This window comes from Actinomycetota bacterium (genome assembly GCA_014360645.1).
GTDB lineage: Bacteria > Actinomycetota > Geothermincolia > Geothermincolales > RBG-13-55-18 > Solincola_B.
The window spans coordinates 1-57,671 of sequence record JACIXD010000016.1; the positions used below are offsets into that span (position 1 = coordinate 1).

The following is a 57,671-nucleotide window of genomic DNA, read 5'->3' on the forward strand; positions in this document are numbered from 1 at the left end:
AGTAACGGGAGAGGGGGACTCTGGCGAGCTCCGGGGCATAGAGAAGGGAGTAGGTGGTCACGAAGTGTATCCTTCTGTGTTCGTCGATCACCGCGTAGTTGGCACCCGAGTTCATGCCCTTGTCCATGACCAAGGTGAGCCTCTCCTTGGTGCCTGCCAGGCCCTCGACTATGGGGAAGAACTCGGAGATCACGGAGGAAAAGAGGCGGGAGTCGTGCAGGTTGCCGGGGTAGGCGCACCACCACAGGGGAAGGCCTGATTCCCTCTCCACCAGAAGCCCCAGGCCCACCTGGCGGAGGTGGTGTTTCCCCTCCTTGTTGTGTCCCCGCTTGGCCAGTTCGGAAGGCGTACGCGTGGCCATGTAGGTGTAGTAGTTGGTGGTGTCGAAGAGCAGGCAGTCGGCCCGGGGCTCCTCCAGCTCGGCCATCCCCTGAAAGAAGCGCCGGCTGATCTCGGAAAGCTCATCCTCTCCCACCCGCTCCCACTTCTCCCAGTAGCGCTGGCTTGAGAGCTGAGATAGGTCCACCGGCCTTATCTGATGCACCGCGGTCCGTGCGTACCATTCCGGAAGGGCACGCTTGCTCTTCGCCTCAACCATGCGGTTGAAGACGGCGTAGAGGAAGTACTCGCCCACCGTGGGGCCTTCCTCCCTCTCTCCCCTTCCCACCACGGCATCCACAATGCCCGCGAGATCCACACCCTCGTCCATGAGGCTGGCCACAAATAGCGCCCCGAACTCCTCCACCCGGAGCTTTACTTCCTCTCCCAGCTCGCCACGGGCCATGGCGGCCACCTTCTCGGGGGAGCCCACGTACACCTGGGAGACCACCTTGGGCTTTCCATCTACCCGGGCTATCTCCCGCACGTACAGGTAGGGTCTTCCTTTCTTCTTCTTTATGTGGAAGTGAGCCATGTACACAATATATTATGTAGGGTCTTATATGTTAAGCACAACATGTGCCCTATTTGCACTACTACATGGGCATTTATCCCCTTTGCTTTGTCTTATCAGTGGGGTCTTATGTTTTCAGGCACCTGGAAATGGCAATTATGCTGGGGGTTTATGGGAAAGAGGGGTGTTTATCTCGGAAACTCCTGTCAAGATACCTATCAATATAACCTTTCTTATACGCGCTTATGTTAGAAATATGTTAGATATACTGGCAGCCCCATGCTTCACTAACCTTTAAGAATTTTATATGCCATATCATTCCATTTTGCTAAATCCTTTATGGTATAGGCGCCCCCTAACCCTAAATCTTCGAGATTTTGTTCAGTTGAGTATATGCCCCGCCTGTAGAATGCACCGATTCCCATGAACGGTACTGAGAAGTTTTTCAACAATAGAATATTTGAATTTGGACCCAAGTTTCTGAACCATCCGCCTTCAGTTGGAAAAAGCTCGTCGTAAATAGATAAGGCATTCTCTACTTCGTTAGCAGGTAATCCTGTTTTTCTGGAGAGCAATTCATATTCTTGCTCAGCTCGGTCTGTTAGGATAAACCCTCCAAATACCCATAAGAACCATTGCCAGAATTCCGGATATTTATATAGATATTCATGGTTTTCCAGAATACCCAATGCCCTTCTTAAAGAGCTGGGGAATGTGCTCGTTAGTGATATATTTCCCAATATGTTTATATCTTCTGTTCTGCTTTCATCTTCTGCTCTCCTATATAGGATATAGTCTACTGCGCATTTGAGGACTGCTAATCTTGATTTATGTTCAATGAAAGCTGCTGTTTGTATTTCATTGTATTCACACTTGTAGTACGTTCGGTCATATACAATACCCGGTATTTCATCAACACCTCCATCGTAATCACCTCCAATCATTTCATTAGCAGCTTTAGCGCTTATGTTTGCATATTCATGGAAAAGGGCATAAAGTCTATCAAGTCGGCTTATGATATTCTCTATAAAGAAAAGCCTATCATTAATCTCAAAATAGTATTTTTCCATTTCTATGAATCTTCTTACTCCCATTGATTTCTTCTGCTGTTTTAATCTCTCCTTAAGTTTTCTTTCAAGCCAAAAAGAAAATCTCCAAATTGAGATATCAAATGTATCTAATTCAGCACATCTAACTTCTTTTAGGAGTTCATTATTCTTCTCAAAATCTTCGATAACCAACAATTGTATCCCCAATCTTTTTGCTATTGCCTTGTGAAAATCAATATTATCCTTTGGCCTCTGTACCACTAATTTTCCGTTTGGGATGTTTAAATAGACCATCCAACCTTTAATCTTAAAAATATCTGGAAATCCCCAGTCGCCTGACTTCGCTTCAACAAGAAACAACTCTGGTGATTCATTTCTTTGGCTATGATACCTAGTAGCAATTACATCAAGCTCTAATACTTCCTCTGCTTCCCTTTCAGTTATGTTCCTTTCAACGAAATACCCACATGTCTGAAGTACGGCAGCTACATACTCTTCAAATTCTTTCTCTCTAGGAAGCTCTGGCAATGTAACTGCAGACATTTTATCCCTACCTTTTCTTAATAGAAATTTGCCATTCCTTCTGATTTTAAATATCTTGGATACACCTCCGAATAAATCCATTACTTCTCATATGCCTTTCTGCCTATATAATATCTGATAGGGTGGTCAAATGTTCGTCGCTGAACTTAAGGGGAAGCTGCCTGGGGACGTTCAAAGGATGGAGGATTCCTCACATCCTACTTCTTCGGCGTAATGAAATATCTTCCCCATGAGACCCTTTTACGCCCTTGGTTAGAGGCTGCAGGTCTTTATTTTAAGCAGCTCACCGACTCTTCACCTTTTTTCTTTCTGGTAAACCCTCCCGGATGGGACTGAACCCGATTTGATTATCAGAACGAAAAACGACCTGATAATGATTGAAGTGAAATACCTCTCCGTATTGGGAGTAGACAAGAGCCAGCTAGAGCGCGAGGTCAGCGGAGGGCTTGCCATATCAAAGGCTGAGGGACTTTCCTTTTCCTTTATCGCTCTCACCAATGACTTTCAGGAGCCAGGCGCGATTAAGAACTTAGAGGCAAAATATCCACCCGAGGAATTCGGATATGAATGCATTTGGGCTTCGTGGCGGAAAGCTTTCAATTTAGTGGAGTTAGCACTTAAAAAGGACACGCCAAATTTTCAAATACTTAACGACCTGCTTGAGGTCATGGAAAAACGAGGACTTCGGGGCTTTCGAGGATTCAGTCATTTGGAGGGAAAGATGATGAAATGTAAAGAAGCCATTGGTCTCCTGGATGAAATGAGCAGAAATATATCCGTGATGTTTAAGGAGCTAGACCCATTGCTCGATAAACTTGGCTTTACCTGCTTCAAGCCCCTTGCCAATACTGTGATAAGGGATGGTGCCTACAGAAATCTCAATGAGCCACAAACATGGGTACCCACTTATTTTGCGAGGGCGTACAGAAAATGCCTGGGAGAAACTGACCCGGAGGATGCTCTCTACTTTGTTAAGGTACAGCTAGATGAAGAGGAACCGCGTCTTATCATTGGTGGCTCGATATCGATGGAACGAGCAGCCACCAAGTCTTTTGAACATACCGAAGTCAATCGCTTCTTTTTAGACATGCGAAACCTTTCAATAGAGCCATTTGACGAAATACAAATTGAAAGTGCGGAGGAGTTGCTATTCTATCGTCTGGGAAGCCGCTTAATTGCTTTAATTGAGAAGTCTCTAGCAGAAGTTAAGGAATTAAAGGACCTTGAGGTTTTAATCACTATATTTCCCGAACTAAGAAGTGCGCTAAAGATTGCCGCGCAACACCTATCCGATATTCAATAAAGGCAGACTATTATCAATCAGACTTGATGCACGAATCCCCAATGTAGCGATATAAGAGCTGGCTGGGCAAAACTGGACAGGCGCTTAGGTGGTAAACTGCTCCCGAGAGAAAGGAGCAGTAAGGATGGCGAAGAGACCGAGGAGGAACCACACGCCGGCCTTCAAGACCAGGGTGGCGCTGGAGGCGCTCAAGGAGGAGCAGACGGTAATCGAGATCGCAGAGAGATTCGACGTCCACCCCAACCTGGTCACGAAGTGGAAGAGGCAACTGCTTAAGCGGGCGCCTGAGGCCTTCGAGAAGGAGAGAGCGCCGGAGGAGGAAGGCCCCAGCGTCCGTGAACTAAACGCCAAGATCGGCCAGCTGGTGATGGAGAGCGATTTTTTAGCACATGCGCTAGGGCGAGTTCACGGGACGAGCGCAAAGAGATGATCACCCCCGAGCATCCCCTGCCGATAGAGCTGGCCGGGGAAAACTGGACAGGTGCTTAAGTGGTAAACTGCTCCCGAGAGACGAAAGGAGCAGTAGGAATGGCAAAGAGACCGAGGAGGAACCACACGGCGGCCTTCAAGGCCAAGGTGGCGTTGGAGGCGGTCAAGGAGGAAAAGACCATAGTGGAGATCGCCGAGATCTACAACGTCCACCCCAACCAGGTCACGCAGTGGAAGAAGCAGTTGCTGGAGAGGGCCTCCGAGGCCTTAGAGAAGGAGAGGCCGCCGGAGGAAGGCCTCAGCGTGCGTGAGCTCAACGCCAAGATCGGCCAATTGGTGATGGAGAACGATTTTTTAGCAGGTGCGCTCGGGAAGCTTCACGGGACGAGCGCAAAGAGATGATCGCGCCCGAGCATCCCCTGCCGACAGCCCGGCAGTGCCGCCTGCTCGAGCTACCCAGGTCAACCTTCTACTACAGGAGGAAACCGCTCAAAGAGCGTGACCTGGAGATGATGAGGCACATCGACGAGATCCACTTGGCCTGGCCCTTCTACGGCAGCCGCCGCATCATGCACGAACTGCGCGGCCGGGGATACAGGGTGGGAAGGGGCCACGTCTCCAAGCTCATGCAGCTTGCGGGCATCCGGACCATCTACCACCGGCCCCGCACCACCATCCCCGATGCCAAGCACAAGGTCTATCCCTACCTGCTCAAAGGCCTGGATATCACCCAGGCCAATCACGTCTGGGCGGCCGATATATGCTACCTGCCCATGGCCAGGGGATATGCCTACCTGGTGGCCATCATGGACTGGGCCAGCCGCAAGGTGCTCTCTTGGAGGCTTTCCAACACCATGGACGCCTCCTTCTGCGTCGAGGCGCTGGAGGAAGCCACCTCTAGGTACGGATGCCCCGAGATCTTCAACACCGACCAGGGCAGCCAGTTCACCTCCGATGATTTCACCGACGTCCTAAAGGATCACGATATCAGGATCAGCATGGACGGGCGGGGCCGCTGGGTGGACAACGTGTTCGTGGAGAGACTATGGAGAAGCGTCAAGTACGAGGAGGTCTACCTGAAGGCATACGGATCACTTTCCGAGGCGAGAGCCGGGCTTGCTGACTACTTCGATTTCTACAACCAGAAGAGGCGGCACCAGGGCCTTGACTATCGGACGCCGGATGAGGTCTACTGGGATACTCTCATTCAGAAACCAGAGGCAGCATGATGATGAACAGGATGAGCAGTGAACCACTTAAGAATCAGGAAAACCTGTCCAAACAACTCCGGCCACCTCTGGTTTTTTGGTGTCACCACTGGTTTTTCCACATCTAGTAGAATTTCGGTCTTGACATCGTGACATATAAGTAAGGCCACCATTAACTGTGTTTAACATATAATGGCAAGGGAGATAACCGATATGGTACATGCAGGATTGCGTTTACAAACGTTCTGGGACTTGACCTATATGGTGCATATGATTATATGCTGGTAAAGTTGGTAAGTGAAACGAGCTTATTGCTCTTCAATAGCGGCGGTTGAGATGGATGTATGGTTGATTCAAACCGGCGAGAGACTGCCTTTGATGCCTGGGATAAGAAAATTAAGGACTGCGCTATTGGCCGAAAAGTTAGCGCAAAAAGGGCATACTGTATGCTGGTGGGCAAGTGCTTTTGATCATTTCTCTAAGGAATGGGTTGGAACGAAAATAACAGAAATAGAAGCTCAAAGAGGGCTAACATTAAAGCTGCTAAAAGGCATAGGATACAAGAAGAATATATCGTTGAGACGATATATCGATCACAGAGTAGTAGCATGGAAGTTTAAACACAACTCTAAGTTATCAGAAAAGCCTGATGTAATGGTAATTGCAACCCCAGCACATGATATAGCTTACTATGCAATGAAGTATGCAAAGAGCCATGATATCCCAGCTATAGTTGATATTAGGGATCCTTGGCCGGATATTTTTTTAGATAATATCCCATACTGCATAAAGGCTCTTATTAGGTTGCTGTTGTTCAACGATTTTAGGATGATAGAATATGTGATGCAAGAGGCCACTTGCCTAATCGCCGTATCAGAGACGTTCATGCAATGGGGGTTAAAATATGCAAAACGCCAAAGAACCGAGAAAGATAAGGTATTCTATCTTGGTTATCATGATTTGCCAGAGGATCTAGAACGCAAGACAAGTCCACCGATAAATTCATTACTAGATGAGATTAAGAATAGGTTTGTTGTTGTATATATCGGATCATTTAGTAGTTACCACAATCCAGAAATATTGGTTGATTGCGCAAAAGCAATAGATAATAAGGACATTGCATTCGTATTGGCTGGAATGGGCGAAAACTATGAAAAGATCAAGAAAAGGGCGGCTGGAATGCCAAATGTTTACCTACCGGGTTGGTTGGATCAAGCTGAGATCGAGATATTGTTGCGACATTCGCACGTAGGTGCCTGTGTTGCACCAAAAACAATAGACCTCTTTCCTAACAAAGCGTTCTTATATCTTGCATCAGGGTTGCCAATTATTTCTTCGCTTGAAGGGGACTTAAAAGAACTAATTGAACTCGAGAAGATGGGATACTACTATGAGCCTGGGGATTTGGATGGATTGGTCAATAGCGTTTCTCGACTAGCTAATAGCCATGAAGAATATAACTATATGGCTTATAATGCAAAGAAAGTATTCCGGGAAAGATTTTCTGAAGACTTCATATACGACAATTATATAAATCATATTCTTAGTGTTATTAATGATGAGAATTAAAAGAAGAAAAGACAATTTCTTTAAGATTACGGAAACACCTGGGCAAAAGGCATCACGTGAGCAACTTTCGAGAATATACAGCAGATATCATTTTGCCAAGCAATACGCAAGTGGCAAGGATGTCCTAGATGTTGGATGTGGCTCTGGGATAGGTCTTTCCTATCTAGCTGAAACCGCAAGGTCTGTAGTGGGGATTGACATTGATGAAAAGAACATCAAAATGGCACAGGATTTGGCTTCTGGGAATACAAAAGTCAAAGTAGCCTTATCAGATGCGCATTGTCTTGGTTTTAAAAATGATAGCTTTGACATGGTGCTCTTATTTGAAGCAATTTACTATCTTGATAGGCCTGAGCTGTTCCTTAAAGAAGCACATAGAATTCTTAGAGAGGGTGGAATCTTAATGATAAGTTCAGTCAATAAGGATTGGAGGGATTTTCACCCATCTATTTACGCACGTAAGTATTTTTCAACAAAAGAATTATATTTGCTACTTTCTGATTGGTTTTCCTTTGTTGAACTATATGGAGATTTCCCTGCTGACTATGAGGGCGGAAGGGATAGATTCGTCTCGTTTTTAAAAAGATTGGCTTCAAAGATGCACATAATTCCAGGTTCTTTAACGGCAAGGGAAAAGCTAAAACGGTTGTTCTTTGGCGAACTTTCTGAAATACCAAAAGAATTATCATGTGGAATGGCGGATTATGCAGAACCGGTAAAACTAGAGCAAAATCAGGTAACAAACGGATATAAAATAATCTATGCTGTAGCGAGAAAGTCATGCGGCAAAGATTATGGATTATGATGATATCAATAGATCAGGAAGTATATAGGAACGTAATAAAGGTATTATTGGACAAATTTATCTCTATCCTAGCCCTAATCATCCTTGCGCCGCTCTTTGCAACAATAGGGTTTAAGATAAAGAAAGATGATGGGGGGCCAACTTTGTATAGAGGCTACCGTGTAGGTAAGGGCGGTCACATATTTAAGATCTATAAGTTTAGAACAATGGTCGAAAATGCAGATAAAATTGGAGGCCCGTCCACATCTGAAGATGATCCAAGAATAACAAGGGTTGGACGGGTATTACGAAAATACAAACTCGATGAGCTCCCCCAGCTCATCAATGTTCTCAAGGGTGAGATGAGCATCGTTGGTCCCCGCCCGGAAGTACCGTCAGAAGTCGAGACGTACACAGAAGAAGAGCGAAGAATATTGAGCGTAAAACCGGGGATCACTGACTGGGCATCAATAGCTTTCAGAAACGAGGGTGAGATATTGGCGGGAAGCGAGGACCCACACCAGACATATCGGGAGAAGATAAAGCCGGAAAAGTTGAGGCTAGCGTTAAAGTATGTTGACGAGATCTCATTTAGGACCGACATGAAGATAATCTTTCAGACCATCAAGGCAGTCATAAAGGGATAACACCTATGGATGTAGATGTCCCATCACTTGAATCGATCGCAAGAAGAGTAAGGGTACGCATTCTGGAATCCATATACAGGACAAAAAGCCCACATATAGGTTCCTCGTTTTCCTCTGTGGAGGCTTTGGTGGCCTTGTATTTCCAAGTGCTAAACATTTCGATAAGAGATATAAGTGGCGCCGAAAGGGACAGATTTATTCTAAGCAAGGGGCATGCGTGCCCCGCGCTACATGCGGTACTTGCGGAGAAGGGTTATTTGAGTGACGAGGATCTCCTTTGCTTTGCGAGAGATGGTGGCGTTGAACAGCACCCTAATAGGGAAGTCGAAAAAGGAATAGAGCTATCAACCGGCTCTTTGGGACACGGCCTGTCGGTTGCTGCGGGCATGGCGCTGGCGGCGCGGATAGACAAGAAGGCCTATAAAGTCTACGTGTTGTTGAGCGACGGAGAACTGAACGAGGGCTCCACCTGGGAGGCGATCGCGTTTGCGGGCCATCATGGATTATCAAATCTGGTTGCTCTGATAGACGCGAATGGGATGCAGGCGTTGGGCTTCACGAAGACCATCATCGACCTTGAGCCCATCGCTGACAAATGGCGTCAGTTCGGATGGCACGCACAGGATGTCGACGGCCATGATTTTTCGCAGATATTGGGTGCGTTGTCATCGCTTTCCGTCGTCAAGCCTAACGCTGTTGTTCTCCATACGGTGAAGGGGAAATGCGTTTCCTTCATGGAGAATAATATCTTGTGGCACTATCGCGCGCCGGATGATGAGGAATATGAAAAAGCGCTGAAGGAGCTTCTAGGATGAGGACATCCTTTTTCCGTGCGCTGGAGCCCCTCTTTGCAAAGGATTCAAGGCTTATTGTCATGACGGCCGACCTTGGCTTTAGACTTTTCGACCCCTTTCAAGAAGCGGACGCGAAAAGGTTCTATAACATGGGGGTCGCAGAGGCCAACATGATAGGTGTCGCGGCAGGCCTATCGCTGTGCGGGAAGAAAGTGTACTGTTATTCAATCTGCCCTTTTCTCGTTATGAGGCCGTTCGAGCAGATAAGGATCGACGTTGCTTATCATAACCTGGACGTAAAGCTCGTTGCGGTTGGCGGGGGGCTGGCATATGGCCTGGAGGGGATAACGCATCATGGACTGGAGGATATTGCGCTCATGCGGACATTACCCAACATGGCCGTGGCAGTTCCCGCGGATCCGGTGGAAGCCGCCTGCTTCGCAACGCTTTCATATGAATATCCAGGTCCCATGTATATAAGGCTTTGCCATACCAACGAACCGATCATTCACGAGCGTTCCCCAGAGATAGAGCTTGGAAAAGCATCCCTTCTCAGGGAGGGGAGAGACATCGCTTTGATTGCTACAGGCAGGATGGTCTACGCGACGATAAAGGCGAGCGAGATTCTCGCAGGCATAGGGATTGACGCATCCGTGGTAAACATGCATACCCTCAAGCCGCTGGATACGGAGATCATCGAGCAGTGTTGCTCTATACACGGGGCAATCTTCACCGTGGAGGAGCATGGGCTTGTTGGGGGATTAGGGTCAGCCGTGGCCGAGGTGATAGCGGAACGCGGTTATACGGGTACCTTTAAGCGATTTGGTGTTGACCGCGCTAAACGGCATGTGGGATGCGCCGATTATCTGAGGCAGAAACACGGTCTCGATCCAAAGTCGCTGGCAGAGAGAGTCGAGTTAGCTTTAAGGGAGAAGCGTTGATGGAAGTCAAAGTGAGGTTTTTCGACTATCCAAGGCAGTTCAGAGAAAAAGAAAAAGAATTCATGGATATCATAAGAGAGACCTTCTCGCGGGGTTCCTATATTTTGGGCCAAGAGGTTGAAAGATTCGAGCAGGAGTTCGCGTCTTTTATCGGAGCGAGGCATGCCCTCGCTGTGGGAAACTGCACCGACGGCCTGCTCTTATGCCTCTATGCATTGGGCATCAGCAGGGGGGACGAAGTCGTTACCGTTTCGCATACCTTTGTAGCAACGGTTGAAGTAATCGTCGCCGTAGGTGCGAGGCCTGTGTTTGTGGATATTGGCGATGACCACAACATGGATGTTGACAAAGTAACAGGGGTGTTGTCCGCGAACACCAAAGCGATAATGCCCGTACAGCTAAATGGCAGGGTATGCTCGAACATGGATGCCCTTGTCGAGCTTGCGGACGAACGCGGACTGTTCATAATCGAGGATGCGGCGCAATCAGTGGGTGCGAAGTTCAAGGGTAAAGGCGCCGGCACTTTCGGAATCGCGGGTTGCTTCAGCTTCTATCCCGCCAAGTTGCTGGGGGCTTTCGGCGATGCGGGTGCCATAGTAACGGATGACGATGATCTTGCGGATAAGCTGAGGATGATGAGGAACCATGGCAGATCTGCAGACGGCGACATAAAGCACTGGGGCATGAACAGCCGCATGGACAGCGTTCATGCGGCTATCCTTATCTATAAGCTTGGCTTTATTGGAGCGATGATAAGAAGAAGGCGGGAGATAGCAGGTTTGTACCATGAAGGACTCTCGGGGATTCCCTGCATCAAGCTGCCACCTCCTCCGGTTGAAGGTGGCGACCATTTCGATGTATTCCAGAATTACGAGATAGAAGCAGAAGGCCGCGATGAGCTGAGAAAATTCTGCGAGGAAAACGGGGTGGAGACCGCTCTCCCCTGGGGAGGCAAGGGCGTACACCAGTTTGAGGCTCTGGGGTTTGGAGGGGTTAAGCTTCCGAGGACGGAGGTGTTCTTCGAGAAGGCATTGATGCTGCCGTTGTATCCCGAACTCAGCGATGAGCAAGTCGCATACGTGGTTGATGTTGTGAATAGATTTTATGCGTGAGATATCGTTCTAAACTTTATTGCTTCTTGCTGGGGCTGTATATTGAACGGCTGGGCATTCGGTACTATAGTGTAGGTCAAGGGTAGGGCGTGTCGTGACGAAACTCAGGTTGTGGCGCGTGCGTTCATGCTCGTTGCCGAGCGGGGACCCGGAGCGAGGCAACCGGGCGGGAAACGGCAGGTAAAGGTGATAGGGAGAAAACCAGGGGAAGCGCTTTAATGACCAGGGCGAGGCGAATCCTTTCCTCCACCAGGTGGATGAAGGTGGTCATCGACACGGTGGCCATTTTCCTGGGCTTCATCGTGTCCCTGGCGGTGCGCTATGAGTTCGCCATCCCCGAGGGAAGCCTGCGTAACTTCTGGCTTGCCGCCCCTGTGGTCATCTGCCTCTTTCTCGCCGCCAACGTCCTCATGCGCATCTACGCCGGGCGCTGGAAGTACGCGAGCTTCGACGAGCTCCTGAACCTCTCCAGCGCGGCGGTGTTGGCCACCTCGGCGCTGTTCCTGTCCTGCGCCTTGATACCGGGGGCGAGGAGCTACATCCCCCTCTCGGTGGCGGTGATGGGGGGCGTGCTCTCCCTCTTCGTCATGGCCTTCGTGCGCCTGCAGTTCCGCCTCCTGGGGGAGATGAGCCTGCGCCGCGGCCGCGCGGAGGGGAAGAGCGCGCTCATCGTGGGGGCGGGGGAGGCGGGGGAGATGATCGCGCGCGACATGCTGCGCCACCCCGAGTACGGCTATTCGCCGGCGGGCTTCGTGGACGACGACCCGGCCAAGCGAAAGCTTATCGTGCAGGGGGTGCCGGTGCTGGGGACCAGCGTGGACATCCCCCGTCTGGTGAAGCGACACGAGATAGACGAGGTGATCATCGCCATCCCCTCCTTGAGCGGGGAGAGGCTGCGGGCCATCCTGCCCTACTGCGAGGAGTCGGGGGCGAAGGTGAAGATACTCCCGGGCATCATGCGGGCCATGGCGGGGGAGGTGGGGGTGGCCTCGGTGCGCGAGGTGCGCCTGGAGGACCTCCTGGGCCGCGAGCCGGTGGAGACCGACCTTGCCTCCATCTCCGCCTACGTCACCGACAAGACGGTGCTGGTCACCGGGGCGGGGGGCTCCATCGGGTCGGAGCTTTGCCGCCAGCTCGCCGGGCTGGGGCCCAGGCTGCTCCTCATGCTGGACAACGACGAGACGGCGCTGTTCGAGATGGAGCACGAACTGGCGCGCCTGCAGAGCCCCTGTCCCTTCCACGCCGTGGTGGCGGACGTGCGCGACTTCGACCGCCTGCTCTCGGTGTTCCGGCGCTACCGCCCCCAGGTGGTCTTCCACAGCGCGGCCTTAAAACATGTGCCCATGATGGAGTTCCACCCCTCGGAGGCGGTGAAGAACAACGTGCTGGGCACGCGCAACCTGGCGGAGGCCTCCATCTATTTCGGGGTGGAGCGGTTCATACTCATTTCCACCGACAAGGCGGTGCACCCGGTGAACGTAATGGGGGCCACCAAGCGGGTGGCGGAGATGCTCATAAAAAGCTACTCGGGCATCATCCACACCCTCTTCGCCGCGGTGCGCTTCGGCAACGTGCTGGGCTCGCGGGGGAGCGTGGTGCCCACCTTCATGCGCCAGATCGAGAAGGGGGGCCCGGTGCTGGTCACCCACCCCGAGGTCACCCGCTACTTCATGACCGTGGAGGAGGCGGCGCAGTTGGTCATCCAGGCGGGGGCTTTCACCAAGGGGGGCGACACCTTCATCCTGGACATGGGGGAGCCGGTGCGCATCATCGACCTGGCGCGGGAGCTCCTGCGCCTCATGGGCAAGGAGAAAGAGGTGGAGATAAAGGTCACCGGGCTGCGGCCGGGGGAGAAGCTGCACGAGGAGCTCGCCTTCCCCGTGGAGGAGCTCATGCGCACCCCCCATCCCAAGATAGACAAGGTATGGCACGAGAAGGAGCTGCGCACCGACTTCGTGCAGCTCCTGGACCGCCTCATCGGGGCGGCCGCCTGCGACGATGAGGACAAGGTGCGGGAGCTGCTCTCGGCGCTGGTCCCCTCGTACAAGCCCTCCGTCCCCGTGTCGGCGTCGCCGCGCGGCGGCCTGCGGGTGCTGCATACCGAGGCTGCGGCCGGGCAGGCGGTGGAGGCGAGCGAAGCGTAAGCGGGGTCGTATCTTCAATCTTCGATGCCGGTGACTTACGTGGCCACGTGCTGCCCAGCCGCCCGGGAGGTCCTCGATCTTCGATCAGGGTGACCCACAGGGGCAACCCCGAAGCTGCCGATCAGCCAACCCCCATGGCCTGGGCGGGGCCCCCATTGCGGCAGAACCCATTGCACCGTCGCTGCACGACAAAGGGAGAAACCATGTCGCTTCGAATAATTATCATGGGGAAAGGCAAAGGAGGTGGAAGAATGGCGAAGGTTATCGGCCTGTCAGGTCCCTTCGGGGCTGGCTGCTCCACCGTAGCGGGGATATTAAAAGACGAGGGTTACCAGGTCATCAAGGCAAGCGCCTTCATCACGGAATGGGCCGAGCGGAACGACGTTGGATTCGCGGTTCCAGAGGGGGACAGCACGGAAAGGAGGCATGCCCTACAGGTTGCCGGCAATATCCTCAGGATGCATGAAGGCAGTGATGCGATCGCCAGGCTTGCGCTGGACTACATCAGAGAGCAAGAGGGGAGGAGCGAGCATCCCGAGAGCTTACGGTTCGTCATCGACAGCCTGAAAAACAGGGCGGAGACAGACTTTCTGCACGAACAACTGGGCGATCGCTTTACGGCGGTTTCCGTCTATTCGTCCGTCCAGAGCAGGGAGAAGAGGAGCTGCGTTGAAAACAGCTACAGCGGCAACCTGTGGCTGATGAAAAGAGATGACCGGAGAGACAGGGACGAATTCGGCTCCGACGTGGAATGGGGCCAGCAGGTCCTGCAGTGCGACGTAGCCGCGGATATCTCCATCGATAACGATGAAAACGTCGAGACCAAAGAGGCGTGGGATTACAAGCTGGCCAACGCCGTTTCGCAATATGTCCTGAACGAGCATCCAGAGATCGATGCGAACACCCTTTTCATGTGGCGGGCGGAGCTGGAGGCGGCGAATTCCAGGTGCGGCAAGAGAAAGGTCGGAGCCTGCCTTGCAAAAGAAGAGGAGATAATCTCGGTAGGGTGGAACCGTGCTCCCGATGGCGTGGATGGATGTCTCGAGCACAAGGACTACAGGACCTGCTATCGCGACCACCTTCGGTCGCAGAAGGAAAGAGATGATGCGGGCAGGGAGATAGACTGGGGCGATCTAGAGCTGGATGAATACGAGCGTGCGCTGATAAATGAGATCGATGACGATGCGGAGAAGCGGAGGTATATCAGCCGCGTTGTCCTGGATGCCATCGACGGGTACTATTATGACTTCAAGACGTTGGAGGCGTGCAGGGCCCTACATGCGGAGGAAGCAGCGATTCTTGCCGCTCTGGAGAGGGGAGCGGATATAAGGGAGGCCACCCTGTACACGACTACCTATCCTTGCATGGCCTGCGCCAAGAAGATCGCGCAACAGGGGATAAAGGAGGTCTATTTCATCGAGCCCTATCCCATCGAGGGGGCGAGGAAGCTTCTGGACGAAAAGGGCGTGAGGCAATACCGGTATCAGGGCTTGAGGTTGCGGTTTGCGCCACGCATACTTGATGACATGAGCGAAAGCACTAGGGGCAGGCTGGGAAGAATGAGCGGGAAGGATCTCGAGCCGGGGGAGGTGTATGACAGTGCATTTCAGATGTTCGCGCTGCAAAAAACAGTCAATGCAATACTCGGGCGGTGCGGGGAAGCTGATCTGCTATAACTGCGGGCTGGCCATAAGATGCAGCAATGCGGACAAGCTGTGGGATATATTGGGAAGCGATGACTTCGCCTTCATGGAGAGCTGGGAAAAGGACCTGATCCTGAGCGTGCACCAGGTCAATCACGGCACGAGCATGGCGGGATAGGCGCGCGGGGTGGCGGAACCCGTCCCCGTGGGGTCAGATCTTCGATCTTCAATGCCTGGAAAACGGGTGGGGATGGGAGCATGATTTCTGAATTCGGATTTCGTTAAGCGAGCCCCCGCCCCAGTGATTCCTTATCCTCTCTGAACTCATGGGCTTGATAGGTTGACTGTATTTATCATTCAGGCGTCGTTGGGGTCATATCTTCATTCTTCGATCCCAGCCGTGGGTGGGGTCATATCTTCATTCTTCGATCCCGGTAGTATTGGCCAAAGCGACTACATAAATCTCGAGTCATCGCCGAACTCCGGAAGCCCCTCTATTGGCCGCATCACATCAACACTTGTTGAATTCCGAAGAGCCCTGTATTGCCCGCAGCGAAGATCGAAGATACGACCCCATTAAGAAGATCGAAGATACGACCCCATTAACTATTGCATAACTTATCTATTTGTAATAACATAACGATATTATGCTGACGGTCGGAGAGTGGCGTAAGCGGTGGAGGAGCTATACAGCATCCATGCGAAACCGAACCCGGGGGTCACATCTTCGATCTTCGACTCCGGTAACTTATGGCCTGGTCAAGTTAAGTAAACTTGCATCGAAGATCGAAGATACGACCCCATCATTCCGCGGAGGTCAGTGCGAAAGCCATGGCAAGACAGCTCAGAATCGAGTTCCCGGGCGCCCTATATCATGTCTTCTCCAGGGGCGTCGCCAAGCAGCCCATCTTCGAGTCGGATGAGGACCGCGCCAGGTTCCTGGACATCCTGGGCAAGGTGGTGGAGCGGCATAACTGGATAATCCACGCCTACTGCCTTATGGGGAACCACTACCACTTGCTGGTGGAGACGCCGGATCCCAACCTCTCCCGGGGCATGCAGCTGCTGAACGGCGTCTACGCCCAGCGTCACAACGCCGAGCACGGACGGGTTGGCCATCTCTTCCAGGGGAGGTACGGCAATACCCTCGTCGACAAGGAAGAGTACTTCCTCGTCGCGGCGTGCTACATCGTGCTCAACCCGGTGAGGGGAGGACTGGTGGAACACCCTTCCGCCTATCGCTGGAGCAGCTATAGAGCCACAGCTGGGGCTGAGAAGGCGCCGTCTTTCCTCCACATCAGCAGCATCCTGCTCTGCTTCGCGCCCGACCTGCACATGGCGCAGAGGCTTTACCGTGAGTTCGTCGACGGAGGCATAGACGAGGAGACAGCACGGCGACTAGAGTCGGGCGGGGTCTGCGGCGGGGAGGTATTCCAGGCCTGGGTGGGCGAGATAGTCGAGGGGAGGAAACGGATACGGGAGATACCCCGCAGGCAGAGATACGTGGGGAGGCCGTCCCTGGCGCGTATACTCGATGGGTGGGCGGACCAGCGGGAGAGGGACGAGAACATAGCGCGGGCGGTGCAGGACTTCGGGTACACCCAGAAGGAGGTCGCCGACCACCTAGGCCTTGCCCCCTCCACCGTGAGCGTCATCATGAAGAGGGTCGGGCAGGGATCGAGTGGTGCCCCGGGCGGGGTCAGATCTTCATCGGGCGGGGTCAGATCTTCATTCTTCGATCCCGGCAGTATTGAGCAGAGCGGGCAGAGCGATCTCGAATCCTATTGAATTCCGAAGCATCGGGCGGGGTCAGATCTTCATTCTTCGATCCCGGCAGTATAGTCAGAGCGAGCACGTCGATTTCTAGCCATCTTTGCCCGCATCGAAGATCGAAGATGTGACCCCAGATTTCCTCATCGGGCGGGGTCAGATCTTCATTCTTCGATCCCGGCAGTATAGTCAGAGCGAGCACGTCGATTTCTAGCCATCTTTGCCCGCATCGAAGATCGAAGATGTGACCCCAGATTGTTAATATGAATTCGGGAAGGCCTGTGCGATCAATGCAAGGGGATGATGGAAGCTGGATCGTGAAGCGAATGGCAAGGTCAACTTCCCGCCTCGCTGCCGGCTGATGCGCGAGCCCGCGGAAGCGGAGGAAGGCGGCTGGCGGGAAGCGGTGGTCTCTGCGGGTGATCACCTCAAGCGCGTCCTCGACGAGTACGTGGAGCTCGGCTTCGAGTGCCTGCTGGAGGAACTGGACGCCGAGGCCACCCCCGGATGCTCCGAGTGCTTCAAGTCCGGGGGAGAACGCGTCTACCGCGTCTATGTGCGGAGAAAGGGCGAAGGGGGTCGTATCTTCGATCTTCAATCGTAGGGGGGTCGTATCTTCAATCTTCAATCCATCGAAGATGGTTGTGTCTTCAATCCAGGTAAGTGAGCATGCGCGGCAACATTGGTTGGGGAGCAAACATGGCGCTTCCGGGTTCTGCGGACCTCGCTGAGCCAAGCCATTCACATTGAAGAATGAAGATACGACCCCAAAAGGAAGCTATTCACATTGAAGAATGAAGATACGACCCCAAAAGTCGCGTGCCCGCTTGGGAACGCGGGGTCCTCCTCGCCGGGACGGGACCGCCCGGGAGCGGTCCCAGGGGTCGTATATTTAGCTCAGCCCTTTCCGTCCGGACCCCGGGAGCGCCGATAATGGTATTCCAATATATGGAAAGTAATTCAAGATGCAAGACCTGACCCCTACATGAAGGCGCTGTAGACCATGGCGGCAATCCCCCCCAGGGCGAGGATGGCGGCGAAGGCGTATTGCAGGGCGGAGGAGCGCCTGATCTTCCGGGACAGCTCGGCCTCCATCTTGTGGCTGATGATGAAGGGGCTGTCCCCTTTGCCCACCGCCGCGACCTCGCCCGAGCGCTGGGCGGTCCCCAGGACGTAGACGGGCTGGCCGACGCGGATGAGCGATTCGGTTATCCTGTATCCCAGCACATCCTCGTAGTCGTCGTCCAGGGCGCTGAGGACGCTCTCCAGGATCGCTCCTCCCACTCCGGAGGATTCCAGGTAGTCGCGCCCGCGCCCGCGCCCCTCGTGGGTCCGGGTCTCGGCGATGTAGTCGGCGCCATCCGGGTAGACCAGGCACCGGCCGCTGGAATCGCTCACGTAGAAGGGGATCTCCTCCTTGCGGTCGTCGACGGTGTCCCAGAATTCGCTGGTCTTCATGGTGCCCGTCCGCTCGTCCCTCTCCCGGCGCTGCTTGCGGTGCTCCAGCTTGTAGCGGTAGTAGACGCAGGGGATCTGCGAGGTGGGGGAGAGCAGGGGCTCGTCCGCCTCCACCACCCCCACGAGCTCCACCCCGGCTCCGGGTGCGGAGAGCGCCATCTTGGACGCGTCGGCGGCGTTCACCGTGGGGGTCGCCTCCATGACCTCCAGCTTCTTCCTGCCGCGGTAGCCCAGGAAGGCGAGGACGACCCCGATGACGAGGGCGGCTCCGCCGATGCCCAGCACCACCCACTGTGAATTATCCACGGTCGCCACCTCCTGCTCCGGCGTCGCCGGACGTCCGCATCGTCAAACAACCCGGCCCGGGGAGCTGCCGGGTCGGCCGGGGCGAATCGTGTCGGCGGAGCGAGGCCGGCCCTCATCTCCCTGGCCGTAGACCCTTCACTTCATGGCGTCGGATACGGCACCGGTCCTTTCGCGATGCGAACAGCCGCTTGCCAGATTCAGGCTTCGCCCTTGGCTTCCTTCTGCCTGGCGATCTCCTCCTCGCGCAGGGCGCGGCGCAGGATCTTGCCCACCATGGTCTTGGGCAGCTCAGGCCGGAACTCCACCATGCGCGGCGCCTTGTAGGGGGCTAGGCGCTCGCGGCAGAAGGAGATGATCTCCTCTTCCGTGCACTCCTCGCCAGGCTTTAGCACGATGTACACCTTCACCGTCTCGCCGCGGTACTCGTCCGGGATGCCCACCGTCACCGCCTCTTGCACTTTGGGGTGTTCGTAGAGGACCTCGTCCACCTCGCGGGGATATATATTAAACCCGCCGGCGATGATCATATCCTTCTTGCGGTCCACGATATAGAAATAGCCGTCCTCGTCCATGGTGGCGATGTCCCCGGTATACAGCCAGCCGTCCCGCAGGGTCTCCGCCGTCTCCTCCGGCTTCTCCCAATAGCCCTTCATCACCTGGGGTCCGCGGATGATCAGCTCGCCGGGCTCGTTTGGGCCCAGCTCCTGCTTCCCCGTCTCCACGTCGACGATCTTCGCCTCGGTATCCGGGAAGGGGATGCCGATGGAGCCCACCTTGCGCATGCCCATGATGGGGTTGGAGTGGGTCACCGGCGAGGCCTCTGAGAGCCCGTAACCCTCGCAGAAGATACCCCCGGAGATGCGGCTGAACTGCTTGATCACCTCCACGGGGATGGGGGCGGACCCGGAGTTGCACAGCCTCAGCTTGTCCACGCCGTAGTTGAGCGCCTCGGGGTGGCTGAGGATGGCCACGTAGAGGGTGGGGACCCCGGGGAAGAAATTGGGGCGGTACTTCTGGATGGCCTGCAGCATCATGTTGATCTCGAACTGCGGGATGAGGACCATGGTCGCGGCGTTGGCGATGGCAGTGTTCATGCCCACCGTCTGTCCGTAGGAGTGGAAGAAGGGGATGACGTCCAGGTAGATGTCCTTGCCGCGCTCGGTGAACTCCTTCGCCCACATGGAGCACTGCATGGCGTTGGCCAGCAGGTTGCGGTGGGTGAGCATGACCCCCTTTGGCAGTCCGGTGGTGCCCCCGGTGTACTGCAGGGCCGCGAGGTCGTTCTCGGGGTCGATCTCCACCTCGGACACCTCCGGCTCGGCGTCGGCGATGACCTCCTTGAGGTAGTAGGTGGAGGAGTCTTTCTCTACGTTGGGGTTGACCGGCGTCTCCATGTAGTCGGTGATACTGGAGGCAATGATCCGCTTGAGGGGGGAGTTCCCCTTCACCGCCTGGATGCGCGCGTCGAAGAGGTCGAGGTAGATGAGGGTCTCCGATCCCGAGTCGTTGAACTCGTATTCCAGCTCCCGCTCAACGTGCAGGGGGCTGATGTTGACCACCGTCGCCCCCGCTTCCAGCACGCCGTAATAGGAGATGATGAACTGGGGGCTGTTGGGGAGCATGATGGCCACGCGGTCGCCCTTCTGGACCCCCATCCCCCGCAGGGCGGTGGCAAAGCGGCGGACCTGGTCCCGGATCTGCCCGTAGGTGAGCTGCTGGTCGAAGAAGATAGTGGCCACGTGCTCGTCATACTTCACGCAGGTGAGTTCCAGTAACTGGTAGAGAGGTATGTTTGGGTAACGTATGGTCTCGGGGACGAAATAGTCGTAGTTCTTGAGCCAGACCTTTTCCATACAGGACCCCCTCCTTCTTGCGAGCGGGCGGACGCCCGCGCTCTACGGACCATCCTGGTTCCCTCTCCGCTGCGCGGCGAGCGGAAGTCAGGCGAGCGCACGGCGCGGAAGAGTGCGCTGGCGCTGCCTTTCCGGGCTCATTTCCCCGTTCCTTTCTAGCCCCGCGCCGGGATGCGAGCATCTCCGGGGATGCGGGGCGCTGCTCTATCGCGAAACCTGACAGCCGACTTGTTAACCATTTTGCATTCGACGACCAACCAAGTCAACCACCATGGGGTCGTGTCTTCAATCTTCGATTCACTAACACCATGGGGTCGTTCAATGAACTGGGGGTCAGATCTTCAATCTTCGATTCAATAAGGGGAACTGGAGGTCGGAACTGGGGGTCGGAACTAGGGGTCAGATCTTCAATCTTCGATTCAATAGCGATTGGTGGTGTTAGTGGCGGGGTTTTCATTCAGAATATGCCTATGGCAGGTTCCACTAGCTGACCCCACAAGCGGTTGAGACCTGCCGGCATCGAAGATCGAAGATGTGACCCCATTATCTGTACCGAGCCCCGGCTACCTCTCCGACCTCATAGGCGAGTGGGAGCGCGAGCACGGGGCGGTGCTGCCGCGCCGGGGCACCGTGCACGACCTCGGGCCCTCGCTTACCCACAAGGCGGCCATCTGCCGCAAGGCCGTGCTGGAGGGCAAGCAGACCCCGGAGATCGCCCGGGAGACCCACCACAGCCCGGCCAGCGTGGACCGCTACCTGCTGGACCTGGAGCGGGTGGCCTACGCCATGCTCAAGCACGGCATGAGCCTGGGCGAGATATGCTTCACCACCCAGATGTCCGAGGGTCTGGTCCGCCAGTATGCCCAGCTCGTTACCGAACTCGGGCTCTCGGAATCAAGCCCTTACCGAAAGGAGGTGGGCGCCAAACTTCCCATTGATTCAAGGTCCGCAACGACCAATGCCCAGCGGACCCAGCATACCCGATAGGATGGATGTCATATGACACAGCTATAGATACGACCCCAACGCTGACCTGCCGGCATCGAAGATCGAAGATGTGACCCAATACAAAATTGAATTATAATTGAATTATAATTGAATTATAATAATATAATGGTCGCGGATGCGATAGTTATCAGCGGGCTGCAGGATCGGGCTTGAGTTCGAGGGAGGGACATTCCATGACCGATTTCCGGCATTTCTACGATGACATACTCGCGTCTTTCGCCAGGTACCCCGCTATCATCCATGGAGATGAGGTCATCACCTACAGGGAGCTGGATGAGCGCACCAACCGCCTCGCCCACGCCATGCTGGAACTGGGGATTAAACGCGACCACAACGTGGGCATAGCGGAATATAACACCCCCGCGTTCCTGGAGGTGGTGGCTGCCGCCTTCAAGGTGACCGCGCGTGCCGTGACCCTGAACTTCAAGTTCAAGGAATGGGAACTCAAGCATGTCATAGAGGACGCAGGCATGGAGACGGTGTTCTTCAACGAGGACATAGCCGACCGCATGGTGAACCTGCGCCCTGAGCTGCCGGGGGTGAAGAACTACGTCATCATCGGCGAGCGCCGTGTCGAGGGCATGCTCAACTATTCCGAGATCGTACGGGGTAGGCCGTCCACTGCCCCCACCCCGCCATGGCCAGAGTTCAGCGGCGACGACGTGGTGGTGCTCATGTACACCGGGGGCACAACCGGGTATCCGAAAGGAGTGATCTACACCCATGACCAGGTGTTAAGCGCGCCACTCGAGGCGATGATCCGCAATTTCGCGGGCGGACTGAGAGACCTCTCCAAGGCACCACCCCAGGTCTTCAAGGGCATCGAGAAGACCCTGAGAATCCCCGGCGCCGCGCGCACCCTCCCTTGGCTGCTCTCGCGTGAGGCCACCCGCAGGGCGCTGATAGTCGTGGGCAAGAAGGCAGGCCCCTTCATCATCAAGGCCCCGGACCCCCTGATCAGGGCGATACTCTTCCTCAACGCCAGGCTCACGGGAGGGAAGGTGAGGATGCTGTTGGCCAGCCCCATGATGCACGCCTGGGCCTACAACCACGCCCTCATCGGCATGATCGGAGGTTTCACCAGCATCCTCCTGCCCTCCAAGAGCTTCGAGGTCTCGGAGATGATCTCGGCCATAGAGAAGCACCGCGCCAACGTGCTGGTGGCGGTGGGCGACGGGCAGTGCCGGCCCTTTGCCGATGAGCTCGACCGCGCCGCCGCCGAGGGGAAGCGTTACGACCTGGGTTCTCTCCTGGTTGTGCTCTCCAGCGGCATGGCACTCTCCGTAGACGTGAAGCGAAGGCTGCTCGAGCACCTCCCACAGCTCATCATCCTGGACGTGCTGGCCTCAACGGAGGGGCATTACATCTCCGTCACTCCCTACACCGCCGCGGACCGTGAGCTGGAGAAGACCGTCTTCAGGGTGAGCGACATGGTCAAGGTCATAACCGAGGATGGGAGGGAGGCCCGGCCGGGCGAGATCGGGGAGGTGGCGGTAGCCCGCGAGCACCAGGGCTCCTCGGGATATTACGGCGACGCCGAGAAGACGGCGCGCACCTACCGCAAGGTGGGCGGCAAGACCTACATCTTCACCGGCGACATGGCCTCAGTGGACGAGAAAGGACACATACACCTCATAGGCAGGGGATCCGGCTGTATCAACACTGGGGGCGAGAAGGTGTTCCCTGAGGAGGTGGAGGAGGTGCTCAACCGCCACCCCGCGGTGGAGCTCTCGGGTGTCACCAGCGTTCCCCATCCCCGCTGGGGAGAGGCGGTCACGGCGGTGATACAGTTAAAGCCGGGGGAACAGGCCGACGAGGAGGAGATAAAGGCGTGGTGCAAAGAGTATCTGGCTGATTACAAGGCCCCCAAATACGTGCTCTTCGTGGACGAGCTGCCGCGCCTGATCACCGGCAAGGTACATTACCGCGAGATCAAGCAGTTGGTACAGGAGAAATTCTAGGCGTTGGGGTCACATCTTCGATCTTCGATGCCGGCAGGTCTCAACCGCTTGTGGGGTCAGCTAGTGGATCCTGCCATGGGCATATTCTAAATGAAAACCCCGCCACTAACACCAACAAACGCTATCGAATCGAAGATTGAAGATCTGACCCCCAATTAGGGATTGAGGGGGCGGCGCCCGGCCGTGACCCGGATGGCGTTCTGGGCGCAGGCGGACAGACACTCCCCGCAGCCGTCGCAGAACGACACGAAGCGGGGGACGATGCGGTATCGGGGGTTCTCCCCGTGCCGGTCGTGGTCTTTTTCCCTGGGTACGGCGAGGAAGACACCGTGCGGGCAAGCCTCCTGGCAGCGGCGGCCACAGGCCTCGGCATCGCAGTCGGCGACCCTGACGCGGTAACGGGGCATCGTTACCACCTCCCCGCCGCCGCAGGAACGGTCTCTCGTCCCGCCAGGGACAGGGCTCCGCGCGGGCAGACGCCGCGGCACAGGCCGCATCCGAAGCAGTCCCCCGCGTGCACGTGCACCCGTCCAGCCTCGGGATCGTAGTGCAGGGCTCCGAAGGCACAGCGGGAGACGCAGACGGGTTCCTCGCAATAGCGGCATAGCAAGCGATCCACCACGCAGACCTCGTGGCCCTTGTAGATAGCCGCCTCTACGTTATTGGCCCAGCGCTGCTTGAGCGAGGTGCAGTAGCGCGCGTCGCAGTTGCAGATGCAGATGGGGAAGGGGACCTTGGCGTAAAGCACCTGGTGGAAATGGCCACGCTCCTCGCTGCGCCGTACCACTTCCTTGGCCTCTTCCAGGGTGATCTCCTCCATGGGTCCCTGGGGCATGTGGCGCCTCTGCAGTTCCTTCACCGGACCGAAGTTGAGACATACCATGTCGTCCCGGTTCCCCACCAACTTGCGGCAGGCGCAGGGCAGGAGCACGAAATCCCGGGCGTATTCCAGCAGCGCGAGGGAATCCTCGAGGGAGACCACCTGCCCGCCGTGCTCGTTGGGGGCCATGCGGTTGATGGCCGCCTTCACCGCCTTGCCGATCACCGGCAGGTTGACCAGCCGGGTCATGCGGGAGGTGAAGTCGATGTAGTAATCGATCCCCCAGCCCGCCACCTTCTCCAGGGTCTTCACGCGCTGGGGATCCTCCATCATCTTCTCGGAGAAGTTCTCGGGATTGAGGTACCAGCGGTTGCCCTGGCCGTGTTTCTCGCAGAACTCGCACATGAAGACGCCTCCAACACCGAAGATGCCCGCCGGGAGCTTTTATATTTTAACACAACGGATCGCGTAACGGGGTCAGATCTTCGATCTACGATACCAATATATGGGTAATATTCGTGATTTAAACGGCCAACGGCTACCTGATCGCATTGAAAAAGTAAGGGGTCAGATCTTCGATCTACGATACCAATATATGGGTAATATTCGTGATTTAAACGGCCAACGCTACCTGATCACATGATCACATTGAAAGAGAGGATCGGGATCTCATTGAAAACGAAGATCCAAAATAATGCCTATGGCACTTTATCTATAATAACGAGGTCAAATTCTCGACGACGGCGACTTATGCTTTAGCAACTGAGCTGTGGGTACCCGTCTTATCCCCAACCCCGAGCGCAGCGCCTGTGCCTTGTAAGTAAAGCAAAATTGATGCCAGACCCCCGTTTGGCGTTGGCGCTGGCCGCGTCGATGTTCGGAGAGAACTCGATTGGCAGACAATGCATCGATGATCGAAGATCGAAGATCTGACCCCATCGGGGAATGCATCGATGATCGAAGATTGAAGATCTGACCCCATCGATCATCTGACCCCATCGGGGAATGCATCGATGATCGAAGATCGAAGATCTGACCCCATCGAGGCCCCATCGAGGCCCATCGAGGCGCGTCAATGTGTCGAAGATCGAAGATCTGACCCCATGGTTACCATGCGCCGCAGCAGGGGAGGGGGGAGGAACGCGGGGCTCTTCGTCTCTTCGTACAGGCGCGAGGCCTCCGCGAGCACCGTGTCCAGCCCCAGGTTGTCGGCCATCTCCAGCTGCCCCATGGGCAGGTTGAACCCCAGGCGGGAGGCCCTGTCCACGTCCTCAGCTTCCGCTACCCCAGCTTCCACCACCCTTATCGCCTCCAGGATGCCGGGAAGCAAGAAGCGCATCAGGAGACCCTGGGAGTCACCTCTCTCCCCGGGGCCGCGCCTGGGCGCGGGGAGCATGTAGCTCTCCCTCTTCCCGCTTGCGTAGTCGTAGAAGCCGCGGCCGCTCTTGCGTCCCAGCAGGCCCGCGGCCACCATGCGCCGCAGCAGGGGAGGGGGTAGGAAACTGGGGTCGCGCGTGTCCTCGTAGATGGCCAAGGCGGCGCTGAAAGCCACCTCCAGTCCGGCGTTATCCATGATCTGCAACGGGCCTACCCCGGCCTCGAAGCCTCCCGTGGAACGGTCTATCTCCTCTGGCGTCGCCAGGCCCTCGTCCACCATGCGCACCGCCTCTATGGAGGAGGGGATATTCACGCGGTTGGCCACGAAACCGGCGTGGTCCTTCTGTACCAACACCGTCTCCTTACCCAGGCTGCGCGCCCAGGCGTCGGCGGATTCCATGGTCTCCTGCGAGGTGAGTAGGCCACGGATGATCTCCACCAGGCGCATGAGCGGCACCGGCCCGAAGAAATGCACCCCAACCACCCGCTCCGGCCGGGAGGTCGCGGCGGCCAGGGAGGAGATGGGGATGGCCGAGGTGTTGGTGCCCAGGAGGGCATGCGGAGGACAGATGCCGTCCAGGACGCGGAAGACCTCCACCTTGAGGGAGAGGCTCTCGGGCACCGCCTCGATGACCAGGTCCGCCCTGGAAGCCTCGCCCAGTTCGGTGGTGGTGGAGATGAGCTCCAGGGCGCGACCCGCACGCTCCTCATCCACCCTTCCCTTGGACACTAGCTTCCGCAGCGAGCTTCGGATGTTTTCCGTTCCCGCCCGCAGGGCCTCTTCGCTGACGTCGCAGAGAGTCACGCGGTAACCGGCCAACGCCGAGACCTGGGCGATGCCGTGTCCCATGAAGCCCGCTCCCACCACGAAGACGTTCTCTATGCCCATGGCCTCCTCCCTTGCCGGTGGCCGGTTGCCCGATTTGTGGTCGCGCGCCGCGTCCGCCGGGCGCGCACATCCCGCGCCGCGTCCGCCGGGTGCGCATATCCCACCGCCGTCCGCCGGGTGCGCATATCCCACCGCCGTCCGCCGGGCGTGCAGCCGCCGTCCGCCGCGGCGCTCCGGTTCGGCATCCAGATTAGTATAATCGGGGTGGAGATGTCATCTGTTGCTGGGGAGAGGAGGGGAAGCATGGCTTGCAGTGCCGCCATCGCGGGGGAGGTGGCCGGATCGCGGATCGTGACCATCCGGACCGCCACCGCCAACTGTTACCTGGTGTTGGGTCCGAGGCCTTACCTCGTGGACACCAACACCCCCAAGGCGAAGACGAGGATAATGCGCGCCCTGGACGCCGGCGGTCTCAAAGTGGAGGACCTGGAATACATCATCATAACCCACCACCATTACGACCACACCGGCTGCCTGGCGGAGCTCAAGCGCCTCTCGGGTGCGCGGGTGGCCTCGGGGGCAGGGGACGCCCCGGTGATCACGGGTGACCAGGAGCCGCCGGGTCCGGGAGATATCAGCCCTGCGGGAAGGCTGCTGCGGAGGCTGCCCGCCTCCTGGCTGCAGAGCTATCAGCGTTTCGAGAGATGCGCGGTGGACCTGGAGCTAGTGGACGGCCAGGAGATCGAGGAGCTCGGCCTGGAGGTTCTGGAGCTCCCGGGGCACACCGAGGGAGGCATCGCCCTCTACAGCCGCTCCGAGAGGCTGGCCTTCATCGGGGACATGGTGAGCAACATCATGGGCCGTCTCGGCCCGCCCTTCCTCTCCTTCAGCTATGATAAGGCGGCCATCCTCGCCTCCATGCGGCGCCTGGCGTCACTCGACCTGGACTATGCCTATCCCGGGCACGGCGCGGTCATCGGCCCCGACGCCGGGTCGAGGATCGGTGAGCTGGCCGATAAGCTCGCCCGCAGATGGTAGCACGGGGGGAGGGGAAAGGGAGGGAAAAGGGGCCGTGGCGTTCATAATATATATTTATAATTAATATAATGATATATTATATTAGGGAGCACGAGACTGGTGTCTCCCGCGGGCTGCAAACCCGTTGGCCGGCTCTGAAAAAGTCGGGGTGGGTTCGATCCCCACTGCTCCCCTCCAGCCATCTTCACCACCTCACGCTCTCCGGCCCCGAAAAGCGGTGGTGGCGGCGACCCGTTGCCGCTTATCACGGCCTTGCGTGTTCCTCCCACGTCACGCCCGGCTTACTTGAAAGATCCTCCCGGAAGTGAAAGTGACGGGTGCGGCATAGCGTGTTCCTCCCACGTCACGCCCGGCTTACTTGAAAGATCCTCCCGGAAGTGAAAGTGACGGGTGCGGCCTCGCGTCTTCTTCCCACGTCACGCCCGGCTTACTTGAAAGATCCTCCCGGAAGTGAAAGTGACGGGTGCGGCATAGCGTGTTCTTCCCACGTCACGCCCGGCTTACTTGAAAGATCCTCCCGGAAGTGAAAGTGACGGGTGCGGCATAGCGTGTTCCTCCCACGTCACGCCCGGCTTACTTGAAAGATCCTCCCGGAAGTGAAAGTGACGGGTGCGGCCTCGCGTCTTCTTCCCACGTCACGCCCGGCTTACTTGAAAGATCCTCCCGGAAGTGAAAGTGACGGGTGCGGCATAGCGTGTTCTTCCCACGTCACGCCCGGCTTACTTGAAAGATCCTCCCGGAAGTGAAAGTGACGGGTGCGGCATAGCGTCTTCTTCCCACGTCACGCCCGGCTAACCGCCGGCGGGTAGAGGAAAGGGGCCGGGTCTCCCCGGCCCCCCTAAACGCCCGAGGCGTTTCTACTTGATAATCTCGAAGTACTCCACGTCGTGGATGCTGCCGGTGCGGTTCTCCGCCCACACGGCGCGCATGCGCATCCCCACCTCCAGCTCTTTCTCGTCGTAGACGTTGCAGAAGTGCATCATGCGCGTGTTGGCGCCGTCCAGGGTCACCCATATGGAGGTGAAGGGGACCTGCTTCATGCCGCCGTTGTTGGCGTCTATATAGGGGAAGCGCACGATGGTGAAGCCCTCGAGGACGCCCTCGGGTCCCACTTCCACCCACTCGTTCATCTCCACGTAGCACTTGCCGCAGACCTGGCGGGGAGGCATATACACCCAGCCGCACTCCGGGCATTTCACGCCCATGAAGCGCTTGTTGTCCCGCAGCTCAGCCAGGAACTTGCTCCAATAATACCCGAGGTGCCAGTGGAAGTCGTACTCCAGGTGGCCGGACTCGTGGGTGAGGAGCTCGTAGCCCTCGGGGGTATGGGTGCGCTTGCGCTTGTCTTCGTAAAGTCCCATAGTTCTCACCTCCTCCTATGGCAGGTCCGCGCCCAGGATCATCACGTCCGACCAGCTGCAGCCGCCGAACCCCGTGGCCAGCGCTTTTTTGGCGCCCTCAACCTGGCGCTCGCCGGCCCTTCCCATGATCTGCCAGGCGGCCTCTCCGATGCGGATGAGGGCGGTGGCGCCGATGGGGTTGGTGGAGATGACCCCGCCGGAGGGGTTGATGGGCAGCTCGCCGTCCATCTCGAAGGTGCCCTTGCGGATGAGGGCGGGAGCGCCGCCGTGCTCGCAGAACCACAGGGAGTCCATCCACTTCACCCCGCAGGTGGAGGCGGGGATGTAGAGCTCGGCCACGTCGAATTCCTTGAGCGGGTTGGTTATCCCCGCCAGCTTGTAGGCCGCAGCCGACGCCCTCTCCAGGGTGGGCATGAACTTCCACTCCAGGTCCCCGAAGTGGGTGTAGTCGTGTCGAACCACCGAGGCGTGCACCCATGCCGGTTTAGGGCAGAGCTTCTTGGCCTTCTCCTCGCAGGCGAAGATCACCGCGCAGGAGCCGTCGGAGCGCGGGCACATGTCCAGGAACTTGATGGGGTAGGAGAGCATTGGTGAGTTGAGCACGTCCTCCACCGTCACCGCCTGGCGCGAATGCGCGTAGGGGTTGCGCAGGGCGTTGTTGCGGTCGCGCGCCGCCACCATGGCCGCGTCCTCCTCGGTGGCACCGAAGGCCTTCATGTACATGGAGTACTCGGTGGCCAGGGGGCCGATAGCTCCCGCGAAGGGGTCCCTCTCAAGGGTGGGGTTGGCGCAGGTCGAGATGGCGGCTTGGGTGTCGGACTCCGAGTTCTTCTCCCAGCCCACCGCCAAGACCACGTCGAAGAGGCCGCTGGCGACGTGGTAGTAGCCGCAAGCGCCCACGGTGGTACCGGTGGTCCCGCCGGTGGTCACCTTGAACACCGGCTTCATGCATGCTCCAAGCCCGTCCACCGCCCACATGTCCACGTAGTTGATGTTCTCGAAGTGGTCCATGTTGCCGATGACGATGGCGTCGATGTCCTTGATGGTGAGCTGCGCGTCGTCCAGAGCCCGGGACACGGCCTCGGCGATGAGCTCGACGCCGGAGGCATCCAGGCGCTTGGCGGCGTGGTGGGTCTGGCCTACTCCGATGATGCCTACTCTTTTACCCATTTCACGTCACCTCCTTATCTCCCCAGCACCCAGACACAGTGCGACTGCCCGCACATGCCGTTGATGCCGTGCACCAGCGCGGTCTCCACGCCGTCGAGCTGGCGCTCGCCCGCCTCGCCGCGAAGCTGCAGCACCGCTTCGGCCATGGCATAGAGGCCCGCGGACTGCACGGGATTGGCGGAGAGGCGCCCGCCGGAGACGTTCACCGGGAATTTTCCGTCGGCGTTGAACCAGCCGCGCTCCAGGTACTCGCAGCCCTTGCCGTCATCGCAGATCCCCAGCCCCTCCAGCCACAGCGGCTCCATGTAGGAGAAGGCGTCGTAGACCTCGGCGAAATCGATCTCCTTGAGGGGGTCGGAGATGCCCGCCATCTCGTAGGCGCGCTTGGCGGCCTTCTTCAGGGCTCGCATGTCGGCGAGGTCGCGGTCCCCCAGGCGGAAGGCGTCGGAGCAGTGGCCCACGCCCTTCATCCACACCCTCTTCTTGTTGGTGGTGAGTTTCTTGGCCTGCCTTTCCGCCGCCAGGATGAGGGTGCAGGCCCCGTCGGTCACCGGGGAGCAGTCGAGCACCTTGAGGGGGTCGGCCACCTTGCGGGAGTTCATGACGTCCTCCACGGTGATGTCCATGGGGAGGAGCGCGATGGGGTTCTTCTTGGCGTTGCCGTGGTTCTTCACCGACACCAGGGCGAACTGCTCTTCCAGTAGGCCGTACTTGCTCATGTAGCGGCGCGCCTGTAGTGCGGCGGAGGACACGGCGTCCAGCCCCAGCTTGCGCTCAACCAGGGGGTCGAAGGCGCAGTTGGTGATGCCGTTCATGTTGCTCTCCGTGCCCTTGTGGTGGGCGCAGACGATGGAGACCCCGAAGGAACCCGAGAGGATGCGCATCATGCCGTAGAGAGCGCCGAAGGTGCCGTCGCCTTCCACGGTGGTGATGTCCTTGCCGTAGGCTCCCGAAGCGTCGGAGATGGCCATGCTGGAGATGGTGCGCCCGTCCCAGAAATCGCTGGAGACCGAGACCACGTTGTCCACCTCGTCGCGGGTGATGCCCGCGTCCTCCAGGGCCTTGGTGGTGGCCTCGAAGACCATCTCCGCGAAGGTCAGGGGGCTGTTCTGCGCGTACTTGGTATAGCCTACACCGATGATCGCCACTTTTTCCATGTATCTCACCCCGCTTCCCTATGCCAGGGGACGGAAATGCCTGATGTCGAGGATGTTGCCCTCGCGCTCATCCTCGAGTACCGCCTCCACGCGCATGCCCACCTTGACCTGTTCCGGGTCCACGTCTCCGATAAAGTGGACTATGCCGGTGTCGGCGCCGTCCATCTTGATCACGCCGTACACGAAGGGGGCCTTGCGGGGGTGCATAGACGGCTCTTCATAGCGCACCACGGTATAGGTCTCCACCGTGCCCGTGCCCGGGAGCTCCACCCAGTCGTGCGGCTCCTCGTAACAGTTTATGCACTTGATCTTCGGGGGAACGAAGGTCGTCCCGCAGCTCGGACAGCGGTTGGCCCAGATCTTGCCGTTGTCCCGCAGTTCGCAGTAGAAGCGGCTGAGCGTGCTTCCCACCGTCCAGGAATAAGGGACGCTGATCTTGCCCTCGTGGACCAGTATCTCCACATCGTCCTTCCAATCAGACAACTGCTTCACCTCCCTTTACCTGACCCTGCTGCCGATAAGTGGTACGTTCGCCGGAACCTCCATCCATCACCTCCTCACGGGGGCCGGATACCCTCCAGGACGTTGTCCGCCGTGCATCCCTCCTGGGGTGCGGCCGATGCCTTACTATTTCCCGACTCAAGCCCCTTTTGGTCGTGTCCGCCGTCCGGGTCCTTGCGGGTAAAGACGACGGTGCCGTGACGTTTGGAAGAAAAATTCCTCACGGAGACTCCAATCGCGTTACGTCTCATCCCTCTACCCGAGCCGGCGGGCTGGCCGCACGTGGCCGTTTGCCGGAACAGATGCCCGTGTCCAGGGGCCGTGCCAACAGATGCTTCGTAGCGTCGGGGCGCGCCCTCCTCCGCGCCCCCGAGCCGGCGCATAAAGCTTGTATTAAGCGAGCGTTAATATTCTATTACTTTTGCCGCCGTAAATAAATGGGGTCAGCCCCGGACATGGGACATTGTCGTTGAACATCTTTATCCAGGGTCAGCCCCGGACATGGGACATTGTCGTTGAACATCTTCATCCAGCGCCACCGGACATCCGGTCCAAGCGTCTTTTCACCCCGTCCTGGAGAGACTCGTGAAACATACCGAGAGATATCGGTGCCGTGATCTTCCGGGGTTCCGGGCGACGGGTGATCGGCCGCTGCCCGCCGAGGAAGCATCTCGCTGACGGCGGAAAGATAGCGCGAGGGAAAGCGCTGCTTTTTGTCCCATGTCCGGGGCTGACCCCATTATAGGTGGTTGGCGACGTCGCCGAGGCCGTATTTCTCGAGCGTCTCCCGGGTGGGAATGCCGTCCGGGGTCATGCCGCGGTACTCGTAGAACTCCCGCAGCATGGTGTCCATGTCCGGCACCGACCCGGCGATACCGCCGTCCTCCACCGGGGTCATGATGCGTTGCCCGATACGGTCATCGGCTCCGGTGGCTCCCCAGATGTGGCCCAGGCAGCGCTGCAGGAACCACACCCGCGCGCCCGCCTCCATCATCTTGGCCACGTCCCAGCCGTATCCCGCCACCGCGTTGAAGAGCTCCGCCCACTGGGTGACGGAATAGGCGGTGCCCGGGAACTCGCACCAGCAGGCGGAGTTCATGATGCAGCCCAGGTCGGCGGTGAGGGCCACCGCCTCCGCCTTGTACTCCGCTGACTGCGGCATGTAGTTCTTGTCCAGGCCTATCTCGGGGTACTCGACGGCGCCCCATTCCAGGAGGAAGGTGAGGTTGGACACGTGGCAGGCACCGCGGATGGAGACGGCGTAGGCGAGGCCGTCGCCCCAGTTGCAGCGCGGGTCGTGCATGGGAGCCTCCAGCCCCTTGGAGTCGGTGAGGTAGGCTTCCGCCCCTCCACCCACCTCCTCCGCGGCGGCACGCGACCCCTTGGCCAGGAGAGAGGCCAGCCTGCCCTGCCTGGCCACCACGCTGGGCAGGAGCTCGATCACCGCGTCCACGTCGCCCCATTCCAGCTTCATGCCATCGTATTCCTCCGGCTTGAGGATGCCCACTTCGAAGCAGTCCATGGCCCAGGCGAAGGTGGCCCCCATGGTGATGGTGTCTATGCCGGCGCGGTTGCAGAAATCGTTGATCTTGCACAGAGCGGCCAGGTTGTCGTTCATGATCAGGGTGCCGAAGGCGGCCTGGGTCTCGTATTCCGGTCCCGGCCCGGGCCTGGCCATGGCGTAAGGGCCTTCCTTGACCTCCACCACCGGCTTGCAGCGCACCGCGCAGCCGCGGCAGCTGGCGTGGTCCACGACGAAGTTGTCGGCGAGGGCGATGCCGGAGAGCTTCTCCGCCCCCTCTTCCCATAACCCCCGTCCCCAGTTGCGGGTGGGGACGTCTCCCTCGAACATCTTGGCCTCCATGTTGGCGCCGGTGCCGAAGGCGGAGAGGGCGCCGCAGAAGATGTTGTCCTTGATCATCTCGCGGTGCTCCTCCTGCATGGCCTTGACCTTCTCGGGGTCGGCGAACTCCATTTTCTTGTTGCCCTCGCCCACAATGGCTTTGAGCTGCTTGGAGCCCATCACCGCCCCCATGCCCGCGCGGCCGAAATGGTGGCCGTAGTCGTTGGCTATGCTGGCGAAGGGGATGAGGTTCTCGCCCGCCGGCCCGATGGCCAGCACCTTGGCCCCCTTGCCGTAGCGCTCCTTGAGGACGTCGGTGGTCTCGTAGGTGTCCATGCCCCAGAGGTCGTCGGCGGGAAGGAGGTCCGCGGAGTCCTCGCCCAGCAGCAGGAACACCGGGCTCGCCGCCTTGCCCTTCAGGATCACCGCGTCATAGCCGCACCGCTTGAGCTCGGGGCCGAAGTTGCCCCCGCAGGAGGCCTGTCCCCAGATGCCGGTGAGGGGAGAGCGCGCTCCCACCGTGAGGCGGCTGGAGCCGGAGAAGCCGATGCCCGTGAGAGGACCGGCGGCGAAGATGAGCAGGTTGTCCGGATCCAGGGCTCCCGCCTCCAGGTTTCCCCGCTCGAAGAGCAGCCTGGCCGCCAGGCCCGCCCCACCGATATAGTCACGGTAGGTCTGCTCGGGGATCTCTATCTCCTGTGTGGACCCGGTCGAGAGGTCCACCTCCAGGACCTTCCCCATGTTGCCGAAAGCCATGTGCATCACTCCCCTCCTGGATGGCCGGGAGCGGACGCCCGCCGGCGGCGCGCCCCGGCTTTCTCACTCACTGCAAACCGTTGCCGGCCCCTCTGCCGTCGAGACGGGGTTCAGTTCAGGGACATGATCTTGGTGAGCCTGGTAAGGGCTCCCAGGTGCGTGAACATCCCCTTGATCTTCAGCTCCCGCTTGAGGAGCTTCTTCACCACCGCCATGCCCGTCTCGTCGAAGTACCAGGGCATGCCGTACTTGATGTTGATGTTGGCCAGGTCGAGCAGGGAGGCGGCGTCGGTCTCGATGGAGAGGTCGGGGGTGCCTTCCCTGCCGCCGTAAACGGTCAGGCTACCCCGGTTGAAGTCCATGGTGATCTCCGTCTCCGCGTCCACGGCGTGGATATAGACGCGCGCCTTGAGCCGGTTGAACTCCTTGAGCTTCTCCGGTTTCTCGATGTTGGCCTTGAGCATGTCCGAGAGCATCACCGCCATGGCCACCTCGTCGGCGCCGGGCGCTAGCTTGACATCCGCCATCTGTTTACCTCCTTTTCAGGTCAAGCGGCGGGACCGCGGCCGAAAGTCCGCGCGGGTTCCGCTCAGAAAGCCTTCTTGTACACCTCCATCACCTGCTCCGCCTCGAAGATCATCTTGGGGTTGTAGACGATGGAGCCGTCGCAGAGGGCCATGTCCGAGGCCTCGGCGAGCCCCTCCTCCTCCACGCCCACCTCGCGCAGCGACTGGGGCATACCGATCTTTTTGGTGAGCTCGAACACGGCATCCACCGCCGCGCCGGCCGCCTCCTCGTCGCTCATGCCCCTCTCCCTGACTCCCATGGCCTCGGCCACGAAGGCGTAGCGGTCGGCGCATTCGTCCATGTTGTACATCATCACGTGGGGCAGCAGGATGGAGTTGGCCACCCCGTGGGGCACCTTGTAGAGGGCGCCCACGCAGTGGGCCATGGCGTGCACCAGTCCGACCTGGGCGTTGGAGAAGGCGATGCCGGCCATGGTCGCCGCGATCTGCTGCTGTCCGCGCGCCACCAGGTCGGAGCCGTTCTCCACGCAGATGGGGAGATACTGCATGATGAGGCGTATGGCTCCGAAAGCAAGGGTGTCGGAGATGGGCTCGGCCTGGAGGGCGTGGATGGCCTCGATGGCGTGGGTGAGGGCGTCCATGCCCGTCATGGCGGTGATGCGCGGCGGCATGGTCGCGGTCATCTCCGGGTCGAGGATGGCGGTGTTGGGCATGAGGTAGTCGTCCCCGTAGAGCAGCTTCTGGTTCTTCTCCCAGTCTTTGATCACGAAGGCGTAGGTGACCTCGCTCCCGGTACCGGCGGTGGTGGGGATGACCACGTGAGGGGTGATGGGATGGGTGAGCATCTGGAACCCCTGGTAGTCCTGTAGGTTCCCGCCCTCAGAGACGATGATGGCCATGCCCTTGGCGGTGTCGATGACGCTGCCGCCGCCCACGCTCACCAGGCAGTCGGCGCCCTTTTCGCGCGCGATCTCGGCGGCCTCGTTGACGATGTGGTACCCGGAGTCCTGGGGCACGCCGTCGAAGGTGCCCACGTGGCGGTTCCCCAGGGCCTTTTCCACCTTCTCGACGAGCCCCGCCTCCACCAGGCCTTTGTCGGTGACCACGAAGGCACGGGAGCACTTGAGGTGGTCCACCTCCGCTCCCAGGTCCTTCACCGCCCCGACGCCGAACACCAGCCTGGTGTAGTTCTTGTAGATGAAGGAGAGGTCCTTATCGTAGGCCATGCATATCACCTCCGGTCTGGTTCCCGGGGACCGGCGCCCCGGGGTCATCGGGTATTCATGCGCCGCTGGTGCGGCCGCTCTCTACCTCCAAGTCTCGGCGTCCGCAGGCAGGGAGCGGGCCGCCTGCCATCATGCCCGTTGCACTCCGGTGACGCCGTGATCGATCTGCTCTGCTCCGAAAACCGCGGGTGGAAGAGAATGCCTCCCCGCCGCGGCATGCAGGTCGCGATCGCGGTGGCGGACTCTTCCGGGCCGCTCTCCTCGCCGGGCGCCGGCCTCCGGGACGGGATGCTCGCCCGCGCGCACCGTGCGCGCGGGCGGGATTCCCTTTGCTCCCGCGCCTCGCGCTGCCTGCCGCCCTCTCTCCGTGACGGCTTCCAGCGAATAGCGCCTTACCGTCACGCCACGGGAGGAAGCCTCTTCCTGCGCGGGCTCCAGGTCTCGGTTCCGAAAGCCCGTCTGAAAGCGAAAGGCTACCAGCTGCCCCGGCTATATCCCCAACTCCTCCTCGGCCCGCTTGAGCAGCGCGCGCAGCTCCTCCTTGCCGGCATCGTCCAGTTCGTCGGGGAAGCGTGGGTTGGTGGAGGCGGAGAGGTCCACGAGGCGGGAGGCCGCCTTCACCGCACGCACGATGGTGGGGAGGTCGCCCTTGAGCTTGAGCTTACCCTGCATCATGCCCTTGACGGTGTCCAGCTCCTTGGCCATGACCGCCTTCCAGCGCTCGTACTCGCCGGTGATGACGTAATCCCCGGCCTCGCCCACCTCGGCGGGCACGATGCGCACGTAGTTGCAGTCGCCGTGCCAGAGGTCCATGAACATGTAGAGGTCCTTGTCCAGCCCTATCTCCGGCTTGGCGAGGATCTTGATGACCACCGAGCCTTCCCAGGTCTTGGCGGCCTCCTTGTACTCGGCGTCGTTCTGGATGAGCTCCTCGTACTGCTTCACCCACTCCGGGGTCCCCATGATATAGGGGGGTGACTGGCTCTCCATCCTCTCCTTTACGATGTTGTTGTAGGCCTCAACCCATTCGTCGGTGCCATACGGAATTGCCATACCATTCCCTCCTCTGACTAGTCGAGTCGCCCAGCAGTGTCTCGCCGGAGGCAGGCGCACGAGGCACGAGTCTACCGGCATGAACAATATAATTAGTTTGCATACGATTATGCAACCGATCCGGCTTGGCCCCGGCGCATGCGGGCGCGGGCCGAAAGCCGCACCCCCGCCGCGCAAGGGCGTCCTCGGTTCCCGGCGCGTGCGGGCGCGGGGGGAAGAGCAGACTTTCAAGCGCGACGGGGAGGGAGGGGTCCGCGACGCGCGCGGGCGTCTGGGTAGGGGATGGTCAAGCCGGCGCGGACCGGCCTCTCGAAGGGCGCCGGGGAGGCGGTGCGCTACCCCGCAGCCCATTCGCACAGCTCCTGAGGGGCTTGCCGCGCGGGCGTTGGGAGGCCGGTTGTGATAGATTATGGGCATAGGCCTCAGAAAAAAAGGAGGGAGAGGATGTTCGAACGGGATAAATGCGACCTTTGCGGAGACTGCGTCTTTCTGTGCCCCTACGTGGACTACGACCGCGAGCAGTCCATAGAGCAGTTCCGGGCCCTCAAGGAGGGCGGCACGCCCGAGATCGTCAGCCAGTGCGTCACCTGCGTGGCCTGCAACCAGTTCTGCGAGAAGGGCGCCAACCCCTTCGACCTCATCCTGAAGCGCCAGGAGGAGACGGGGGTGCTGAACATCCCGGAGCAGAACACCGAGGTCTTCCGCAACCTCCCCAAGGCCCCGAGCCAGGTGATAGCGGGAGAGCCGGGCAGGCCGACCCTTTCCCTCTGCAGTGTGGGGGACTTTATCCCCGGCCTTTTCGAGGGACCGCTCTTCCAGGGGATGACGGTGCTCAAGGGAGGCGATTATTTCTGCAACGTGGGCTGGGTGCACCTGGGTTACGAGACGCCGGTGCGCGAGGGAGCGCGGCGGGTGGTGGAAAACCTCGCCGCCACGGGGGCCTCGGAGATCATCTTCTACCACGACGACTGCTACGCTCTCCTGGCCTCCATGGTCAAGGAGTACGGCATAGAGGTGCCCTTCCGTCCCGTGCACATCATAGAGTATCTGCTGGAACAGGTCAGGGAGCGGAGGGACGAGGTCAAGCCCTTGAACATGAAGGTAGCCTACCAGCAGCCCTGCGCCTCGCGCTATACGCCCTGGAAGGACGAGCAGCTGGACGAGCTCTTCGAGCTCATCGGGGTTGAGAGGGTGGAGAGGAAGCACGACCGCAGGTTCGCCCTCTGCTGCGGGTCGCCCATGATGCCCCGCGACCGCGACAAGGCCATGGAGATAAAGAGGCGCAACATCGACGACGCCGTGGAACACGGAGCCCGGGCCATGGCCTATCTCTGTCCCCTCTGCGTGCTCAACCTGCGCAAGGTGGCCGACGCCGCCGGGCTGGAGGGCTATCACATCATCGAGCTCACCAGGAAGGCCCTGGGTTATGCATGAGACCCCGGGCGTTGCTGCTGATGTTCCGAGAGACCCTTATCGGCTCGATTCCCGGGGGTCGCGGGCATGTCCGGCGGGGGGCGGGACGCGTGCCGCGATGCGTGGTCGGCGGAGACGGGCCGGGATGCCGGTACGCGGGATAAAGAAAGATCATCGGGCATGTGACGGGAAGTTGACCCCCGAATTGTAATAATTGTAATGACACCGGCGGGGGCCTTGTCGGCACGCGGGTTGCTCCGTGAGGGTTGGGGAAAAAGCCTGGCGGTCGGGATGCCTGCGAAGGCCGTTTTGAGATTCCCGCCCGGTATCTCTCGCACCATGCACCATATATGCCTTTGCCTTCTACATGAACGGGATGCCGCCGTGGACGGCTTGCGGCCGGCGTGCCCCCGCGTTAAAGACCCCCACGTGCCTTTCCGATCAGGGACCCGATGAGGGAGGGGGCCCCGGCGGCGCTCTCCCCGTAGCCGTCGGCCCCCATGTCGGCGGCCACGTCGGAGGAGAGAGGGGCTCCTCCCACCACGATGACGGGCCGCGGCTCCAGGGACCGCGCCAGCTCCACGGTGCGGCGCATGTTGGGCAGGGTGGTGGTCATCATGGTGGAGAGGGCAAGTACCCCGGCGCCGCTGGCCCTGGTCTCGTCCAGGAACCTCTGGGGCGGCACGTCGTAGCCGAGGTCGATGACCCTGTATCCCTCGGCCTCGAGCATGGCCGCCACGAGGTTCTTCCCTATCTCGTGGACGTCTCCCTCCACCACGCCCAGCACCACCGTCTCGCCCGCGTCAAGGGCACCGGACTCCCGCAGGGAGGGAAGCACAGCGCGCATGCCGGCGTGCATGGCCTCGGAGGCCATGAGCAGCTCCGGAAGGAAGTACTCGTGGCGCTCGTAGAGATCCCCGGCCTCCCGCATGCCCCGGCAGAGACCGTTCTGGATGATCTCCCGCGCGGCAACCCCCCCGGCCAGGGCTTCCTCGCACCGCGACGCGGCCACTTCTTCCGCGCCGTCCCTCACCGCCGCTGCTATGGACGACAACACCAGGTCTTTTTCTCCCATCTTGCTCACCCTCACTTTATCGGGTATTTGCCGTAGATCTCCGCCGCCCGCACCACTGCCAGGGCGTTGACCAGCTCGATGTTGGGCGGGTACTCGCAAGCCGGCGCCAGGACGTAGCCGCCCCCCGGCGCCAGCGCCCTGATCTGCTCCCGGGCGAGTTCCATGATCCTGGCGGGCGGCTCCATGAGGATGCTCTGGGTGGGGATGAGGCCGGCGATGGCCGTTCTCTTACCATAATTTACCTTGAGCTCCGCCAGGCTCTCGCAGTCGTCCGGAAGGTCAGCGAGGGATACCATGAGCGGCTCTATGTATTCGAGCTGCAGGTCCAGATAGGGCCTGGTGCCGCAGTTATGAAGGGCCACCAGGGCGCCGTTTCGCCTGATCTCTTCCGCGATACGCCGGACATAGACCCCTTCCATCTCCACCCAAAGCTCGCGGGATATACCGGACTGCGAGGCGAAGAGGGTGTCCAGCATCACCGCGTCCACGCCGGTGTCGCAGAGGGCCCGCGCGTAATCCGTGAGCACCTCGGTGATGACCTCCAGGGCGGCCTTGACCTTCTCGGGATGTCGCACGCAGTCCACGAACAGCCTCTGGGCGCCGCGCATCATGGAGAGGACCCCCAGGGGGCCGAAGATGAACCCCATGACCGGGTAGCGTATCCCGGCCTTCCTAGAGAGGATCCTGCCCAGCTTGATGCACATACCCATGCGCGGGGTGCTGCGTGGGTCGAAGGGCTCGAGGCGCTCGTAATCGTCCACCGTGGCGATACGCGGCCTGCGATAGTCCGGATATGCGGTGCTGTAAGGGGGATATACCATCTCCTGGCCGAAGTCGGCGGCCTCCACCGAGAGGTCGATGACGGTGTAGAGGACGTCTCCGCCGATGAGCTGGTTGGCGGCGATATAGGCCTCCGCCGCCGCCTCGGGATCGCGCGAGAACCTCTCGTAGGATATGCCGGTGAGGCGGCGCGCCGCCCCGAGGAGGAAGTGGGTCACCGGCACGCGGTCGGGCTCCTTATGAAAGGCGGCGCACAGCACGCGTTCCAGGGGCAGGAGTTCCCCCACCTTCGCGTGCGCGTGGAAGAGGCCGGCGGCGGCGCGCATCATACCCATGGTGGGCCTGATGAGCCTGCCCCCGACGCGAGGATAGACGGACATTTTATTCCTCACCACCCTTGCTCTGTCTGACTGCGGTGGTGCTATGGTAGCATCCGGAAGCATGATTTGGAAACCGAATGCGGAGCCAGACGGCCCGCCCCCTTAAATTCCGTTCGGGATTGACGATAATGTTCATGAAAACCGGTCTTTCGCAAGGGGGCGACTTGCGCGAGTTGCGACGCATGATGGCCGTGACGGCCTCTATATCGTTTCTCTTACTGATCGCCGCGCCGCCCGCGTCAGCGCTGGGGAGCGCGGCTCGGTCAGATGCCTCTGTGCCGGGTTCCGGGATGCCTTCGGTCCGGGCCGAGGGCACCGTCTTCTCTCTCCCGGAGGGCCGCGCGGCAGAGGAGGCAGCGGCCCCCGCCGCCACGCCTTTCACCCCCTCCTCCACCCCCGGCACGGTGGGGGAACGATTCGGGGTGGCCTCCAGCCACATCAAGCTCTACGACGGGGCGACGGTGGAGAGGGAGTTCGCCGCCGCGGAAGATGCCGGCGCAGCCTGGCTGCGCTGCGACTTCGCCTGGTCGGACCTGGAACCCCTGCCGGGGGTGTGGAACTTCTCCGGGGCGGACGCGGTGGTGGAGAGGGCCGGGACCCACGGCGTGAAGCTGCTGGGCATCCTGGGGGCGGCTCCCCCCTGGGCCAACGGGGGACAGGACTGGAGGTATCCCCCCACGGACCTCGAGGCGTGGCGGGGATACGTGCGCACCGTGGCCGCGCGCTACCGCGGCCGGGTGGCTGCCTGGGAGGTATGGAACGAGGAGAACATCCACGCCTTCTGGATGCCGGAGCCCGACCCGGAAGCGTACCTGGAGCTGCTGGCCGCGGCCTCCGCTGAGATCCGTGCCGCCGATCCCTCGGCCGCGGTGGTCATGGGCGGAGTGGCGGGCCTGGGCCCAGACTACCTGGACGCCTGCCTCTCCCTGGGTGCGGCGGAATATATAGACGCCATCGCCTACCATCCCTACGCGGAGACCGTCGGGGAGGAGGGGCAGCCGCCGGAGGACACCTACCGTCCCAAGGAGAGGCTCTGCCGTAACCTGGTGGCCTTCGTGCACTGGCTGGTCTCGCTGTACACGGCGAAGGACCTGCAGGTCTGGATAACCGAGGTGGGCTGGCCCACCAGTCCCGAGGCACCGAGCGGGGTGGACGAGGACACCCAGGCGGACTATCTGCTGCGCACCCTCATAAACTACGCCTCCACCGACGTGGACCGCGTGATCTGGTTCAACCTGCGCGATACCCACCTCAACGACTGGGACCGCTACGGGCTGCTCAGGCGTGACTTCACCCCCAAGGCCTCGTATGCCTTCTACTCCACCTTCACGCGGGTGTTGGGGGCGGCTGCCGGGATAGACAACGCCACGGTCTCCTTTTCCTGTTCCCGGCCCCAGACCCTGGAGGCGCACTGTTTCCGCATGGCCGGCGGCGGACTGGCGCTTTCGGCCTGGAAGAGCGACGACGCGGCCGATTCCCTCTCCTTCACGGTCAACGACCCTGACTACGCGGACCCGCAGCGCGTGGATCCCTTGAGCGGCGCGACCTCCGCCCTGGCGGGGACGTCGCGGGACGCCGCGGGAAGGATCACGGTGAGCGGGCTCCCCGTGGGGAAGAGGCCGGTCATCGTCACCCTCGAGAGGGGAGCCCCAGAACCCGGGCCGGAGCCGGGCCCGCAGCCGCCGGAGGGAGGCAGCACTTTCTACTTCGCCGAGGGCTACACGGGAGAGGGTTTCCAGGAGTACCTCTGCGTGGGGAACGTGGACGAGGCCGAGGCGGAGGTCGAGGTGGATTTCCTCTTCTCCGATGGCTCATCCTCCGTACAGCGGTTCAGGGTGCCGCGAGGCTCGCGTTTCACCCTCGACGTGAACGCGGCGGTGGGTCCGGGCAGGGAGGTGTCCATGGCGGTCACCTCTGAGCGGAGGGTGGTCGCCGAGCGCCCCATGTATTTCACCTACGGGAAGGGGTGGACGGGGGGTCACGCGGTCATGGGGGCGCGGGGTCCCGCGCGGGAGTGGTATTTCGCCGAGGGCTACACGGGAGAGGGTTTCGATCAGTGGCTGTGCGTGATGAACCCGGGAGGTGAGGCCGCGGAACTGACCTTCCGTTTCCAGACGGAGGAGAAAGGGGAGGTGGTGGTGGATAGGCTCGGGGTGGCCCCGCGCTCCCGCGCCACCTTCCGGGTCAACGAACTGCTCGGCGACGGTTTCCAGAACTCCTGCGCGGTCCAGGCCTCCGTGCCGGTGGTGGTAGAGCGGCCGGTATATTTCGATTACCTGGGAACGGGTTCGCATCATTGGGAGGGGGGCCACTGCGTGATGGGGGCCACGTCCACCGGGCGCCGCTTTCTCTTCGCGGAGGGCTCCACGCGGGAGGACTTCGAGGAATGGATAACCCTCCAGAACCCCAACCCTTTCCCCATCGAGGTCTCGGCCCTCTACGTGTTCGGGCCGGGACAGGGGGAGCCGCTGGGCCGTACCTACCGCGTGGAGGGCGGGAGGAGGTCCACCATATTCGTGCCCGCGGAGGTAGGCCAGGACAGGGACGTGTCGGTGGAGCTGACCTCAGGGGACGGGTTCCTCGCGGAGCGGCCCGTGTACTTCTCATATGGCGGGGCGGGGGCTGACGGATGGGAGGGCGGGCACTGCGTCATCGGTGCGGGCGTCGGGGCGGACGAATGGCGGTTCGCCGAGGGATACACTGGAGAGGGCTTCCATAACTGGCTGTGCGTGCTGAACCCGGGCGGCGAGGAGGCGGTGGTGGAGGTCGCCTATCTCACCCAGGAGGAAGGAGCCCTCGAGCCGCGCACCCTGAACGTGCCGCCGCGTTCCCGCGCCACCCTCTTCGTCAACCAGCACGCCGGCGCCGGATACCAGCTCTCCTGCCGGCTGCGCGTGCTCGCAGGTCCCGCGGTGGTGGCCGAGCGGCCTATGTACTTCTCGCATGACGGGCGCGACGGCGGGCACGCCGTATTCCCATGGGGTCAGCCCCGGACATGGGACAATTATTTGAACCCCATGGAGCCGGAGTCTCCGCCTGCACAATAGCGCCTTCACCACCTGTCCGATGGCGTCCGTTCTTCATCTTTCCGGCTCGCCACACGGGGCAGGGGCGGGAGGCGCGGGTGCGTGTGTGGAGACCGGAGCCGTCCCCTTTCCTCCGCACGGTCCCGTCCGCGGCCCTCGAGACGCACCCCATGGAATTTGCCCTATCCACCCACGGGGAGTAACCTGTAAGCAAGTATGTACAAGGAGACTGCCGTGAGGGTCAGCCCCGGACATGGGACAAAGGCGGGAGGCGCGGGTGTGGGCACGGAGACCGGAGCCGACCCGTCATCACCCCCCGCAAGATCCGACCGCCTGTTCTCGAGACGGCCACCGCGCGCGGTGTCACATCGAGTCGAGGGACCTTGCCCACGGCGCAGGGCTTTCCCGTTCCGGACCGCGGGCGGCAAGCTCGCCCTAGCCTGCGCGGCGGCGCTGATTCTTTTGGCAATGATTTCCTCTACGGGGAGCATCGCCGGCACGGGCTCCCCCGCTCGGAGCGAGCTGCCGGACACCGCCCGTTTCACGCGCGATCCCTTCACCGCTCGGACCGGTGAGCTGCTGGTCGGACTTGAGGCCGCGGCGGCAGAGGGGGTCGGAAAGATGCTGGAGGGCGCGGGCGCGGGCCGGGTGGAGGAGGAGCTGCTGCGTTCGGGAAGGGTGTCCCTGAAGAGGATACGCCTGGACAGCGGCCTCTCGCCGCGTGAGGCGGCGTCGCTTTTGGACGTCCTACCCCAGGTGCTCTACGCAGAGCCGGACCACGCGGTGCGCATGGATTATTCTCCCGTTGACCCCGCTTACCAGCCCGAGCAGTGGGGCCTCCACAACTACGGCCAGCTTATCGGAGGAACGGAAGGCCTTCCCGGGGCGGATATCGGAGCCGAGGAGGCCTGGGACATCGAGCGGGGCCTCTCCAACCCCGTCACGGTGGCGGTGGTGGACACGGGCCTGGACCTATACCATCCCGACCTGGAGGACAAGATTTGGGTGAACGCGGGAGAGGTGCCGGGGAACGGCGTGGACGACGACGCCAACGGATATGTCGACGACACGCGGGGGTACAACTGGGCGGGCATCACCCAGGGCCGGTATTACTATTATGATTACGCCGAGAAGAGGTACTACACCACCGCCTGGTATTTCGGCTACAGCTTAACCAACCGGTTGCTGGCGCAGTCCATAAGGGGTGCCGGCTGTCCCCTCACCCACGTGGGTATCATCCTGCAGAGGGTCGGAAACCCGGCGGAGGGCGTCACCGTCTCGCTGCGATCCTCCCTCTCCGGCGCGGACCTGTCATCCCTGTATATCGCCCCCGGTGAGGTGAGCGAGTCGGGGGGAGAGATCTACCTGCCCCTTTCCGTTCCCGTGAACCTGGCGGAGGGAGCCACCTATTACCTCGTCTTCCGGACCTCCAACCTCGATACCTCGAACCATTACTACCTCTACCACAACTTCGTGGACGACCCGCCCGACCCCGACACCGACCAGTACGACCCTTACCTCGACGGCCGCGAATACCGGTGGACTGGATCGGCGTGGGAGGAGTTCGGGAGCTGGGACTTCTACTTCCGCACCAACCCCAACCCCCGACCCCGCGACGACAACGGCCACGGCACCCACGTGGCGGGGATCATCGGGGCCGAGGAGGGGAACGCGGAGGGAGGGGTGGGGGTCTCCTTCGGTGCCGGGATCATCCCTCTCAAGGTGCTGGACTGCTCGGGCAGCGGCTATTACTCGGATATCATCTCCGGCATGAGGTACGCCGCTGACGGCGGCGCCGCGGTGATCAACCTCAGCCTGGGAGGCACGTCGTATTCCGACGCCATGCAGGAGGCGGTGGACTACGCGCGGGCGAAGGGCGCCGTGGTTCTGGCCGCGGCGGGCAACAGCGGGGACGGCACCGTGCTCTATCCCGCGGGATGCGAGGGGGTAGTGGGGGTGGGCGCTACCACCAACCGCGATGTGCGCGCCGCATTTTCCAGCTACAACCAGTATGTGGACCTCACGGCGCCGGGTTGGTTCGTCTATTCCACCATGCCCACCTACCCCGCCGCCCTTAACTCCCTGGGATACGGACAGGGTTACGACTATCTATCGGGCACCTCCATGGCCACCCCCATGGCCTCGGGTCTGGCCGCCCTGGTGCGTTCCCTGCGGCCGGGTTACGGACCTGACGAGGTGTGGGTCGCCATGCGGGACCACGCCAGGGACCTCGGGCCCCCCGGACGCGACGACGAGTACGGCTACGGGCGCATAGACGCCGCCGCCACCCTGGAGAGCATTCAGGTCGCCCCCTACATCTCCTCCCTCGCGCCCTCCCGGGGAAGGGTGGGGGAGAAGGTGACCATCGAGGGCAGCGCCTTCGGGAGCGTCCGGGGCGCCTCATCCGTCTCCTTCGGCGGGGTGGAGGCCTCCCTCTACGACGCCTGGTCCGACACCGCCGTGACCTGCTACGTGCCCCCGGGCGTGGCGGGAGTGGTGGAGGTGACCCTGACCACCCCCGGTGGGATCTCCAACGCCCGCGCCTTCAGCGTCTTGCCTGCCATCTCCTCCCTCGCGCCCTCCCGGGGAAGGGTGGGGGAGAAGGTGACCATCGAGGGCAGCGCCTTCGGGAGCGTCCGGGGCGCCTCATCCGTCTCCTTCGGCGGGGTGGAGGCCTCCCTCTACGACGCCTGGTCCGACACCGCCGTGACCTGCTACGTGCCCCCGGGCGTGGCGGGAGTGTTGAAGGTGACCCTGACCACCCCCGGTGGGATCTCCAACGCCGTGCCTTTCACGGTCGAGGAAGCACCCCCCTCCACCACCTGGTACCTCGCCGAGGGCTGCACGGAGGGGGGCATGGAGACCTGGGTGCTGGTGCAGAACCCGGGAGACGCCCCCGCCTCCATAGCCATGGATTTCCAGACCGCCACGGGACGGGTGGAAGGCCCCCGCGAGACGGTGCCCGCCCGCTCCCGCCGCACCTACGAGGTGAGCAGGTACGTCACCGCCTGGGACGTCTCCACCACCGTCACCTCCGACCTCCCGGTGGTGGCGGAGCGCGCCATGTACGGCGGGAACCGCACCTGGGCCCACGACTCCGTGGGGGTCACCGCCCCCTCCACCACCTGGTACCTCGCCGAGGGCTGCACGGAGGGGGGCATGGAGACCTGGGTGCTGGTGCAGAACCCGGGAGACGCCCCCGCCTCCATAGCCATGGATTTCCAGACCGCCACGGGACGGGTGGAAGGCCCCCGCGAGACGGTGCCCGCCCGCTCCCGCCGCACCTACGAGGTGAGCAGGTACGTCACCGCCTGGGACGTCTCCACCACCGTCACCTCCGACCTCCCGGTGGTGGCGGAGCGCGCCATGTACGGCGGGAACCGCACCTGGGCCCACGACTCCGTGGGCTACACGCCCTGAGCCCGTACCGCTCCCGCCCGGATGCGGTCAGGCCCTGAAGGACCCGTTCATTTATAATAGGGGAGGAAACCGGGAGACGGGAGAGGACGGGGGGTGTCGCATGGAAGAAAGATACATCCTGGTCAACGACGTGGGTACCACGGGGGTAAGGGCGGTGATCTTCGACCGCGAAACCAACGTGGTGCGGGAGGTCTACCGCGAGATCCCGCAGATATTCCCGCGCCCCGGCTGGACGGAACAGGACCCCGCCGACCTCTTCGAGGGATGCGTAGAGGTAACCCGGACGGCCCTGGAAGAATCAGGCATCAGGCCCGTGGAGATAGCGGCCATGGGCATCGCCACCCAGAGGGCCACCAGCATGATCTGGGATTCCGAGACCGGAGAGCCGGTCTATAACGCCATCACCTGGCAGGACACCAGGATGTCCGACGAGTGCGAGAGGATAAACCGCAGCGCCATGTTCCGGCTGCTGCATCTCGCCGGCGGGGCGTACCAGCGCATCGCGCCCTTGAGCGAGAGGCTGCGCCGCAACCTGGTGGGGAAGCTGCTCATCACCGCCGCGCATTTCACCGTCACCCCCGCGCAGTCCTCCGCCCATGCCCGCTGGGTGCTGGACAACGTTCCGGGAGCGGCGGAGAAGGCGGCGGCGGGAAAGCTGCGCCTGGGCACCGTGGACACCTGGCTGGTCTGGAACTACACCCGTGGAGCGGTGCACGCCACCGACTTCTCCAACGTCAGCGCCACCGGCATGTACGACCCCTTCGGCATGCGTTGGAGCCCCCTCCTGCTCAAGCCCTTCGGGCTTCCCGGCGGCCTGGTGTTGCCGGAGATCCGCGAGACGGCGGGGGATTTCGGGGTGACCGAGGTATTCGGCGACCCCATTCCCATCAGGTGCGTGGTCGCCGACCAGCAGGCGGCGCTCTTCGGCGAGGCCTGTTTCGAGAAGGGCAGCGTGAAGTGCACCAACGGCACCGGCTCCTTCATCGACGTGAACACCGGAGATGAGCCCATGGCCTCCATATACCGCCTCACCCCCCTCATCGCCTGGAAGCTGGAGGGGAAGACCACCTACATGATGGAGGGGATCATCTCCAGCGCCGGCTCCTCCGTGCAGTGGCTGAGGGACAACCTCCAGATCATCAGGGACGCGGCGGAATCCCAGGAGCTGGCCCAGGCCTGCGAGGACTGCGGAGGGGTCTACGTGGTCCCCGCCTTCACCGGTCTCACCGCGCCCTACTGGGACCCCTACGCCCGCGGCACGGTCATCGGCCTCACCCGCGCCACCACCAGGGAGCAGGTGGTGAGGGCGACCCTGGAGTCCATCGCCTACCAGTGCAAGGACGTCATCGAGGCCATGCAGAAGGACACCGGTATCGCGGTGAGGAAGATCAAGGCCGATGGGGGAGCATCCGCCAACGATTTCCTCCTGCAGTTCCTGTCGGACATCCTGGACGCGGAGGTGGAGCGCCCTCAGGTCTTGGAGGCCACCGCCCTGGGGGCCGCATTCTTCACCGGCATCGCGGCGGGGATCTGGAGATATCCCGACGATATCTTGCGCATCCGGCGCGTGGACCGCGTCTTCAAGCCCGCCATGGACGCGGAGACGCGCGAGAGGCTATACGCCGGCTGGAAGAAGGCCGTGGAGCGCGCCTCTCGCTGGGCCTAGGCGGTCGGTTCCGGGCAGCGCCTCTATAGGCGCCTTCACAAGCGCCTTTATGCAAGCGCCTCTATAAGCGACTTCTCAGGAGTTCGTTTGCCTGCCGCCCGGCCTGCATATAGAGCGCGCGACCGGGACGCGGCGCCCTCTCTTTCGAACCGCCACCCGGTTCGTGCGAGGGTTTTCCGGTCCTTCCGCCGGCGGCCAAGGCCCCACCTCTTCGTTGTGTGCACGCGGAGGAAAGAAAGAACCACGCGAGCGGAGTCGCCGCAGGAAGCCCGGCTCGTTGACAATTCGCGACCGGGGGCCATAATATTATCGGTATGACGTTAACGTAAACGTCATACCTTGGGGGCGGCCGTCAAGGTCCATATTTCCCATGCAGCCACACGAGCGCCCGACCCCGGCATGGCCGACGGTGCCGCCACGGAGAGTCGCGGTGGCGGCGGATAAAGGAGGAATGCCATGTCCCTGCCGGACAGGAACAACCCCTACAGCTTCAACCCCTACCTGGAGTGGCGCAGCAAGGTCGATTACTATGCCGACGACCCCTTCCTCCAGGCCATGGTGCGCGCCTTCGCGGGCGAGGAGGCGGAGGAGGTGGACCGCGAGGCGAGGGAGTTCTCCAGGAAGGCCTCCTTCCGCTGGCGCGACTTCGCCGAGCGCATCGCCGCGCCGGAGAGACGCCCGTACATGATGCACTACGACGGTCACAAGAACCGCATCGACCGCATCGTCAGGCCCTACGAGGTCGAGGTCATGGAGAAGGAGGTCTTCTCCGAGGCCCTCTTCTCCCCACGCACCTCGCCCTGGACACGCTTCATCAAGATCGCCCTCCTGAGCCAGAACTCCGAGGCCGGGATACTCTGCCCCGTAGCCTGCACCTGGGGGCTGGTGGCGCTGCTGGAGAAATACGCGGACACCCCGGAGACCCTGCGCATCCTGGAGCACGCCAGGGACGGCATCGACGGCGACTTCGCCATCGGGGCGCAGTTCGTGTCCGAGATCCAGGGCGGCTCCGACGTCCCCGCCAACCTCGTGGAGGCGGTGCAGGAGGAAGGAGGCTGGCGCCTTTACGGCAACAAGTTCTTCTGCTCCGCGGCCCACGCGGACTACGCCGTGGTCACGGCCAAGCCCCGGGGCTCGGAGAGGGTGGGGCTCTTCGTGGTCCCCATGTGGCTGCCCGGGGACAAGGAGCGGGAGAGGCGCAACGGCTACACCATCGACCGCCTGAAGTGGAAGCTGGGCACGGTGGAGCTGCCCACCGCCGAGATCACCTTCGACGGCGCCCTGGCCTATCCCACGGGGCCGCTGGACCGCGGCGTGGCCAACGTAGTGGGCATCGTGCTCACCCTCTCCCGCCTGGTGGTGGGCATCGGCATGAGCAGCGGCATGCTGCGGGGCCTGCGGGAATGCCGGAAATACGCCGAGTTCCGCACCGCCTTCGGGCTGCCCATCGCCTCCTTCCCCATGGCGGCGTGGCAGCTGGAGAAGCACGAGCGCCTGGCCCGCCGCAGCGTGGCGGGATGCTGCAAGCTCTACCGCGACTTCATCGCCCTGCCGGGCGGCCTGGCGCCGGGCCTTACCACCGACGAGCCTCTGGAGATAAAGAGGAAGCGCTTCGACGTGCGGCAGCTGGTGATGCTGCAGAAGATCACCACCGCCGCGGACGCCAACGACATGTCGCGCCTGGGCATCAGCGTCTTCGGCGGCCACGGCGTTATGGAGGATTTTTCCAGCATCCCGCGCATGCTGCGGGACGGCCTGGTCAACGAGCTCTGGGAGGGGCCGCGCAACGTGCTCCTCACCCAGATGCACCGCGATTTCCAGAGGGTGGCGGAGTGGTATCCCGCCTCCGAATGCGTGGCGAGCATCCTGCGGGGCGCCGACCCCGAGGTGATCAGAGGATTCGCCGCGGAGATAGAGGAGCTGCTCTCCATCCCGCATCTCTTCGAGATGAACCCCAGGACGCTGGAGATCTGCGAGCGCTGGGACGATTTCTGCGCCCGCTTCTTCCACGCCTACCAGGATCTGGCCTTGGCGGAGGCGGAGGCGGGGCCGCGGCGGGAAGAAAAGAGGATAGAGGAACTGGCGAGAAGATAAGGGCCGGCGAGAAGCGGGAGGGGATGCCGATGGGCGGCAAGGGTGGCGGGAGGAAGGCTCGCCCCAAAACGACCATCTCCGAGCTGGCGGGGGAGTTCGGCATCACCCCGCGCACCATCCGCTACTACGAGGAGGTGGGCCTGCTCTCCCCCCACCGCGACACCCCCACCAGCCAGAGGCTCTACGACGACCGCGACCGGGCGCGCTTGAAGCTCATCCTGCGCGGCAAGCGCTTCGGCTATTCCCTCGCCGAGATCAAGGACATCCTCGAGCTCTACGACGTGGACCCCACCCAGAGGAAGCAGATCATGCGCACCCTGGAATACGGGCTGCGGCATATCCGCGAGCTGGACGAGAGGATCGAGGAGCTGCGGGAGATACGCGGGGAGATGCTGGAGTTCGCCGCCGGCTTCCTGCGCATCCTGGAGGAGCGCGGGGAGGACGGGGAGTTCGTGAGCCGTGCCCGCGAGATCGTGGAGGCGATGGATAGAGGGGACTGAAGGCGGCGGGCGGGGCGGGATGCCCGACGAGACGGGGCAGAGGAGGAGAAAGATGTTCGATTTCATCATGAGCGAGGAGCAGAAGTCCCTGCAGCAGGAGGTGCGCGACCTGGTGAGCTGGGTCCCGCGCCAGCTCATCCTGGACATGGACGCGATGATCGCGCCCTTTCCCAGGTTCTTCCTGGAAGAGGCCGGAAAGCGCAACCTCCTCGGGTTGCGCTTCCCGCCCGCGTACGGGGGGCGGGGCCTGAAATGGGAGGACGAGATAATCGCCATCTCCGAGATGTCCCTGGTGGGGGTGCCGCTCACCTGCCTCTACTCCCTGGTGAGCATCGTGGGCGAGTGCATCGTGCAGTTCGGCAACGAGGACCAGAAGCAGCGCTTCCTAGTGCCCACCCTTAAAGGGGAGAAGGTGTGCGCCGAGGCCCTCACCGAGCCCCGCGGCGGCTCCGACTTCTTCGGCGCCACCTGCACCGCACGCCGCGAGGGAGACCATTACGTGCTGCACGGCCAGAAGCGCTTCATCGTGGGGGCGGAGGGCGCCGACTATTTCATGGTCTACGCGCGCACGGATCCCGACGCCCCGCCGCGCGACGGACTCTCCTGCTTCCTGGTGGAGCGCGACGACAGCGTGGAGGTGAAGACGGTCTACGGGCTCATGGGAGCGCGGGGGAGCGGCACCGGCAGGGTGCTCTTCCGCGACACCCGGGTGCCGGCGGAGAACCTGGTGGGGGAGGAGAACGGCGCCTCCCATATCTTCTACCGCATGATGGTCCCCGAGCGCATGACCTCGGCGGCGGGCTGCGTGGGGGCGGCGCGGGAGGCCATCGAGCTGGCGGCCCGCTACACCACGCGGCGCAAGGCCTTCGGGGTGCAGATAAAGAACTTCCAGGCGGTCTCCTTCATGATCGCCGAGAGCCTGGTCAAGCTGGACTCCATGGCCAGCCTCATCTGGATGACCGCCCGGGCCATCGACTCCGGGGTGTCCCACGGGCGCATGCGCCGCATGGTCTCGGAGTCCAAGAAGTACGCCACCGAGGCGGTGTGGGACATCGTCTACAACGCCATGCAGGCCATGGGGGGCATCGCCTACACCAACGTCTATCCCATCGAGAGGATGCTCCGGGACAGCCGCCTGCTCTCCATCTGGACGGGCACCAACGAGATCATGAACCTCATCATCCAGCACGAGTTCTACAAGGAGCTGGAGGAGAAGGTGAGGGGGAAGCGCGACGTGGAGCTGGACGCCCCCGAGGCCTTCAACGAGGAGGAGAAGATCTACGAGTAGCGGGCGGCGAGTACGGCCGCGCGCCGCCGTCAGGGCCGCGGCGCGAGGGAGGCGAGGAAGGGGCGCATGAGGACGGAGACGGCTTCCTCGCCCCGGGGGATTAGCCAGTCCTCCTCGTAGGCGAGCATGTACACGAGGAAGAAGTAGATGAGCACCAGGATCCAGGAGACGAAGGAGGTGTCCAGGGCGGGGTCGAGGGTGCCCTCCTCGATGCCCGCCTGCATGAGCTTCTCGATCTCCTCCGCGCGCTCCGCGAGCAGGCCCTCGATGTTCTCCTGGAACCCCCGCGTGGCCGCCTCGGAGATGGTGTTCACCACCACGCGCAGCATGTCCGGGTTTTCCACGCTGAAGCGGAAGTGGCTGCGCATGAGGGCGTCCGCCAGCTGGTTGAAATTGGAGGCTTCCGGGAGCTCCTTCCAGAGGTGGTCCACGATGGACCCGTACACCTCGTTGCGGACGGCGTAGAAGAGCTCGCGCTTGCCTGGGAAATAACGGTAGATGGCGCGCTTGGTGATGCCCGCCTCCCTGGCGATGTCGTTCATGGAGGCGCCGTCGTAGTTCTTGGCCGCGAAGGCCTTGATGGCGGCGGCGATGATCTGCTGCCTGCGGGCTCCCCCCGACCTGCGTGTCCTCTCCGCCATCTCCTCACCCCCTTCGCTCCGCCGCCCCGGCCGTCGCCAGCAGCCGGTCGATGAGGTCCAGGTATTCGGCCTTGTCTCGGAAGGGCACCTCCAGGCCGAGGGCGTTGGCGATATAGACGATCTCCACCAGGGAGATGAAGCTCCAGGCGAAGTCGGCCACCTCGAGGTCTTTTCTCACCGCCCCCTGGCGCTGTGCCTCCTCGAGCATGTAGGACACGGCGTTGTGCAGGCGGTGCAGGCGCTGCACTGGCGACCTGCGCAGGCCTCCCGAGCCCAGCTCGGGTATGGAGTAATAATAGGCGCGCATCTTACTGCGGTGGCGGACGGTGTAGTCGAAGATGGCCTCGGCCGCTTCCCGCAGGCCCTCCAGGGGGGTGCTCCTCTTCAGCACCCGCTTGGTCACATACTTGGAGATGTCCTCCACCGTGGCGTTGCGCATGCTCTCCACCAGGTCGGCCTTGTCCCGGAAATGCTGGTAGAGCACGGGCTCGGTGATGCCCGCCTCCGCGGCGATGTCCGCGGTGGTGCAGCTGTAGTAGCCCCGGCGCGCGAGGCATCTCTCGGCCGCCTTGATGATGCTCTGCTTCCTCTTGTCGGCAGGCAGCCTCTTTCTTCTCATCTCCCTCGACCTTCGTATCGACGCAGCGGTCCCGCGACCGGGCCTCCAGGCCGCTCCCGTTTCGGGACGCCGCGCTTGAGAAAGGCTTCCGCTCCGGCATATAATACCACATCCGAAAGCCGTTTTCTCGTGGCATGGAATCCCGGAATATCGTTTTCACGGGAGTATATGCGGCAATCTTAGATTAGGGACCGTTTCCTTGCGTTGGGCCAGGGGGGACGCCTTCCTCGCCCGCGGGAGGAACGCCGCTCTCGCCATCCCCTGCGCGCCTTTCCCTGGATCTGGCCCGCAGCCAGGCCTTGACGGCGCGCTTCTTGTCCTCGGGGTCGTCGAGGTCGAAGAGCTCCCCGTCTATCTCCACGCGTCTGCCTTCCAATACCCCACCCTGTCGGCATACGAAAATGGACTGTTTTATCCAGTTATTCGGAAGCTGCCGATGCTTTCTTGAACCGCGCCTGGCGGGATCGCTCCCGGCCGGGTGGTCAGGAACGTCCGGGGGGGAGCCCGAAGCGCTCCTGGGACCTTGCCAGCAGCTTCACCACCGCGGGGTACATGCGCAGCTTGATTCCCAGCAGGCTGGTCTGTATGAACTCGAGGATGACCCCCACCGATTCCCGGGTGTCCAGGTACGCATAGTCGATGCGCATGCCAAGGCGCTTGAAGGTGCCCTCCTGCAGGATCTCGATACCCGCCTCGCGGCAGGCCCGCACCCGCTCCTCGAGGTCGCTCACCTCGAAAGCCAGGTGGTGCAGGCCTTCTTCGCGCCCGCCCAGGGTGTCAAGGTACACGTTGGGGCCCTCCAGCACCTGGATCAGCTCAAGCTGGACCTTGCCTGAGAAGGCCACGCCGATCTTGGACTTGAGCTTGGCCTTGCAGCCCTGGTACTCGCATCGCCTGGCCTTCATGGTCTGTACCAGCCAGGGCCCGATGCCGAACACCTCCTGGTAGCGGGCGATGGTCCTGTCCATGTCCTTGACGTAGATGCCTACCTGGGAGAGGCGAGGCATGCGCAGGCGGTCTCCCCTGGACATCGTGATCCCCCTTTCCTCACGAAGCTGTCCGGGCCGGGAGCCGGGAGAGGATGGCGGAGATGGCATCCACCAGGCTCTGTTCGTACTTCTCCGGCGGGCGGTCCTTGTTGTTCATCCAGTAGGTGACCGTGGACTCCACCATCCCGATGAGGATCACCGCCAGCACGTCGATGTCCTCCCTGGATACCCTGGCGGTGTCGGTGTAGGAGGCCACCACCCCAGAGACGACCTCGATGATGCTCTTGCGTATCTGGATCACGCGCTCCCTGGCTTTTGCGTCCACGTTGAGGTCGGTGTCGTAGATGAGGCGGAAGGCCGCCTCCGACCTGGTGACGAACTCGAAATAGGCGTGTACGCTGTGGCGGATGGAGGTGCGCCAGTCCATCTCCGACGGGTTGGGAAGGAGGAGGGAGGAACGCAGCTCATCTCCCGCGTTGTCGATGATGGCCAGCAGGAGGTCGAGCTTGCTGGAGAAATGGCGGTAGAGGATGGGCTTGGTGACCTCGGCCCGCTCCGCTATGGTGTCCATGAGGGCTCCGTGATAGCCGAACTCTACGAAAGCGCTCAGGGCGGCGTCCAGGATCACCTTCCGGCGTTCCGCGGCCGGCAGGCGCCGCTTGCGATTCTCATCCGCTTCCTTCATCTCATCACCCCGCAACATATTAGCATCAAAGACTCCGCGCCGAGAAGTGCGCGAGCGATGCGAGCAGGCTCGATGCCGGATGCTCTCCTTTTGTCTGGAAGGCGGTCCCGCGTCCGTTTCCGCGTAAAGATCATCGAGAGGCCGCGGGGATGGTGAAGAAGAAGGTTGTGCCCTTTCCGGGCTCCGATTCCACCCAGAGTCGCCCGCCCCAGCTCTCCACCGCCCTGGCGGACATGGCCAGCCCGATGCCCAGGCCAGGCGCCGGGGTCGATCCCCGCCGGTAAGGGAGGAACAACTCCTCCTGGAGCTCGGGCGGGATGCCGGGCCCGTCGTCGCGGACGAAGACCACCGTCTCGCCGTCTCCCCGCATGGAGCCGGCCTCCACGCTGGGGTCATGGGGACCCAGGTGATGCTTGAGGGCGTTGTCGAGGAGGTTTGCCATGCACCTGCGCAGAAGCTCGGGATCGGCAAAGGCCTCGCGCACCCGGAAGGACATCTCCAGGCGGGGGTGAAGCCCGGGGAAAGAGGGGAGGAGCTCCTCCCAGAGCTCCCGCGTCATCGCCTCGAGGTCCACGCTTTCCTCGCCGCGGCCTCCGAGGTCCCGGCGTGCGAGATCCAGCAGGGAGCCTATGAGGCGCTCCATGTTCTCGCAGGCCGCGGAGCAGCGGTCCAGGCATTCGGCCTCCTCCGCGTCCAGCTTCCCCGCCGCCGACTCGCGCAGCAGATGGAGGTAACCGCCCATGCTGGTTAGGGGGGCACGGAGCTCATGGGAGAGAGTATGGGCGAACGTCTCCAGCTCCACGTTGCGGCGCCGCAGCTCGGCCTCCAGCTCCATGCGGGGGGTGATGTCGATGTCCATGCAGAAGGCCTCAACGCTCCTGCCCTCCACCACCAGGGGGAAGAGGGTGGAGAGCACCCACCGCACGTTGCCCGCGCGGTCGCGGGTATGCCACTCCCGGGGGGAGGAGGGACGCGACTCCCGCCATACCTCGGAGAGGAGCGCCCTGAACTCCGAAGCTCCCTCCTGGTCGAGGATGAGCTGATCCAGGGTCTTGCCCAGCGCCTCCTGCCGCGAAAACCCGTAGAGCTCCTCGGAGGCGCGGTTCCAGTAGGTGACGCGCCCTTCGGCGTCATATCCCTGCACCGCGACCAGGGGTGCCTGGTCGATGGCGAGCTTGAAGCGTGTGTCCGCCTCCTCGGCGATGCGCTTATCCACCTCGCTTTCGCCCTGTCCGGGCAGTTCCGTGACCAGCCCCAGCATCAGCCTGCGCTCCCCGAGGTCCACCGGGGTGCCGGTTACCGCGCATCGCTTGAGGGTGCCGTCCTTGCACCTGCCGGTGCCCACGAAGCCCTCGAACTCCCCGCGGCGGAGCTTCTCCAGCTCGCTCTCCGAGAGCTGCCGCTCCTCGGGGACGTGCAGGTCCTGCACGTACATGGAGCGCAGCTCCTCGAGGCTGTAGCCGGTGAGGCGGGAGGCGGCGGGGTTGGCCTCCAGGATGCGGCCGTCGAGCTCGCTCAGGATGATGGCCTCGTTGGCATGCTCGAAGACGAGGCGGAAGAACTCCTCCGCCTCGCGCTCCCTGGTCACGTCCCGCATCACCGCCAGGGTGGCGATGCCCTGGGAGTCCTCGATGACCGAGGCGGTGAGCTCTAGGGTTATCTCCCGCCCGTCCCTGCGCCTGACCCAGATGTCGTAGGTCTCCGGGATGCTCTCGCCCGCCCGCCGCCGTCGGTAGCGTTCCGCGATGATGTCGCGGGAGGCCGGGGAGGCGAAGTCCAGGAAGGGACGGGAGGTCAGCTCCTCCTCGTCGTAGCCGAGGATCTCGCACAGCTTGGGGTTCACGTACACGAAACGGTCGCCGCGCGCCAGGGCCAGGCCAGCGTTCATATGTTCCACCAGGTGACGGTAGCGCCCCTCGGCCTCCTCCCAGCCGCGCTGCGCCCGGTGTGCCTCCCACTGCTTACGCAGGGTCATGGCCATGCGCTTGAACTGCAGGGAACCCGAGCGCTTGATGAAGTAATC

45 protein-coding genes, 1 tRNA gene and 1 pseudogene (1 of these 47 running past the window's edge) are annotated in these 57,671 nt (G+C 61.1%); 24 read left to right on the top strand and 23 right to left on the bottom strand.

Features of this window, described 5'->3' with window-relative positions:
* On the bottom strand, positions 1–913 hold a 913-nt coding region (locus H5T74_12810), incomplete at its 3' end, for a transposase (GenBank protein ID MBC7231258.1).
* A gap of 266 nt (positions 914–1,179) precedes the next feature.
* A complete protein-coding gene (locus H5T74_12815) occupies positions 1,180–2,565 on the bottom strand; it encodes a hypothetical protein (GenBank protein MBC7231259.1) in 1,386 nt (461 codons plus the stop codon).
* Positions 2,566–2,857: 292 nt separating this feature from the next.
* Between H5T74_12815 and H5T74_12820 the strand changes: the two genes are divergently transcribed.
* The 13 genes and pseudogenes from H5T74_12820 (at position 2,858) to H5T74_12880 (ending at position 17,432) form a co-directional block, all read left to right on the top strand.
* A complete protein-coding gene (locus H5T74_12820) occupies positions 2,858–3,787 on the top strand; it encodes a hypothetical protein (protein MBC7231260.1) in 930 nt (309 codons plus the stop codon).
* A gap of 124 nt (positions 3,788–3,911) precedes the next feature.
* Positions 3,912–4,217 carry a transposase gene (locus H5T74_12825; protein ID MBC7231261.1) on the top strand — a complete coding sequence of 102 codons (306 nt, stop codon included), beginning with the start codon at positions 3,912–3,914 and terminating at the stop codon, positions 4,215–4,217.
* Between the two features lie 98 nt (positions 4,218–4,315).
* Positions 4,316–5,445: pseudogene (locus H5T74_12830) on the top strand (IS3 family transposase).
* 315 nt (positions 5,446–5,760) lie between these two features.
* Positions 5,761–6,993 (top strand): glycosyltransferase family 4 protein, encoded by a 1,233-nt coding sequence (locus tag H5T74_12835; protein MBC7231262.1) that lies wholly within the window; start codon positions 5,761–5,763, stop codon positions 6,991–6,993.
* The gene (locus H5T74_12840; protein ID MBC7231263.1) at positions 6,980–7,798 is read left to right on the top strand and encodes a class I SAM-dependent methyltransferase; all 819 of its coding nucleotides are present in this window, start codon (positions 6,980–6,982) and stop codon (positions 7,796–7,798) included. The genes H5T74_12835 and H5T74_12840 overlap by 14 nt, the downstream gene beginning before the upstream one ends.
* Complete coding sequence (locus H5T74_12845) at positions 7,798–8,424, top strand: sugar transferase (GenBank protein ID MBC7231264.1); 627 nt, start codon at positions 7,798–7,800, stop codon at positions 8,422–8,424. Before H5T74_12840 ends, H5T74_12845 begins: the two co-directional genes overlap by 1 nt.
* A gap of 5 nt (positions 8,425–8,429) precedes the next feature.
* Positions 8,430–9,239: a transketolase gene (locus H5T74_12850; protein MBC7231265.1), complete on the top strand. Its 810-nt coding sequence runs from the start codon at positions 8,430–8,432 to the stop codon at positions 9,237–9,239.
* A complete protein-coding gene (locus H5T74_12855) occupies positions 9,236–10,159 on the top strand; it encodes a hypothetical protein (protein MBC7231266.1) in 924 nt (307 codons plus the stop codon). The genes H5T74_12850 and H5T74_12855 overlap by 4 nt, the downstream gene beginning before the upstream one ends.
* Complete coding sequence (locus tag H5T74_12860; protein ID MBC7231267.1) at positions 10,159–11,271, top strand: DegT/DnrJ/EryC1/StrS family aminotransferase; 1,113 nt, start codon at positions 10,159–10,161, stop codon at positions 11,269–11,271. Before H5T74_12855 ends, H5T74_12860 begins: the two co-directional genes overlap by 1 nt.
* A gap of 218 nt (positions 11,272–11,489) precedes the next feature.
* Positions 11,490–13,415: a polysaccharide biosynthesis protein gene (locus tag H5T74_12865; GenBank protein ID MBC7231268.1), complete on the top strand. Its 1,926-nt coding sequence runs from the start codon at positions 11,490–11,492 to the stop codon at positions 13,413–13,415.
* Positions 13,416–13,666: 251 nt separating this feature from the next.
* Positions 13,667–15,091, top strand: coding sequence for a hypothetical protein (locus tag H5T74_12870; protein ID MBC7231269.1), 1,425 nt, complete (start codon positions 13,667–13,669; stop codon positions 15,089–15,091).
* 798 nt (positions 15,092–15,889) lie between these two features.
* On the top strand, positions 15,890–16,846 hold the full coding sequence (locus H5T74_12875) for a transposase (GenBank protein ID MBC7231270.1): 957 nt from the start codon (positions 15,890–15,892) through the stop codon (positions 16,844–16,846).
* Positions 16,847–17,189: 343 nt separating this feature from the next.
* Positions 17,190–17,432 carry a hypothetical protein gene (locus H5T74_12880; GenBank protein ID MBC7231271.1) on the top strand — a complete coding sequence of 81 codons (243 nt, stop codon included), beginning with the start codon at positions 17,190–17,192 and terminating at the stop codon, positions 17,430–17,432.
* 377 nt (positions 17,433–17,809) lie between these two features.
* On the opposite strand, the gene H5T74_12885 is transcribed toward H5T74_12880, so the two are convergent.
* Together H5T74_12885 and H5T74_12890 are read right to left on the bottom strand one after the other, a co-directional pair.
* Positions 17,810–18,601 carry a hypothetical protein gene (locus H5T74_12885; GenBank protein MBC7231272.1) on the bottom strand — a complete coding sequence of 264 codons (792 nt, stop codon included), beginning with the start codon at positions 18,599–18,601 and terminating at the stop codon, positions 17,810–17,812.
* A gap of 188 nt (positions 18,602–18,789) precedes the next feature.
* Positions 18,790–20,445 (bottom strand): long-chain fatty acid--CoA ligase, encoded by a 1,656-nt coding sequence (locus H5T74_12890; GenBank protein ID MBC7231273.1) that lies wholly within the window; start codon positions 20,443–20,445, stop codon positions 18,790–18,792.
* A gap of 534 nt (positions 20,446–20,979) precedes the next feature.
* Between H5T74_12890 and H5T74_12895 the strand changes: the two genes are divergently transcribed.
* Positions 20,980–21,432, top strand: a complete 453-nt coding sequence (locus tag H5T74_12895; protein MBC7231274.1) for a DUF1670 domain-containing protein — start codon at positions 20,980–20,982, stop codon at positions 21,430–21,432.
* 170 nt (positions 21,433–21,602) lie between these two features.
* A complete protein-coding gene (locus H5T74_12900; GenBank protein MBC7231275.1) occupies positions 21,603–23,414 on the top strand; it encodes an AMP-binding protein in 1,812 nt (603 codons plus the stop codon).
* A gap of 155 nt (positions 23,415–23,569) precedes the next feature.
* Here the strand turns inward: H5T74_12900 and H5T74_12905 are convergent, their stop codons facing one another.
* From H5T74_12905 to H5T74_12915, 3 genes are all read right to left on the bottom strand, one after another.
* Entirely contained in the window at positions 23,570–23,830 is a 261-nt protein-coding gene (locus H5T74_12905; protein MBC7231276.1) for a hypothetical protein, read from the bottom strand.
* A complete protein-coding gene (locus tag H5T74_12910; GenBank protein MBC7231277.1) occupies positions 23,824–24,639 on the bottom strand; it encodes a 4Fe-4S binding protein in 816 nt (271 codons plus the stop codon). The genes H5T74_12905 and H5T74_12910 overlap by 7 nt, the downstream gene beginning before the upstream one ends.
* A gap of 667 nt (positions 24,640–25,306) precedes the next feature.
* A complete protein-coding gene (locus H5T74_12915; GenBank protein MBC7231278.1) occupies positions 25,307–26,500 on the bottom strand; it encodes a 3-hydroxyacyl-CoA dehydrogenase in 1,194 nt (397 codons plus the stop codon).
* A gap of 243 nt (positions 26,501–26,743) precedes the next feature.
* Here H5T74_12915 and H5T74_12920 point away from each other — a divergent pair, with 243 nt between their 5' ends.
* The gene (locus tag H5T74_12920; GenBank protein MBC7231279.1) at positions 26,744–27,478 is read left to right on the top strand and encodes an MBL fold metallo-hydrolase; all 735 of its coding nucleotides are present in this window, start codon (positions 26,744–26,746) and stop codon (positions 27,476–27,478) included.
* Positions 27,479–27,562: 84 nt separating this feature from the next.
* Positions 27,563–27,651: transfer RNA gene (locus H5T74_12925), tRNA-OTHER, on the top strand.
* Positions 27,652–28,335: 684 nt separating this feature from the next.
* Here H5T74_12925 and H5T74_12930 read toward each other — a convergent pair.
* The 8 genes from H5T74_12930 to H5T74_12965 all read right to left on the bottom strand — a co-directional run bounded on the left by H5T74_12930 (position 28,336) and on the right by H5T74_12965 (position 37,072).
* Positions 28,336–28,839 (bottom strand): OB-fold domain-containing protein, encoded by a 504-nt coding sequence (locus H5T74_12930; GenBank protein MBC7231280.1) that lies wholly within the window; start codon positions 28,837–28,839, stop codon positions 28,336–28,338.
* A gap of 15 nt (positions 28,840–28,854) precedes the next feature.
* Complete coding sequence (locus tag H5T74_12935) at positions 28,855–30,009, bottom strand: thiolase family protein (protein ID MBC7231281.1); 1,155 nt, start codon at positions 30,007–30,009, stop codon at positions 28,855–28,857.
* A gap of 14 nt (positions 30,010–30,023) precedes the next feature.
* Positions 30,024–31,166 (bottom strand): thiolase family protein, encoded by a 1,143-nt coding sequence (locus H5T74_12940; GenBank protein ID MBC7231282.1) that lies wholly within the window; start codon positions 31,164–31,166, stop codon positions 30,024–30,026.
* Between the two features lie 18 nt (positions 31,167–31,184).
* Positions 31,185–31,649, bottom strand: coding sequence for a Zn-ribbon domain-containing OB-fold protein (locus tag H5T74_12945; protein MBC7231283.1), 465 nt, complete (start codon positions 31,647–31,649; stop codon positions 31,185–31,187).
* Positions 31,650–32,406: 757 nt separating this feature from the next.
* The gene (locus H5T74_12950) at positions 32,407–34,272 is read right to left on the bottom strand and encodes an aldehyde ferredoxin oxidoreductase family protein (GenBank protein ID MBC7231284.1); all 1,866 of its coding nucleotides are present in this window, start codon (positions 34,270–34,272) and stop codon (positions 32,407–32,409) included.
* A gap of 104 nt (positions 34,273–34,376) precedes the next feature.
* Positions 34,377–34,793: an SCP2 sterol-binding domain-containing protein gene (locus H5T74_12955; GenBank protein MBC7231285.1), complete on the bottom strand. Its 417-nt coding sequence runs from the start codon at positions 34,791–34,793 to the stop codon at positions 34,377–34,379.
* Between the two features lie 62 nt (positions 34,794–34,855).
* On the bottom strand, positions 34,856–36,019 hold the full coding sequence (locus tag H5T74_12960; protein MBC7231286.1) for an iron-containing alcohol dehydrogenase: 1,164 nt from the start codon (positions 36,017–36,019) through the stop codon (positions 34,856–34,858).
* 489 nt (positions 36,020–36,508) lie between these two features.
* Positions 36,509–37,072, bottom strand: coding sequence for an SCP2 sterol-binding domain-containing protein (locus H5T74_12965; protein ID MBC7231287.1), 564 nt, complete (start codon positions 37,070–37,072; stop codon positions 36,509–36,511).
* Positions 37,073–37,516: 444 nt separating this feature from the next.
* Here H5T74_12965 and H5T74_12970 point away from each other — a divergent pair, with 444 nt between their 5' ends.
* On the top strand, positions 37,517–38,506 hold the full coding sequence (locus H5T74_12970; GenBank protein ID MBC7231288.1) for a (Fe-S)-binding protein: 990 nt from the start codon (positions 37,517–37,519) through the stop codon (positions 38,504–38,506).
* A gap of 394 nt (positions 38,507–38,900) precedes the next feature.
* Here H5T74_12970 and H5T74_12975 read toward each other — a convergent pair whose 3' ends face one another.
* Both H5T74_12975 and H5T74_12980 read right to left on the bottom strand, forming a co-directional pair.
* Complete coding sequence (locus tag H5T74_12975) at positions 38,901–39,560, bottom strand: cobalamin B12-binding domain-containing protein (protein MBC7231289.1); 660 nt, start codon at positions 39,558–39,560, stop codon at positions 38,901–38,903.
* An 11-nt stretch (positions 39,561–39,571) separates the two neighbouring features.
* Complete coding sequence (locus H5T74_12980; GenBank protein ID MBC7231290.1) at positions 39,572–40,720, bottom strand: uroporphyrinogen decarboxylase; 1,149 nt, start codon at positions 40,718–40,720, stop codon at positions 39,572–39,574.
* Positions 40,721–41,010: 290 nt separating this feature from the next.
* On the opposite strand from H5T74_12980, the gene H5T74_12985 reads away from it, so the two are divergent.
* The 6 genes from H5T74_12985 (at position 41,011) to H5T74_13010 (ending at position 52,714) form a co-directional block, all read left to right on the top strand.
* Positions 41,011–43,767, top strand: coding sequence for a beta-galactosidase (locus H5T74_12985; GenBank protein ID MBC7231291.1), 2,757 nt, complete (start codon positions 41,011–41,013; stop codon positions 43,765–43,767).
* A gap of 441 nt (positions 43,768–44,208) precedes the next feature.
* A complete protein-coding gene (locus H5T74_12990; GenBank protein ID MBC7231292.1) occupies positions 44,209–47,166 on the top strand; it encodes a S8 family serine peptidase in 2,958 nt (985 codons plus the stop codon).
* Between the two features lie 100 nt (positions 47,167–47,266).
* A complete protein-coding gene (locus H5T74_12995; GenBank protein ID MBC7231293.1) occupies positions 47,267–48,832 on the top strand; it encodes a glycerol kinase in 1,566 nt (521 codons plus the stop codon).
* Positions 48,833–49,288: 456 nt separating this feature from the next.
* The gene (locus H5T74_13000) at positions 49,289–50,926 is read left to right on the top strand and encodes an acyl-CoA dehydrogenase family protein (protein ID MBC7231294.1); all 1,638 of its coding nucleotides are present in this window, start codon (positions 49,289–49,291) and stop codon (positions 50,924–50,926) included.
* A 29-nt stretch (positions 50,927–50,955) separates the two neighbouring features.
* Complete coding sequence (locus H5T74_13005; GenBank protein ID MBC7231295.1) at positions 50,956–51,426, top strand: MerR family DNA-binding transcriptional regulator; 471 nt, start codon at positions 50,956–50,958, stop codon at positions 51,424–51,426.
* A gap of 52 nt (positions 51,427–51,478) precedes the next feature.
* Entirely contained in the window at positions 51,479–52,714 is a 1,236-nt protein-coding gene (locus H5T74_13010) for an acyl-CoA/acyl-ACP dehydrogenase (GenBank protein ID MBC7231296.1), read from the top strand.
* A 29-nt stretch (positions 52,715–52,743) separates the two neighbouring features.
* Here H5T74_13010 and H5T74_13015 read toward each other — a convergent pair whose 3' ends face one another.
* The 6 genes from H5T74_13015 to H5T74_13040 all read right to left on the bottom strand — a co-directional run.
* Positions 52,744–53,355 carry a TetR/AcrR family transcriptional regulator gene (locus tag H5T74_13015; GenBank protein MBC7231297.1) on the bottom strand — a complete coding sequence of 204 codons (612 nt, stop codon included), beginning with the start codon at positions 53,353–53,355 and terminating at the stop codon, positions 52,744–52,746.
* A 4-nt stretch (positions 53,356–53,359) separates the two neighbouring features.
* On the bottom strand, positions 53,360–53,974 hold the full coding sequence (locus tag H5T74_13020; GenBank protein MBC7231298.1) for a TetR/AcrR family transcriptional regulator: 615 nt from the start codon (positions 53,972–53,974) through the stop codon (positions 53,360–53,362).
* Positions 53,975–54,158: 184 nt separating this feature from the next.
* Positions 54,159–54,350 (bottom strand): hypothetical protein, encoded by a 192-nt coding sequence (locus tag H5T74_13025; protein ID MBC7231299.1) that lies wholly within the window; start codon positions 54,348–54,350, stop codon positions 54,159–54,161.
* Between the two features lie 106 nt (positions 54,351–54,456).
* Positions 54,457–55,005: a VOC family protein gene (locus H5T74_13030; protein ID MBC7231300.1), complete on the bottom strand. Its 549-nt coding sequence runs from the start codon at positions 55,003–55,005 to the stop codon at positions 54,457–54,459.
* A 16-nt stretch (positions 55,006–55,021) separates the two neighbouring features.
* Positions 55,022–55,648, bottom strand: a complete 627-nt coding sequence (locus H5T74_13035; GenBank protein ID MBC7231301.1) for a TetR/AcrR family transcriptional regulator — start codon at positions 55,646–55,648, stop codon at positions 55,022–55,024.
* A 130-nt stretch (positions 55,649–55,778) separates the two neighbouring features.
* Positions 55,779–57,671, bottom strand: partial view of a PAS domain S-box protein gene (locus H5T74_13040; GenBank protein MBC7231302.1) — the 3' portion only. 300 nt of this gene lie beyond the right edge of the window; 1,893 of the gene's 2,193 nt are visible here — the last part of the coding sequence; the start codon falls outside the window, past its right edge — the gene reads right to left on this strand; the stop codon is at positions 55,779–55,781.

Excerpts from the sequence above, each read along its gene's own strand:
- H5T74_12980 (MBC7231290.1), bottom strand. The coding sequence starts at position 40,720 with ATGTCCGTCTATCCTCGCGTCGGGGGCAGGCTCATCAGGCCCACCATG.
- H5T74_12825 (MBC7231261.1), top strand. The coding sequence starts at position 3,912 with ATGGCGAAGAGACCGAGGAGGAACCACACGCCGGCCTTCAAGACCAGG.
- H5T74_12855 (MBC7231266.1), top strand. The coding sequence starts at position 9,236 with ATGAGGACATCCTTTTTCCGTGCGCTGGAGCCCCTCTTTGCAAAGGAT.
- H5T74_12815 (MBC7231259.1), bottom strand. The coding sequence starts at position 2,565 with ATGGATTTATTCGGAGGTGTATCCAAGATATTTAAAATCAGAAGGAAT.
- H5T74_12820 (MBC7231260.1), top strand. The coding sequence starts at position 2,858 with ATGATTGAAGTGAAATACCTCTCCGTATTGGGAGTAGACAAGAGCCAG.
- H5T74_12850 (MBC7231265.1), top strand. The coding sequence starts at position 8,430 with ATGGATGTAGATGTCCCATCACTTGAATCGATCGCAAGAAGAGTAAGG.
- H5T74_12960 (MBC7231286.1), bottom strand. The coding sequence starts at position 36,019 with ATGGCCTACGATAAGGACCTCTCCTTCATCTACAAGAACTACACCAGG.
- H5T74_12860 (MBC7231267.1), top strand. The coding sequence starts at position 10,159 with ATGGAAGTCAAAGTGAGGTTTTTCGACTATCCAAGGCAGTTCAGAGAA.
- H5T74_12935 (MBC7231281.1), bottom strand. The coding sequence starts at position 30,009 with ATGGGTAAAAGAGTAGGCATCATCGGAGTAGGCCAGACCCACCACGCC.
- H5T74_13030 (MBC7231300.1), bottom strand. The coding sequence starts at position 55,005 with ATGTCCAGGGGAGACCGCCTGCGCATGCCTCGCCTCTCCCAGGTAGGC.
- H5T74_12950 (MBC7231284.1), bottom strand. The coding sequence starts at position 34,272 with ATGCACATGGCTTTCGGCAACATGGGGAAGGTCCTGGAGGTGGACCTC.
- H5T74_13035 (MBC7231301.1), bottom strand. The coding sequence starts at position 55,648 with ATGAAGGAAGCGGATGAGAATCGCAAGCGGCGCCTGCCGGCCGCGGAA.
- H5T74_13015 (MBC7231297.1), bottom strand. The coding sequence starts at position 53,355 with ATGGCGGAGAGGACACGCAGGTCGGGGGGAGCCCGCAGGCAGCAGATC.
- H5T74_12910 (MBC7231277.1), bottom strand. The coding sequence starts at position 24,639 with ATGTGCGAGTTCTGCGAGAAACACGGCCAGGGCAACCGCTGGTACCTC.
- H5T74_12915 (MBC7231278.1), bottom strand. The coding sequence starts at position 26,500 with ATGGGCATAGAGAACGTCTTCGTGGTGGGAGCGGGCTTCATGGGACAC.
- H5T74_12840 (MBC7231263.1), top strand. The coding sequence starts at position 6,980 with ATGATGAGAATTAAAAGAAGAAAAGACAATTTCTTTAAGATTACGGAA.
- H5T74_12835 (MBC7231262.1), top strand. The coding sequence starts at position 5,761 with ATGGATGTATGGTTGATTCAAACCGGCGAGAGACTGCCTTTGATGCCT.
- H5T74_12930 (MBC7231280.1), bottom strand. The coding sequence starts at position 28,839 with ATGGGACTTTACGAAGACAAGCGCAAGCGCACCCATACCCCCGAGGGC.
- H5T74_12965 (MBC7231287.1), bottom strand. The coding sequence starts at position 37,072 with ATGGCAATTCCGTATGGCACCGACGAATGGGTTGAGGCCTACAACAAC.
- H5T74_12985 (MBC7231291.1), top strand. The coding sequence starts at position 41,011 with ATGCCTTCGGTCCGGGCCGAGGGCACCGTCTTCTCTCTCCCGGAGGGC.
- H5T74_13000 (MBC7231294.1), top strand. The coding sequence starts at position 49,289 with ATGTCCCTGCCGGACAGGAACAACCCCTACAGCTTCAACCCCTACCTG.
- H5T74_12880 (MBC7231271.1), top strand. The coding sequence starts at position 17,190 with ATGCGCGAGCCCGCGGAAGCGGAGGAAGGCGGCTGGCGGGAAGCGGTG.
- H5T74_13020 (MBC7231298.1), bottom strand. The coding sequence starts at position 53,974 with ATGAGAAGAAAGAGGCTGCCTGCCGACAAGAGGAAGCAGAGCATCATC.
- H5T74_13005 (MBC7231295.1), top strand. The coding sequence starts at position 50,956 with ATGGGCGGCAAGGGTGGCGGGAGGAAGGCTCGCCCCAAAACGACCATC.
- H5T74_12955 (MBC7231285.1), bottom strand. The coding sequence starts at position 34,793 with ATGGCGGATGTCAAGCTAGCGCCCGGCGCCGACGAGGTGGCCATGGCG.
- H5T74_12875 (MBC7231270.1), top strand. The coding sequence starts at position 15,890 with ATGGCAAGACAGCTCAGAATCGAGTTCCCGGGCGCCCTATATCATGTC.
- H5T74_12940 (MBC7231282.1), bottom strand. The coding sequence starts at position 31,166 with ATGGAAAAAGTGGCGATCATCGGTGTAGGCTATACCAAGTACGCGCAG.
- H5T74_12975 (MBC7231289.1), bottom strand. The coding sequence starts at position 39,560 with ATGGGAGAAAAAGACCTGGTGTTGTCGTCCATAGCAGCGGCGGTGAGG.
- H5T74_13010 (MBC7231296.1), top strand. The coding sequence starts at position 51,479 with ATGTTCGATTTCATCATGAGCGAGGAGCAGAAGTCCCTGCAGCAGGAG.
- H5T74_12865 (MBC7231268.1), top strand. The coding sequence starts at position 11,490 with ATGACCAGGGCGAGGCGAATCCTTTCCTCCACCAGGTGGATGAAGGTG.
- H5T74_12890 (MBC7231273.1), bottom strand. The coding sequence starts at position 20,445 with ATGGAAAAGGTCTGGCTCAAGAACTACGACTATTTCGTCCCCGAGACC.
- H5T74_12995 (MBC7231293.1), top strand. The coding sequence starts at position 47,267 with ATGGAAGAAAGATACATCCTGGTCAACGACGTGGGTACCACGGGGGTA.
- H5T74_12970 (MBC7231288.1), top strand. The coding sequence starts at position 37,517 with ATGTTCGAACGGGATAAATGCGACCTTTGCGGAGACTGCGTCTTTCTG.
- H5T74_12920 (MBC7231279.1), top strand. The coding sequence starts at position 26,744 with ATGGCTTGCAGTGCCGCCATCGCGGGGGAGGTGGCCGGATCGCGGATC.
- H5T74_12845 (MBC7231264.1), top strand. The coding sequence starts at position 7,798 with ATGATATCAATAGATCAGGAAGTATATAGGAACGTAATAAAGGTATTA.
- H5T74_12870 (MBC7231269.1), top strand. The coding sequence starts at position 13,667 with ATGGCGAAGGTTATCGGCCTGTCAGGTCCCTTCGGGGCTGGCTGCTCC.